Below are 56369 nucleotides of genomic sequence, written 5' to 3'. Positions count from 1 at the left end.
GGCTTGGGCTATCCGTCTTCATGCTGATCCGCGCGGGCGCGCACAGCCCGGACTGGAGCGCGCGGTTTTCCAGCGCCACCCGCGCGATGCCCGAGATCCTGGCCGCCTATCGGATGACCGGCGACCTGGATTACCTGATCCACGCCCGTGTCGCGGATGTGGAGGATTACGACCGGCTCTATCAGCGCCTGACCGCGCGGGTCGAACTGGCCGATATCTCCGCCAGTTTCGTGATGGAGGAGATCAAGCTCAGCACCTCGCTACCGCTCTGAGCGGCGCGCCTCAGCCGAGTTCCTCGACCAGAACAAGATCCCGCTCGGACGCGCCGCGCGCATGGCTCAGCGCTTCCTGGTAGATGTCGCTCTCGTAGCAGGTATTGGCCGCCTCAAGTGACGGGAACCGTGCCACGACGTTGCGCGGATGGGCGCGGCCTTCCTTCTGGATGGCCTGACCGCCGCGCGCCAGAAACGTGCCGCCATGCTGCGCGATGGCCTCGGTCGCCAGTGCTGCGTATTTCATGTAGGCGTCCTCATCCGTCACCGTTACATGCGCGATCCAGAGTGCTGTAGCCATGTCTCAAACTCCCTTCAGAATTTCGGCCCCGGCGGATTTCGCGGCCTCGGCGCCGCCAATATCCCTGCCGCCGCCCTGCGCCATGTCGGGGCGTCCGCCACCGCCCTTGCCGCCAAGTTTCTCCACCGCCGCCTTGAGCAAATCGACCGCCGAGACGCGATCCGTCAGGTCGTCGCTGACCCCTGCCGCAACCGCGACCTTGCCGCCGGTATCGGCCATCAGCAGCACGGCGGAGCCCGCGCCCAAGCGCGCCTTATGCTCGTCGATCAGCCCGGGCAGATCCTTGCCCGTCACGCCCTCCAGCACCTGCGCCAGATAGCTGATGCCGTTGATCTTTTCGGCCTCGGGGGCCGCCCCGCCACCACCGGCCATCGCCAGTTGGCGGCGCAGTTGCGCGACCTCGTTCTCCAGCGCCCGACGCTCCTGCATCAGGCCCTGCACACGGGGGCCCAACTCGGCGGGCGGGGTTTTCAACGCCAGCGCGATCTCGGCCAGGCGATGATCCTGCGCGCTGAGATAGTCGAACGCCGCCGCCCCGGTCAGCGCCTCGATCCGGCGCACACCGGCGCTGGAGGCGGAATCGCCCAATGTCACGAAGACGCCGATATCGCCGGTGCGCGCGACATGCGTTCCGCCGCAAAGCTCCAGCGAATAGGTCCGGCCATCCGTGCCTTTGCCCGAGCCGTCCAGCGCGCCCATCGAGACCACCCGCACCTCGTCGCCGTATTTCTCGCCAAAGAGCGCCTGCGCGCCCAGGCCGCGGGCCTCGTCGGGCGTCATGATCCGGGTCTCCACGGGGCTGTTTTGCCGGATGAAGGCGTTGACCTCGGCCTCGACCTGTTTCAGCTCCTCCAGGGTCAACGCCTTGGAATGGCTGAAATCGAAGCGCAGCCGGTCGGGCGCGTTCAGTGACCCGCGCTGCGCGACGTGATCGCCAAGCGCGCGGCGCAGGGCCTCGTGCAACAGATGGGTCGCGGAATGGTTGGCGCGGATCAGCGTCCGGCGGTCATGGTCGACCTCCAGCTGCGCCGCCTGGCCCTTTGCGATCTGCCCTTCCGTCACCTCGGCCTGGTGCAGCACGACACCTGCCACCTTGCGCGTGTCGGTGACGCGGGCCGCGCCGGTCTCGGTCCGGATCGTGCCGGTATCGCCGACCTGGCCCCCGGCCTCGGCATAGAAGGGCGTCTGGTTGATGACGATGGCGATGCTGTCGCCCTGCCCCGCCTTGTCCTGCGCGGCCCCGTCGCGCACCAGGGCCAGCACCTGGCCTTCTGCGGTTTCGGTGTCATAGCCCAGGAATTCGGTGACCCCGTGCGCCTCCTCGAGGTCGAACCAGATCGCGGCATCCGCCGTTTCGCCCGAGCCGACCCAAGCCGCGCGGGCCTTGGCCTTCTGCTCGGCCATGGCAGCATCGAACCCCTCGGTTTCGACCGCCCGCCCCTGTTCGCGCAGCGCATCCTGCGTCAGGTCCAGCGGAAATCCATATGTGTCATAGAGCTTGAACGCCGCCTGCCCCGGCAGATCCGCGCCCTCGGGCAGCCCGGCCAGTTCCTCGTCCAGGAGCTTCAGGCCCCGGTCCAGCGTCTGCCGGAACCGGGTTTCCTCCAGCCGCAGCGTCTCCTCGATCAGCGCCTGCGCGCGGCCAAGCTCGGGGTACGCCTGGCCCATCTGGCTGACGAGGCTCGGGACCAGCCGGTGCATCAGCGGATCGGCGGCCCCCAGAAGATGCGCATGCCGCATCGCGCGGCGCATGATCCGGCGCAGCACGTAGCCGCGCCCCTCATTGGACGGCATCACGCCATCGGCGATCAGGAACGAGGTCGAGCGCAGGTGATCCGCGATCACCCGGTGATGCACGTTCTTCGCGCCGTAGGGATCGACCGAGGTCAGGTTGGCCGACGCCTCGATCAGCGCCTTGAACAGGTCGGTGTCGTAATTGTCATGGGACCCTTGCAACAGCGCGCCGATGCGTTCCAGCCCCATGCCGGTGTCGATCGACTGCATGTCCAGCGCGCGCATCGAGCCGTCCTCGAACTGCTCGTTCTGCATGAAGACGATATTCCAGATCTCGATGAACCGGTCGCCATCCTCGTCCGGGCTGCCCGGGGGGCCGCCGGGAATGTGATCGCCATGGTCATAGAAGATCTCGGTGCAGGGGCCGCAGGGGCCGGTCGGACCCATCTGCCAGAAATTATCGGAGGTGGCGATGCGGATGATCCGGTCCTCCGGCACGCCGACCTTTCTCCAGATCTCGAACGCCTCGTCATCGGTGTGGTAGACCGTGGTCAGCAAGCGGCTGGCGTCGATGCCGAATTCGCGCGTGATCAGGTTCCAGGCAAAGGGGATCGCCTCTTCCTTGAAGTAATCGCCGAAGCTGAAATTGCCGAGCATCTCGAAGAAAGTATGGTGGCGCGCCGTGTAGCCCACGTTATCGAGGTCATTGTGCTTGCCGCCCGCGCGCACGCATTTCTGGCTGGTGGTGGCGCGCTGGTAATCGCGGTGCTCGACGCCGGTAAAGAGGTTCTTGAACTGGACCATGCCGGAATTGACGAACATCAGCGTCGGGTCGTTGCGCGGCACCAGCGGCGACGAGGGCACGATCTCATGCCCCTGATCGCCAAAGTAATTCAGGAAGGTCGAGCGGATGTCATTCAGGCTGGCCATTGTGGCGGGGCCCCTTTGCTACAGGCGGAATTGCAGGTCGCACCGGGTGTAAACCGCGCCCCCCGCGCTGTCCATGGGGCATGCAAAAAGGGCGGCCCGATGCACCGGGACCGCCCTTGCCGTCCTGATCGGTCAGGCCCGCATCAGCCCTCGAACATCTCCGCATCATCCGCGTTCATGTCGAAATCCAGCCCGTGTGCGGCGCGGATCTTGTCCTCGATATCGAGCGCGATCTCGGGGTGATCTTTGAGGTAGGTCTTGGCGTTCTCGCGGCCCTGCCCGATGCGTTCGTCGCCATAGGAGAACCAGCTGCCGGATTTCTCGACGATGCCGGCCTTGACGCCCATGTCGATCAACTCGCCCCGCTTCGAGATGCCCTCGCCATACATGATGTCGAATTCCACCTGCTTGAAGGGCGGCGCGACCTTGTTCTTGACCACCTTGACCTTGGTGGTGTTGCCGACCACCTCGTCGCGATCCTTGACCGATCCGGTGCGGCGGATATCCAGCCGCACCGAGGCGTAGAATTTCAGCGCGTTGCCGCCCGTCGTCGTCTCGGGGGAGCCGAACATGACGCCGATCTTCATGCGGATCTGGTTGATGAAGATCACCGTGCAGCCCGACCGGTTGATCGAGCCGGTCAGCTTGCGCATGGCCTTCGACATCAGGCGGGCATGGACCCCGACGGAACTGTCGCCCATATCGCCCTCAAGCTCGGATTTGGGCGTCAGGGCGGCGACCGAATCGACCACCACCATGCTGACCGCGCCCGAGCGCACCAGCGTGTCGATGATCTCAAGCGCCTGTTCGCCGGTATCGGGCTGGCTGATCAGAAGCTCATCCAGATCGACGCCCAGTTTCCTGGCATATTGCGGGTCCAGCGCGTGTTCGGCATCGACGAAGGCGCAGACGCCGCCCTTCTTCTGCTCCTCGGCGACGCAATGCAGCGTCAGCGTGGTCTTGCCGGAGCTCTCAGGGCCATAGATCTCGACGATCCGGCCCTTGGGCAGCCCGCCGATACCAAGCGCGATATCGAGGCCGAGCGAGCCGGTCGAGGTCGATTCGATATCGGCCACGGGGTTGTCGCCCCCGAGCTTCATGATCGAGCCCTTGCCGAACTGCCGTTCGATCTGCGCGAGCGCGCTGTCCAGCGCCTTCTGCTTGTCTGCGGATTTGCGGTCGGTCATATCGAGAAGTTTCGCCGTTGCCATGGATCTGATGTCCTTATTCCACACCGCGGGACCCGCGGCAATGATTGCTCATGTTCGCCTCTTGTTCTGTCTCCGTTTTGAGACCAAAAGTAGAACATTACAAGTAAAATCTTGTGCAACCCAGTTTTTTGCCAGAAGGGTTAAGGAAAAGTTGAAGCGGCGCGAAATAGGGGGAGTTTGACGCATGTTGGTGTTCTGGAAGCAGAAAATCGTGCTGCTGGCGGTGCCCAAGACGGGCACGACCGCGCTGGAACAGGCCCTCCTGCCCCATGCCAGCGCCGCGATCCTCGATCCGCCGGGGCAGAAACACGTCCCCGCGCAGCAATATCGCAATCGGCTGTCGAAGTTCTTCGAACAGCGCGGCAAGCGCCCGATGGAGCTGGTCGCGGTGATGCGTGAGCCGGTCGACTGGCTCGGCAGCTGGTATCGCTACCGCGCAAGGCCGCAATTGTCGGGCAAACCCAATTCGACCAAGGGCATCGGTTTCGACGAGTTCGTCGCCGCCTGGCTGGAGCCCAGGCGCCCCGATTTCGCCGAGGTCGGCAGCCAGGCCAATTTCCTGACCGACGACAAGGGCCGCCCGGCGGTCGACCGGATTTTTCGCTATGACCACATGGCCGATCTGGTGGCCTTCTTCGAGACCCGGCTCGAGACGGCGCTGGATGTGCCGCGCGCCAATGTCTCGCCCAAGGGTCCGGTTGAGTTGAGCGACACGATGCGGGCGCGGCTGGAACGTGAGGCGGCGGCGGAGTTCGACCTCTGGCGCAGTCTCGACTGATCCGCGCTCAGTGCAACTGCCGCTGCACGGTCGAGGTCAGGTCCGACAGCGAGAAGGGTTTGGCCAGGAACACCGAATTGGGCACCTTGCCGCCGGTCTTCTCGAACGCGTCCTCGGCATAGCCCGAGACGAAGACGACCTTGACATCGGGACGGTCCTTCAGCGCCTCGCGCACCCAGGTCGGGCCGTCCATGCCGGGCATGATGACATCGGTGACGAAGACATCGACCGAGAGGGAGGTGTCGGCGAGCTTCTCCAGCGCTTCCTCGGCGCTTTCGGCCTCGACCACCGTGTAGCCCCGCATCCTGAGCGCGCGTGACGCGAAGGCCCGGACCGAGGCTTCATCCTCGACCAGCAGCACGACACCGTCCCCCGGCAGGTGCGGCACGGTTTCGGCGACCGGGTCGGGCGCCTCCTCCTGTGCCACGCGTTCGGGATGGGCGGGCAGGTCATGCACCGGGAAATAGATCACGAAATCCGTGCCCTCGCCGACCCGGCTGTCGGCGAAGATGAAGCCGCCGCTTTGCTTGACGATCCCGTAAACCATGGAAAGGCCAAGCCCGGTCCCCTCGCCGGTGCGCTTGGTGGTGAAGAAGGGCTCGAAAATGCGGGTCAGCTGTTCTGTCGGGATACCGGTGCCCTCGTCGCGCACCTCGACCGTCACGTATTGGCCCGGCGGCACCGTCGCCTCATCCCGGAAGAGCGGCTCGGCGAGATGCACCACGCGCGTCTCGACATGGATATCGCCCCCCTCGGGCATCGCGTCGCGGGCGTTGACGACCAGATTCATCAAGACCTGCTCCAATTGCCGCCGGTCGGCCCGGATCGGCAGGAGGCCCGGATCATGATCCAGATGCAGCCGGATCCGCTCGCCGACAAGACGGTTCAGCAGATGGGTCAGGTCCGACATCGTGTCGCGCAGGTCGAGGATCTCGGGCTGCATCGTCTGCTTGCGCGAAAAGGCCAGAAGCTGGCCCACGAGGCTGGCCGCGCGGTTGGCGTTCTGGTTGATCTGCACGAGGTCCGCGTAATCCGGCGCGCCCTGGTCGTGGCGCAGCAGCAGCAGGTCGCAATGGCCGGTGATTGCGGTCAGCAGGTTGTTGAAATCATGCGCCACGCCGCCCGCCAACTCGCCGATGGCCTGCATCTTCTGGCTCTGCACGAATTGCTGTTCCATGGTCTTGAGTTCGGTCGCGTCGTGCAGCACGGCCAGCAGCGTCGGATCGCCCTCGCCGGTGATGCGGCCGAGGGTAACCTGCAGGAAACAATCGTCATCGCGCAGGCGGGCGCGGACCATTTCGGGGCGCGCGGGGATGCGTTCCTCCAGCGTGTCGCTGAGCCAGTCGTTGATCGGACGGCCGAGCCCCTCGACCGCGCCCGAGAGCGACAGATCGGCGCCGGGATCGAGGTTGAGCAACGTCTGCGCCTGCGGATTGGCCGCCAGAAGCCGACCGTCGCCCGCGATATGCACAAGCGCCACCGGCAGGGCCTCGAAGGCGCGGGCGGCGACGCTGTCCTCCAGCGGCAGAAGGGTGACCGGCAGAGCATAGATCTCGCGTCGGCCGTCGCCCGCCTGCAACTCGATGGTGACGGCGTCAAAGAACCCGTCAGCCCCTTTCAGCCGCGTCTTCTGTCCGGTCTGCACCGGCAGCGTCTCGAACACATCACCAAGCGCGCGCATCCGCTTGCCGAGCGTGCGGCGCATCGCCTCGTTCATCGACAGGATCGTGTCATTGCGGCTGACCACCATCATCGGCAGGCCGATCCAGTCGGCGCTGCGCCCCGTCGTCTCGACCGTTTCATCGACCCGCCACATGGTACCGGGGCCGACGCGAAACGCGGTCAGGCGCACCGAGCCGCGCTTGGTCACCACGGTTTCGCGGGCCTGACGATCACGGGCGAGCGCCGCCTCCTGGCGGAAGATGACGGCGGAGGAATTGGCGATGATGCCGGCCAGGGCGCGCGACATGGATTGATCCAGCCGGTCCTTGAACCGATCCTCGGCGGCGCGGTTCTGAAAGATGATCGCGCCCGCCGCATCAGTGCAGAAAACCGGCACGGGATCGTCCGCCGCGACCTTGCCCGCCGTGACCAGGAGCGCGTGATCGCGCGCCCGCGCACGGCGCTTGGACAGAAAAAGGAGCAGCGCTGTCAGCGTGATCGAGGCGGCCGCGACATAGAGCGCGATGCGCCAGATCTCACCCGGTGCCAGGAAGCTGAGCCCGAGGCAGAGCGCGGCCAGAAGGAGAAGGCCCGCAGACGGACCGACCCTGAACCTGAAGGGCTGCTTTCCGGGCAAGACGGCCTGATCCGCCACTCTGATCCTCCAACGCGATTCGGTGGGGATAATTTCGCAGGCATTTTCTTAATTGCCGATTAAGAACCCTGCATTTTCTCCCCTCAAGGCGCAGATTTCAGGGCGGGTCAGCCGGGATGCGTCAGTTCCGCCACAAAGAACCCGTCCGAGGCCTCGGGCGGCGCGAACCGTGCCATCGTCGTCCGGCTCCAGCCCCGATGCCGCGCCAGGAACGCCGCGACCTGGTCCTCGTTTTCCTCGCAGAGCAGCGAACAGGTCATGTAGACCAGCCGCCCGCCCGGACGCAGCAGTGCCGCCGCCTCATCCATGATCTGCGCCTGAATCTGGGTCAGATCGTCCAGCCGCTCCGGCGCGAGGTGCCATTTCGCCTCCGGGTCGCGCCGCCAGGTGCCGCTGCCGGAACAGGGAACATCGGTCAGAACGACATCGTATTTAAGCGTGTTATCAAAGGGGTGCAGCGTGACCTTCGCCCTTTCCGCGCGCGGTGCGATGTCCCGCATCCGGGCCGGGTTCACATCATGCACATGGATCGCGGCATCGCTTCGGGCCGCGATGGCCAGCGCCTTGCCGCCACCGCCCGCGCAATAATCCAGGATCCGACCGGATTGCGGCCAGTCGATCATCGCCACGGCCCGTTGCGGCGAGAGGTCCTGCACCTCGACCTGACCGGAGAGATAGGGTTGTGATTGCCTGACCCGGCGCGCGCCTCCGACGACTTTCAACGCGCCTTCCGGAGGCATATATTCTGTTTCTGTACCGTCATTTGCAAGACGTTCTTCAACCATCGCATCATTCCGCGCATTGACCCGCAGATAGAGGGGCGCGCGGTCCCGCATCGCCTCCATCACGGTCTCGGCGCTGTCCCCCAATGCGTCCTTCAACCGCCCCTGCAACCAGTCCGGCACATCCGTCCACGCATCCGGATCGACCTCCGGTACACGCACCTCAACCTCCGTCAACGGATCGGGCGCATAGCCGCCGGTAAAGAGCGCCTGCGGCTCCTGCCCCTGCATCCGGCAAAGCCCGATCATCAACGCCCGACCGTCACGCCCGCCCCCCAGAGCGGCGCAACTTTCCAGCCGCCGCAGCACGTCATAGACATGATCGCGGATCGCGGCGCGGTCCTTCGATCCGGCATAGCGCGCACCGCGCGCCCAGGTGGTCAGCGCCTTTTCGGCGGGCTGCCCCGCCTGCCAGCGGTCCAGCACCTCGATCGCGGCGGCGATGCGGGCCCCCGGCGTCATGGCCTAGCCCGCCCGGTAATTCGGGCTTTCCCGCGTGATCTGGACGTCATGCACATGGCTCTCCTTCAGGCCCGCGCCGGTGATGCGCACGAAGCGGCAGCCGCTCCGCATCTCCTCGACCGTGGCCGAGCCGGTGTAGCCCATCGCGGCGCGCAAGCCGCCGACCAGCTGATGCACCACGGCCCCGGCGGAACCCTTGTAGGCGACCTGTCCCTCGATGCCTTCCGGCACCAGCTTGTCGCTGGCCGCGTCCTTCTGGAAATAGCGGTCGGCCGAGCCGCGTGCCATCGCGCCGAGGCTGCCCATGCCACGGTAGCTCTTGAAGCTACGGCCTTGATACAGAATGACTTCTCCGGGGCTCTCATCGGTGCCCGCTATCATGCTGCCGACCATGGCGCAGGACGCGCCCGCCGCGATCGCCTTGGCGAAATCGCCCGAATACTTGATGCCGCCATCGGCGATGACCGGCACGTCACCCGCCGCGCCCGCGCAATCCATGATCGCGGTCAGCTGCGGCACGCCGACGCCCGCGACCATCCGCGTGGTGCAGATCGAGCCCGGCCCGATCCCGACCTTGACGGCATCCGCGCCCGCGTCGATCAGGGAGCGGGTGGCCTCGGCGGTGGCCACGTTCCCGGCCACGACCTGCACCGAGTTCGACAGCGCCTTGACCCGTTCAACGGCGCGCGCCACACCCTCGGAATGGCCATGCGCGGTGTCGATGACGACAAGATCGCAGCCCGCGTCGATGAGCGCCTCGGAGCGTTCGAACCCAGCATCCCCCACGGTGGTGGCGGCGGCGACGCGCAACCGGCCAAGATCGTCCTTGCAGGCGGTCGGGTTCAGCACGGCCTGTTCGGTATCCTTCAGTGTCAGGAGGCCGGTCAGCCGCCCACCGGCGTCGGTCACCAGCAGCTTCTCGATCCGGCGCGCGCGCATCAGGCTTTTCGCCTCCTCCAGATCGGCAGGCTCGCGCAGCACGGCGAGGTTCTCGGCGGTCATCATGGCATGGACCGGGGTGGCATCCGAACTGGCAAAACGCATGTCGCGGTTGGTGACGATCCCCATCACCCGGCCTTGGTCATCAACCACCGGGAAACCGGTGAAATTGTAGCGTTCGATCAGGGCCTTGGCATCGGCCAGCGTCTGGTCGGGGCGCAGCGTCACAGGGTTGTAGACGATGCCCGATTCAAAGCGCTTGACGCGGCGCACCTCGCGGGCCTGGACCTCGATATCGAGGTTGCGGTGGATCACGCCCATGCCGCCCGCCTGCGCCATCGCGATCGCCATGCGCGATTCCGTCACCGTATCCATGGCGGAACTGAGCAACGGAATGTTGAGCGCGATGGATTTCGTCACCCGCGTGCGGGTATCGGCCTGGGACGGCAGCACGCTGGACGCGCCGGGAACCAGCAGAACATCATCGAAGGTCAGGGCCTCGCGAATCTCCATGGGGGCCTCCAAGGCAGGGAGTTTCAGTTGGCACGTCGCTATCTCATGGGGCGGGCAAAAGGGAAAGCCCCAAATCTGGTGCGGGGGTCGGTTTCAGCCGCGAAACCCGGTGGCGACGACGAATTTCTCGGAACTGTCGGAGCGGCTGGCCCCCGGTTTCATATAGGCGACCTTGGTGAATTTCTGCTTGAGCACTTTTTGCAGATCGCCCTCGGCCCCGCCCGCCAGCACCTTGGCCACGAAGGTGCCGCCCTCCTCCAGCACGTCGAAGGCGAAATACGCGGCGGCCTCGCACAGCGCCATGATGCGCAGGTGATCGGTCTGCTTGTGGCCCGAGGAGGCGGCGGCCATGTCGCTCATCACCACGTCGGCCTTGCCATCGAGCCATCCCTTCACCTTGTCATCGGCATCGTCCTCGAGAAAGTCGAGCACATGGATCTCGGCCCCCGGCACCGGCTCGACCTCCTGCAGGTCGATACCGATGATGCGGCCCACCCGCTTGCCGGATTTCTCGCCCAATGCGTTGATCCGGGGCACCGCGATCTGCAACCAGCCACCGGGCGCGCAGCCCAGGTCAACCACGCGCGCGCCGGGCACGAGGAAGCGGAACTTGTCGTCGATCTCCTCGATCTTGAAGGCGGCGCGGCCGCGATAGCCCTCGCGCTTGGCGCGCTGCACGTAAGGATCGTTCAACTGCCGCTCCAGCCACAGGGTGGAGCTGAGCTTGCGCCCGCGCGCGGTCTTGACCTTGACCCGAAGCTCGCGCTGTCCGCGCCCGGAAGTGTTCTTGACCATCGTTTCAGCTTTCTCGTTTGCGACGTTGTCGCGCAATTCAGCCGCGGTTGCAAATGGCAACGGACCCGCCAAAAGAGCCTCCGGCGGGGATATTTTGCGGAACAAAGAAGGGGCGCGGGCCGCGTTCACCTTAAAGGTCGGTTGCGTTGTGGGGCCGGGGCCGGGACGACCGCCTCTTCTTGGCCTCTGCCCCTCGTGTCAGAACGGCCCATCCTCCAGCACCCCGTCCGAGGACATCTGCGCGTAGAGCAGACCCTCGCGCAGGCCACGGTCGGCGACACTCAGCCGGTCGGTGGGCCAGGCCCTGAGCAACGCCTGCAGGATCGCTGCGCCCGACATGATCAGCGCCTGCCGGTCGCGCCCGATACGCGGGTCGCGGCGGCGTCCGGCGGGGCCGAGCGTCAGGTAGTCCTGGATCACCGTGTCGATCTGGTCCGAGGTCATGCGCAATCCGTCGACCTTGTTGCGGTCATAGCGGCGCAGCCCCAGATGCGAGGCCGCGACCGTCGTCACGGTGCCGCTGGTGCCGATGATCTGGAACCCTTCACGGGCCTGGTCGGCGGCGTCATCGTAAGGAGAAAACTGCGCCAGTTGCTCCTCGAAATACCAGCTCATCAACGCAAAGCGCGCGCCATCGTCGGTCACGTCGCGATACTGATCCTTCAGCGTCGCCACCCCGAGCGGGATCGAGATCCAGTCCACCACCTTGGCCTTGGGAAAAACGGTGTCGCTATGGTCGAACCCCTGGTGCAGCCGCATAATCGCGCGCGGGCGTTCGACATGGGGCACGCGGGACAGGTCGATCCAGACCAGTTCGGTGGAGCCGCCGCCGATATCGACCACCAGCAATTGCTCGGTCCGCGCCGAGACCAGCGGCGCGCAGGCCACCACGGCCAGGCGGGCCTCCTCCTCGGGCTCGATGATCTCCAGCGCCAGCCCGGTTTCGCGGTGTACGACGGCGATGAATTCGGCGGCGTTGCTGGCGCGGCGGCAGGCCTCGGTCGCGACCAGCCGCATCCGCTTCACATCGCGGCGCTGCAACTTGCGCTTGCAGATCTTCAGCGCCGAGACCGTGCGCGCCATCGACTGCCGCGACAGCCGCCCCGAGCTTTCCAGCCCCAGGCCAAGCTGCACCGATTTCGAGAAACTGTCGACGACATGCAGGTGGTTGCCCTTGGGCTGCGCGATCAGCATCCGGCAGGAATTGGTGCCGAGGTCCAGCGCGGCATAGAGATCGGCGGGATCGGGCTGCGCCGACAGGGCCGGCGCGAGGGGGCGCGCAGGCGGCACCGCGGCAATCCTGGGGGAATTGCCCGTGCTTGGCGTCTGTGTGCTGGCCCCCTTGGGTTTGCCCCGGGGACGGCGGCGGCGGCCCATGGCCCCTGATCCTTGTTCGCGTGGTTTGACGTCCAGCCTACCGTCTTGGCCGGTGTCGCACAATGGTGCGTGTCGGTGGCCCTCATCATCTTCATGAGAAAATCGGGGGGCTTTTCCCGTGGTCCCGGCCCCCGCCCGCCGCTAAGGTCGCAGCAAGACGCAGGCGTGTCGAAAACGGATCGAACGCGGCCTGCCCCGCCCTCTATGGTCGGGCCAGCAGCACAGGAAAGGACAGCGTCTCATGCCCGCCCTCACCATCGTCTACTGGCGCGACATCCCGGCCCAGGTCATCGTCGGCAAAGGCCGCAGCGGCGCCAAGGCCCCCCTGCCCGAACGGTTCGAACAGGCCATCGACCGCGCCGCCATGAAGGCGGGCGCCAAGGATGATGACGCCTATCTGGCCGGATTTCGCAAGGCGAGCCCCGTCGAGGTCGAAGGCGACGCGCAAGAGGTCGCAAATGCCGAAGCCGCGCGCATCGATGCCGAATACGACGCGGAGAAACTGAAGGCGCTGATCGCGGGTGAAGGATACGCCCAAGCCAACGCCGGATGACCCCGCCGCGCCAGATCTGGGAGACCCTCATGGCCTTGCTCAAATTCCGCTCTGCCCCTGCCGCAGCCCCCTCGGGCAACTCCGAGAACCTGGAGGCGTTCCTGCAAGGCTATTCCATCGAGGTGATGCCGCGCACCGCCGAGAAGGTCGAGGATTTCCGCGCCCTGCTGCCCGAAGGCACCCGCGTCTACATCGCCCATATCGAAGGCACCCCGATCGAGGAGATGGTCGCCACCGCCGCCCGCCTTGCGCGCGACGGCTATGCGGTGATGCCGCATTTCCCGGCGCGTATCATCAAGGACGCGGCGACGCTGGAAAACTGGATCGCCATGTACCAGGGCGAGGCCGGCGTGAAACAGGCCCTGTTGCTGGCGGGCGGTGTCGAAAAACCGCATGGCGCGTTCCATTCCTCGATGCAGCTGATGGAAACCGGCGCGTTCGACCGCGCGGGCTTTGACCGTCTGCATGTCGCGGGCCACCCCGAGGGCAACCGCGACATCGACCCCTCGGGCGGCGACCGGGCCGTGATGGAGGCGCTGCGCTGGAAACAGGCCTTCGCCGAGCGCACCGATGCAAAGATGGCGCTGGCCACGCAATTCGCCTTCGAGGCCGGGCCGGTCATCGCCTGGGCGGATCGTCTCAAGGCGGAAGGCATCGACCTGCCCATTCATATCGGCATCGCGGGCCCTGCCAAGCTGCAGACCCTGATCAAGTTCGCCATCGCCTGCGGTGTCGGCCCCTCCTTGAAGGTGTTGCAGAAACGCGCCAAGGATGTGACCAAGCTGCTGCTGCCCTTCGAGCCCAACGAGATCCTGAATGCGCTGGCCGACCACAAGGCCGCCCACCCCGATTGCCTGATCGAGAAGGTGCATTTCTTCCCGCTCGGCGGGATCAAGACCAACGCCCAATGGGCCACCCTCAATGGCGGCGCGTCCGGCGTCCCCGCAAACCAGACCTGAAAAGAGAGCCCATGACACGCACCGTCCTCGAATCCAGAACCAAGACCGTCGTGATCGGCTTTGACGAGCCGTTCTGCGTCATCGGCGAACGCATCAACCCGACCGGCCGCAAGAAACTGGCCGCCGAACTGGAGGCGGGCGATTTCTCGACCGTGGAAAAGGACGCGCTGGAGCAGGTCGCCTGCGGGGCGATGGTGCTCGATGTGAATGCGGGCGTGGTCTACAACTCCAACCCCAACCCGAACGAGACCGAACCGCCCCTGATGACCCGCTGCATCGAGATCGTGCAGGGGCTGGTGGATGTGCCGCTCTGCATCGACAGCTCGGTTCCGGCGGCGCTTGAGGCGGGGCTGGCCGCGGCCAATGGCCGTCCGCTGCTGAATTCCGTGACGGGCGAGGAGGACCGGCTGGACCTGGTGCTGCCGCTGGTCAAGAAATACAACGTGCCGGTGGTGGCGATCTCGAATGACGACACCGGGATCAGCGAAGACCCCGATGTCCGGTTCGCGGTGGCCAGGAAGATCGTCGAGCGTGCCGCCGATTTCGGCATCCCCGCGCATGACATCGTGGTCGATCCGCTGGTCATGCCCGTGGGGGCGATGGCGACGGCGGGCCGCCAGGTCTTCACCCTGGTGCGGCGCCTGCGCGACGAGCTTGGCGTGAACACCACCTGCGGCGCCTCGAATATCAGCTTTGGCCTGCCCAACCGGCACGGCATCAACGCGGCCTTCCTGCCGATGGCGATCGGCGCGGGCATGACCAGCGCCATCATGAACCCGGTCCGCCCCGTCGAGATGGAGGCCATCAACGCGGCCAATTTCCTGATGAACCACGACGCCAATGGCGGCAAGTGGATCAACTTCGCCAAGGTGCTTGAGGCGACCAAGGAAGGCACCCCCTTCACCGAGGCCGCCGCCGCCGCAATGGCCGCCGGTGGCGGTCGTGGCGGGCGCCGGGGCGGGCGTCGCCGGGCCTGATGACCGGCGGTTAACCAATGTCGGGCGAAGGTGGGGTCATGTCCTATCTTCGCCCGGCCGATACGCCCCGCCCGCCCACACGTGATGAACAATGGCTCGCGCAAATTTTTGAAGCGAAGTCGGCGCGCACAGGCGGTATCGTGCGACGAAAAATTTGCGGTGTGGAGCGCAAGGTTGGCCGCCACGCGTCGGAGCTGGAAGTTCACCGGCGCGGGTTTTCACCTGGTCGAAGGCGGGACGCAGTTCGTCATCATCTGCACGCCGGGCGATATCCGGGTGATCTGCTAGAAAAATCTTGCCCAGGATTTTTCGGGCCCGAAGATTTTTCCGACAAAAATCTTCTTCGCCGCGCCGTTTCGCGCTATCCATCGTGATGTCCCACCGGCCCGCCCCCTACGTGACCCCGCCGCCCTGGCGGCGCGCCCTGCCCCGTCTGGCCCTGCGCGTGGCGGTGCTGGCGGCGATTGTCACGCTGGCCCATTTTGGCATCAACGCCGCGCTCGACTGGACACACACCCTGCCCGAGGCAGATCGGGGCGCGGCGGAAATGTGGGTGCTGATCTCGATCTTCGGTCTCTACGCGCTGCTCATCGCCATCCCCTTCGTGCCGGGGATCGAGATCGCCATGGCGCTTTTGATGCTGCGCGGGGCCGAACTGGCATTGCCGATCTACCTTTCGACCGTGGGCGGGCTGATGCTGGCCTATCTGGTCGGACGCCTGGTGCCGCCTGGCGCCCTGCGCCGGATCTTCCTGGACCTGCACCTGACCCGCGCCTGCGCGCTTATCGACGACCTCGCGCCGCTCTCGCCGCCTGACCGGGTGGCGGTCCTGCAAGACAGGCTGCCGCAACGGGTCGCGGCGCTTCTCTTGCGTTATCGCTTTGTCTGCCTCGCGCTCTTGATCAACCTGCCGGGATCGGGGCTGATCGGGGGCGGCGGCGGCATCTGCATGGTCGTCGGCATGAGCCGCATCTTCAGCCCCCGCTGGACCGCCCTGACCCTGGCCCTGGCGGTCCTGCCGGTGCCATTGGCAACCTGGATGGCGGGGGCGGCGGACCTGATCTTCTGGCTGCCGGAATAACCCTACTCCATCGCCGGGGTGCGGCGCGGGAAGGCATCGGTGGTAAAGAGGTAATCCTCGCCGCCCGCAGTGATGTGGCAGGCGATGCAGCCGCCCGAGAGGTCACGCCCCACGGCCCCCGCCAGCGCCATGCCGGCCGGGTTGGTATCCATCGCGCCATCGGGCAGATATTTGGCGTAGAACCAGTCGTCATGCTCCGGGTCATAGCCCTCCTCGCGCTGGAACATCACCGTGACAGATCCCAGATGCCCCGACGGATCGGCCAGAACCTCATCCTCGGTCACCTCCTCGGGGCCGTAATTGCGCTTGATGACCAGAAGGCCGCTCTCGCCCATGATCTCGGTCTCGACATAGAAGGTTTCCAGCATTTCGCCATGCGGCGGCACACCGCGATAGGGCAGCCCCATCAGCGCGCCCTCTCCGGCCAAGTTCATCTCGACCATTTCCTCCCAGATCGCCTGCGCGAAGGCGACATCCTCGTCGGTGCCAGCCGTCTGCGCGATGACCGCGCCGGTGGCGAGCGTGACCGCCAGTGCCAGTCCTGTAATCAGTTTGCGCATGTCTCCTACCCTCCTGTTGGTTGCTGCACCCGGGGGGTCGGGACTGGCCCGATCCGGGCTGCGATTGAACTATCCTAGCACGGAGGCCCCCCCGCGAAGCCCCATGCTCACGCAGGGGTGACATTGCGCGAGCGGGCTTGATGCCGCTGCCAGACAAATAGTGACGTTTCGCACCTGTTCCCCGCCGCCGCCCACGTTACAAGGGGGCAAACAGCGAAGGTGGCCGCAATGTCGAACGATCCCCTGGTGATTTTCACGCCCTCCGGCAAGCGCGGGCGATTTCCCGCCGGCACGCCGGTCCTGACCGCCGCGCGCAAGCTTGGCGTCGACCTGGATTCTGTCTGTGGCGGGCGCGGCATCTGTTCCAAGTGCCAGGTCACGCCGTCCTACGGCGATTTCCCCAAGCATGGCGTGACAGTCTCCGAGGGGGCCCTGTCCGAATGGAACGCAGTCGAGGCACGCTATGACCGGGTGCGCGGCCTGAAGACCGGCCGCCGCCTCGGCTGCCAGGCCACCGTGCAGGGCGATATCGTCATCGACGTGCCGGCCGAAAGCCAGGTCCACCGCCAGGTCGTGCGCAAAGCCGCCAGCGCAAGACCGATCATCATGGACCCCGCCACGCGGCTCTATTTCGTCGAGGTTGCGGAGCCGGACATGCACGAGCCCTCGGGCGACCTTGAACGGCTGAAGGAAGCACTCGAAGAGCAGTGGGACCTCACCGGCCTGGTCGCCGATCTCAGCGTCGTGACCCGCCTGCAACCGGTGCTGCGCAAGGGCAAATGGCAGGTCACCGTCGCGGTGCATCACGCGGCAAACAGCGACACCGGGCGGATCCTGGAGATCTGGCCCGGCCTGCATGAAAGCGGCATCTACGGCCTCGCCATCGACCTCGGCTCGACCACCATCGCGGGCCATCTGTGCGACCTCGTGACGGGCGAGGTTCTGGCCTCCTCGGGTATCATGAACCCGCAGATCAGGTTCGGCGAAGACCTGATGAGCCGCGTCAGCTACGCGATGATGAACCCCGGCGGCGACAGGGAGATGACGACGGCGGTGCGCGAGGCGCTGAACACGCTGGCGGGCGAGATCGCAGCGGAGGCCGAAATTGATCCGGCGCTGATCCTGGAAACCGTCTTTGTCTGCAACCCGGTCATGCACCACCTGCTTTTGGGAATCGACCCGGTCGAACTGGGCCAGGCGCCTTTTGCGCTGGCCACGTCGTCTTCCCTCACCCTGCCCGCCCGCGACCTGGACCTTGCCGCGCTGAACAGTGGCGCGCAGGTCTATATCCTGCCCTGCATCGCCGGTCATGTCGGGGCCGATGCCGCCGCCGTGGCGCTGTCGGAGGAGCCGAACCTGTCGGATGACCTCGTGCTGGTCGTCGATGTCGGCACCAATGCCGAGATCCTTCTGGGCAACCGCAACAAGGTGCTGGCCTGTTCCTCGCCCACCGGCCCCGCTTTCGAGGGCGCGCAGATCAGCAGCGGCCAGCGCGCCGCGCCGGGGGCCATCGAACGGGTCCAGATCGACCCCGACACGAAGGAGCCGCGCTTTCGCATCATCGGTTGCGATCTGTGGTCCGACGATCCGGGCTTTGCCGAGGCCAGCGCCGCGACCGGCGTGACCGGCATCTGCGGCTCGGGCATCATCGAGGCGGTGGCCGAGATGCGCATGGCGGGGCTTCTGGACGCTGCGGGGCTGATCGGCTCGGCGGAGCAGACCGGCAGCGCCCGGTGCGAGTTGGAGGGACGGGTGCACGCCTACCTGATCCATGACGGCAGCGCCGAGGGCGGCCCGCGCATCACCGTGACGCAAGGCGACATCCGCGCCATCCAGCTGGCCAAGGCGGCGCTTTATGCGGGCGCCAAGCTGCTGATGGACGAGATGGGCGTCACCAGCGTCGACCGCGTCACGCTGGCCGGGGCCTTCGGCGCGCATATCAGCCCCAAACACGCGATGGTGTTGGGGATGATCCCGGATGCGCCGCTCGACAAGGTCACATCGGCGGGCAACGCGGCGGGCCACGGCGCGCGCATTGCGCTGTGTTCGCGTGAGGCCCGCATCCGGATCGAAACCGTGGTCGGCCAGATCCACAAGGTCGAAACCGCGGTGGAGCCGAAATTCCAGGAGCATTTCGTCGCCGCCTCGGCCATTCCGAACGCGGTCGATGCCTTCCCGATCCTGAACTCGGTCGTGCCCCTGCCAAGCCCCTCCTTCAACACGGGCGACGGCGCGGATGGCGGGCGGCGCAGGCGGCGGCGGGGCTGACAGGATGCGCGCCCCGCGCTAGGTTGGCCTTTTCCAACCCCGGAGCCGTTCACGATGCCCCTTCTGCCGTCTCTGCCCGAAACCGCGCGCCTCTCTGATTTGCTCGGCCGTTTTCCCGCCCATGCCGGACCTCTGCTGACCCATGTCGATGGCGTGATGCGGGCCGGTGCGCCTTTGACAGCGGCGGAATGCGAGTTGATCGCGGCCTATGTCTCGGGCCTCAACGCCTGCGCCTTCTGCCTCGGATCGCACCGGATCTATGCCGAAGCGCTTGGAATTGCGCCGGGGCTGGTCGACGCGCTGCTGGCCGATCCCGAAACCGCGCCCGTGGATCCCGCCATGCGCCCGCTTCTGGCCTATGTCGCCAAGCTCAATACCCTGCCGCCCCGGCTGACGCCGGGTGATGTGCAGGCGGTGCTGGAGGCGGGCTGGTCCGAGGCGGCGCTCTACCACGCGATCCAGGTTGCCGCGCTCTTCAACCTGTTCAACCGTCTCGTCGAAGGCACGGGCGTGAATTTCAGTTACGGCCCCGACGATCCGCTGCCGACCGCCGCCGATCTGGATCATTCCTATGCCGGGTTCGCGGCCCGGATGGGCCTGACCAAACCCGCCTGACACCTCCAGAGAACCGGACTTGCCTGAATTGCGCACCGCCCGCATTCTGGGGACATGAAAGCGCGCAAGATCATCATCTGCTTTGACGGCACCGGCAATGAGGTCGGCGATTTCCAGACCAATATCCTCAAACTTTACAACGCGTTGCAGGAGAGTGACGCGCAGATCAAGCACTATGTCGCGGGGGTCGGCACGCTCAGCCAGCCGCGGCTTTTCGACTGGCGCATCGTGCAGAAGGCGCGCGTCGTGGCGGGGCTGGCCTTCGGTCTGGGGCTGGAGGATGACGTCCTCAACGCCTATCGGTTCCTCTGCCGGACCTACAAGACCCGCGCGATGAAGAACGCCGATTGGAGCTATGCGCAACAGCTCAAGCGTCAGATCACCGGCAAGAAACAGACCCGGACACGGCCCCTGCCGCAGGAGGACCAGATCTACATCTTCGGCTTCTCGCGCGGGGCCTATGCGGCGCGGATCCTGGCGGGCTTCATCCATAATTTCGGGCTGGTGGAGCCCGACAAGCTGCACCTGATCACCGGGGCCTTCCGGGCCTATCGCGCGGTGACGGATTTCGACCAGGGCGAACCGCATCCGGTCGTGTTCAAGCAACTCAAGCGCTACGAGGAGACGCTGCGCCCCGAAACGAGCATCCCGATCCGCGCGCTCTGCCTCTTTGATACCGTCAGTTCGCTGGTCGATTTCCGCAATCCAATCCGGAATTTCCGCAAGTATTACAGCCCGATGGCCCTGCGCCAGCACGCCAATGTGGTCACCAACCCCTCGGTGCGCATCGTGCTGCACGCGTTGGCGGTGGATGAGCGCCGGTCGATGTTCCGGCCCATGTTCTGGGATGAGGGCGAGGATTATTACGGCAACCGGTTCCGCCATGACAGCCAGAAGCGCCGGCAATATGTGCGACAGCGCTGGTTCGCGGGCTATCACTCGGATATCGGCGGCAGCCCGCGCGAGAGGCAATCGGGCATCGGCAAGCTGACGCTTCTGTGGATGCTGGATGAGCTGGAGCGGCTGGAGATCGCCGCCAACCGCGAGGATGCCGCCCGCGACCCGCCCGATCCCGCGCGCGATCTGCTGCCGCATCCACATGCCGGGCTGGTCCTGAAACGCGGCCGCCGCGCGATCCGGCTGGAGGGGCGCGACCGGTCGAAGCTGAGCCTCGACGGCAAGCCCTATGCGCAACCCCGCGCCATGGCCGAGACGCACTCATCCATGTCGCTCAGCTGGTTCCCGCTGGAGGTGCTGCCCAAATCCATCAAGCGTAGGACATGGGCCGCGCGCCGCCCCTGGCTCGGGCTCTGGTATCTGCCCCTGCAGGAGCCGCGCCATATCCCCGACCATCACAAGATCGACCCGTCAGTCTACACGAGGATGAAAGGCTGGCGCTTCTACCGGCCCGAAAACGTGCCCCCGAAACCGCGCGGATAGCGCTTGACCTTGGCCGGGCGCGCGATTACCTCAAGGCTTGGATTTGCGGGTATGGTGAAATGGTATCATGCGAGCTTCCCAAGCTTAAGGTGCGGGTTCGATTCCCGCTACCCGCTCCACCTCCCAACCGATGGGCCACCCCATGACAGCACGCGATACCTCCCCCCTGCGCGGCGCCGACCTGCGCGACATGGGGATCGACGCGCCGTGGGATTTCGGCATCGCCGATCAGGTCCGGTTCTCGGAGCTGGATATCCTCAACCACGTCAACAACGCCGCCTATGTCACCTGGTTCGAAAACGCCCGCATCGCGTTCTTCATGGGCACGGGGGTTTCCGATTACAGCGCCGATGACCGCCCGACGCTGGTGCTGCGGAACATGGAGGTCGATTTCCGCCAGCCGCTGTTCCTGGGAGATGCTTACGTCGTCACGGCGCGCAACGCGAAGGTCGGGCGCACCTCCTGGGTGATGGAGCAGGCGGTGTTCAAGGGGGCCGAGCTTGCGGTTTCGGCGTCTTGCGTGATCGTCAACGTAAGCCGCGACGGAAGCCGGGCGGAACCGCTGACGCCCGACCTGATCGCGGCCATCGAAAGCTGTTAGAGCCCGTAGCGTTCATTCGCATTCACGCAACGCCCTCTAACCTTTTGATACGCCATGTCCGAGAAGCTCAAAACCGGTTCCCACTTTTGAGCGACATGCTTCAGTTCCGACTGCGGTAGTAGGCCACCAGCCCGCGGGTCGAGGCATCCTTGCCGGTGCCGGGACCTTCGCCGCGCAAGACCGGCTCCAGTGACTTGGCCAGTTCCTTGCCAAGCTCCACCCCCCATTGATCGAAGCTGTTGATCCCGAGGATCACGCCCTCCACGAACACCCGGTGTTCATAGAGCGCGATGATCTGGCCCAATACATGCGGGGTCAGCTTGGGGTAGATCAGCGTCGTCGAGGGCCGGTTGCCGGGAAAGACGCGGTGACGGGCCTGGCGGTCCAGTTCGTGGCCCTTGAGGCCCTTGGCCTCCATCAATGCGCGCGCCTCCTCCAGCGCCCGGCCCCGCATCAGTGCCTCGGATTGGGCCAGGCAATTGGCGACCAGCAGGCGGTGATGATGGGCGAGGTCGGGCTCATGCCCCTCGGCGGCGACCATGAACTCGCACGGCACCACGCGGGTGCCCTGGTGGATGAGCTGATAGAACGCATGCTGGCCGTTGGTGCCGGGTTCACCCCAGACGACGGGGCCGGAGTTGACCTCAAGATCGTCGCCTTCCATCGTCACACGCTTGCCGTTCGATTCCATCTCCAACTGTTGCAGATAGGCGGGCAGCCGCGACAGGCGCTGATCATAGGGCAGCACGGCGCGGGTGGCATAGCCGCAGATCTGATTGTGCCAGATGCCGACGAGGGCCAGCAGCACGGGCAGGTTGTCGGCCAGGTCGGCCTCGCGGAAATGCGTGTCCATGGCGTGGCCACCGGCCAGGAAATCGTCGAAATCCTCCGGTCCCACCGCCAGCATGATGCCAAGCCCGATCGGCCCCCAGAGCGAATAGCGCCCGCCGACCCAATCGGCGAAGCCGAAAACGCGGTCGGGGTCGATGCCGAATTGCGCAGTCAGGTCCGCCGCGGTGGAGAGGGCCGCGAATTGCGCGCCCGGCTCGTCCACCTTCTCGGCCATCCAGTCGCGCGCGGTCTGCGCGTTGGTCATGGTCTCGATGGTGGTGAAGGTCTTGGAGGCGACGATGACCAGCGTGCGGGTGGGATCGAGCCCCTTCAGCGTGTCATGAATATGCGCGCCATCGACATTCGAGACGTAATGGACGCGCGGCCCGTCATGGTAAGGGACCAGCGCCAGCGTCGCCATGGCCGGGCCAAGGTCCGAACCGCCGATGCCGATATTGACCACATCGGTGTAACTGCCGCCCTGCCCTTCAACGTCGCCTTCGCGCACCGCGCGGGCGAACCTGGCCATGCGCTTGCGGGTCGCCAGCACCTCCTCCATCACGTCCTCCCCATCGACATGGATCGGACCCTCGGGGGCGCGCAGCGCGGTATGCAACACGGCGCGGCCCTCGGTCTCGTTGATCTCGGCCCCGGTGAACATGGCCTCGCGGCGCGCCTCGACTTCGGCATTGCGGGCCAGTTCCAGCAGCAGCGAGAGTGTATCGGGGCCGATATGTGTCTTGGAGTAATCGAAGAGCATATCGCCGAAACCGGCGCTGAAATCGGCGAAGCGCTGTTCGTTTTCGAACATCTCGGCAAGGCTGCGCCCGGACTTGGCGGCGTGTTGCGTTTTCAGGTCATCCCATAGCGACATGGACGTGGCTTTCTTGATGGCAGGAACTTTGGATCAGGGCGCCCAATGCACCGTGGCCCCGTTCAGGACGGCGCGCACGGGGGCCTCGCTGACGGGCAGGCTTTGGGCGCGTTCCAGCGCCGCGCGCTTGGCGTCGCCGGTGATCACGATATGGGTGGAAACGGCGGCCGACAGCACCGGCGCGGTCAGGGTCACGCGGGGTTCTTCCGCCCCCGGCGCGCGCATCGGCATCAGGACAGCACGCGAATCGGAGAGCGCATCCTCCAGCCGGTCGGCACCGGGAAAGAGCGAGGCCGTGTGCATATCCGCGCCCATGCCAAGCAGCAGAAGCGTGATCGGCAGATGCGGGCGCAGGCTTTCGCTGAGGCTCTCGATCGCCTCCTCGGGCGTCTCGACCGGCGCGTAAAGCGGCACCAGATGCGCGGCGGCGGCCTTGTCGGTCAGCAGCCGTTCGCGGATCAGCCTTGTGTTGGAGCGTGGATTATCCTCGGGCAGCCAGCGTTCATCGCTGAGAAAGACGCTGACCCGGTCCCAGTCCAGCGACTGCGCGCTGAGCACGTCGAAGATCGGCCCCGGCGTGGTGCCGCCGGGCACGCAGAAACTGACCCGTTCGTCATCGGACAGAAGGTGGCTGTTGATCTCGGAGGCCAGCGCATCGGCGACATCCAGCATCATCATTTCGCTGTCGGGATATTCCTTGAGGTTCATTATTCCGCGATCTCCCTCCATCTGCGCCCGTCGCGATGCAGCAGCATCAGGGCGTCTTCGGGCCCCGCCGTGCCGGGCTCGTATTGTAGCGGAGTATCCTCGGCCTTGGTCCAGGACGCAATGATCGGATCGGTCCAGGCCCAGGCCGCCTCGACCTCGTCGCCGCGCATGAAGAGGGTCTGGTTGCCCCGGATCACATCCATGATGAGGCGTTCATAGGCATCGGGCACATCCGCCCCTTCCGGTCCAAGCGCATCGGCAAAGGTCATGTCGAGCGGCACCTCGACCAGGCGCATCCCGCCCGGCCCGGGTTCCTTGATCGTCATGCGCAGGTCGATGCCTTCATCGGGTTGCAGGCGGATGGTCAGGATGTTGCTGCGCGCGTGGTTGCCTTCCGAGAAGATGTTATGCGGCGGTTCCTTGAAATGGATCACGATCTCGGACATGCGCGCCTTCATCCGCTTGCCGGTGCGCAGGTAGAAGGGCGTGCCGGACCAGCGCCAGTTCGACACGCGCACCTTCATCGCGATGAAGCTTTCGGTCAGGCTGTCGGGGTTCTCGGCATCCTCGCGGTAGGAGGCGGTCTCTTTCGCCGCCTTGTATTGCCCGCGCACGATATCGGGTTTCTCGACCGGATCGAGGGCGCGGATGACCTTGAGCTTCTCGTCGCGCACCGCGTCGGGTTCGAACCGCGCGGGCGGCTCCATCGCGGTCAGGCACAAAAGCTGCATCAGGTGGTTCTGCACCATGTCCCGCATGGCACCCGAGCGGTCGTAATAGGCCCCGCGCCCGGCCGTTCCGACGGTCTCGGCCACGGTGATCTGCACGTGATCGACGAATTGCGCGTTCCAAAGCGGCTCGAACAGGACATTGGCGAAGCGCACCGCCATAAGGTTCTGCACCGTCTCCTTGCCCAGGTAATGGTCAATCCGGTAGATCTGCGTCTCGTCGAAATGGGCGGCGAGCGTGGCGTTGAGCGCCTTCGCCGTTTCCAGATCGCGACCGAAAGGTTTCTCGACCACGATCCGCGCCCCTTCACGCGCGATGTCATGGGATTTGAGGCGTTCGGCGAGCGCGCCGAAGAGGCTGGGGGCGACCGAGAAATAGAAGGCCTGGGTGACATCCTCGCGCATGAGGTCGGCAAGATCGTGCCAGCCGCCCTCGCCGGTCGCATCGACCGGCACATATTCGAGGCATTGCAGGAAGGCCTCGATCTTCTCGGGGTGTTTCTTGCTGTCATCGACAAACTCGATGATGGCATCGCGCACGGAGGCGCGCCAGGCGGCGCTGTCCTGATCCGAGCGCGCGGCCCCGATGATGCGTGCGCCCTCGGGCATCTGTTCGGCCAGGTAACGACGGTAGAGGCCGGGCAGGATCTTGCGCCGGGCCAGATCGCCGGTGCCGCCGAAAATCACCAGGTCGAAATCATCGACCGGAATGACGCGAGAAACCATGGGTGCCATCCTTTCAAGGGTGCGTGGCGGGTCGATGTTAGCGCTACCATAAATGCGATCGCATTGGCAAGGCGCAGGCGGATCGGGGGCGCTGCCCCCCGTTGCCCTGCGGGCACCGTCCCCCGAGGTATTTTCGGCAAAATGAAAGCAGGGCGGCGGCGCGTTAAGGTTAACGGGGCATGGCTCAGGATCGGTTTATCATGACGCAGAGCAGTTCGAACAGGACCGAGGCCCCCAGATAGGCGGTGCCGCCGGATTGGTCGAAGGGGGGCGAGACCTCGACCATGTCGGCCCCGACAATGTCGAGCCCTTGCAGCGCGCGCACCACTTCCAGCGCCTCGAAACTGTTGGGGCCGCCCACCTCGGGCGTGCCGGTGCCGGGGGCAAAGGCGGGGTCTATGAAGTCGATATCATAGCTGACATAGGTGGGCGCGCTGCCCACGATCTCGCGCGCCTCTTCCATGACGTCCGTGTAGCCGCGCGCGAAATATTCGCGGATCGGAATGAGGCGGATGCCGACGGATTTGGCGAAATCCACGTCCTCGGCATCATACATGGTGCCGCGAATGCCGATCTGGACCACGCGCCTGGGGTCCAGCAAACCTTCCTCCACCGCGCGCCGGAAGGGGGTGCCATGGGTGTACATCTTGCCGTTGAAATAGGAGTGGAAGAGGTCGGTATGGCTGTCGAAATGCACCATGCCAAGCGGGCCCTCCGCGGCCAGCGCGCGCAGCACCGGCAACGTGGTCAGGTGATCGCCGCCCGCCGTCAGGGGCCGGATGCCCTTGGTTTTCAGGATGGTGTAGAAGGCGGTGATCCGCTCCATGCTGTCCATGAGATCGGCGGGATTGGGGCCGACATCGCCCAGATCGGCGCAATTGGCGGCTTCGAAAGGCCGGATGCCCGTGGCGTCGTTCTGCGCCCGGATCATGGTCGACATGTCGCGGATCTGGCGCGGCCCATGACGCGGACCGGGGCGATTGGTGGTGCCCGCATCCCAGGGAACGCCCACCAGCCCGATCCCGACCTCGTCGATTCGTGCATGATCCAGCCCCACCTGCGGCAGGCGCATGAAGGAGGGCACACCGGCAAAGCGCGGCAGGTCGAAGCCCGAGACGGGATGGAAGAACGGATCGGACATCTGGGGCACCTCGGTTGGACGGTTCGACGCGAAGCTAGCGCGGATCGGTGCGCGCGTCACCCCGGGGGGTCATGCCTCGAGCTCGGCATCCCAGTAGAGAAAATCGAGCCAGCTTTCATGCAGGTAGCCGGGCGGGAACTTGCGGCCCGAATTGCGCAACTCCTCGGCCTGGGGCCGGCGCGGCGGTTTGCGCAGGGAAAGCCCTGAGCGGCGCAGCGATTTCGACCCCTTGCGCAGGTTGCATTTCGAACAGGCGGCGACGACGTTTTCCCACGATGTGATCCCACCCGAGGCGCGCGGGATCACGTGGTCGAAGGTCAGGTCGCCCCTGGCCCCGCAATACTGGCAGGAGAAGTGATCGCGCAGGAAGAGGTTGAAGCGGGTAAAGGCGACGCGCTTTTGCGGTTTGACGTAATCGCGGAGCACCACGACGGACGGGATGCGGATCTGCACCGAGGGTGAACGCGCCACCTCGTCATATTCGGCGATGATCTGGACCCGGTCGAGCCAGGCCGCCTTGACCGCCTCCTGCCAGGGCCAGAGTGACAGCGGATAATAGGAGAGCGGCCGGTAATCGGCATTGAGCACCAGGGCCGGGTGATGCTTGAGCCCGCCGGGGCTGTGGGTGAACTCGGATCGGAAACTCGTCTCGGTCGGTATCTGCATCTTGGCGGTTTGCCTCTGCTCAATCGCCCCCGAAAGGGCCGGTCATCCGAGCGGGTGCCACGCGCCCATGCCTGAAATGGACTATATATGGGGAAACGAGTCTGGCAAGAGGCTAGGTTTGGACAAGACGCAATCGGTTTCGACGCCTGCGGCGCCGATCCGCGGGGGGCTGTCTGCCCCCCACACCCCCCGAGGATATTTTCCTGAACAAAGAAGGGCGTTCAGGCGTCCTGGTCGAGGCCAAGGCATTGGCGGGTGAAGGCCAGCGCCACAGACAGGCCATCGGGTGCGATGCCGTGGCCGGTGCCTTTCATGACATGGGCATAGACATCGACGCCCGCGCCTTGCAGCGCCTCGGCGGCCTCGGGCAGGCTTTGCGGCGGCACCACGTCATCGGCATCGCCATGGATCAAGAGGACGGGCGGGCGGGCGCGGATCTCGTCGGCGAGCAGTTCCGGTTCCATCAACCGGCCCGAAAAGCCGACGATGCCGGCGAAGGGCGTGTCGCGGCGCAGGGCCACGTGCAACGCCATCATGGTGCCCTGACTGAACCCGATGATAACGACGCGGTCGGGGGTCAGGTCTTCCGCCTCCAGCATCGCGTCGAGGAAGGCATCGAGTTCGGTCGCGGCGCGCGCCATGGCCGCGGCGGCCAGATCCTCGGGCGAGCCGTCGAGCCAGGGGATCGGGAACCACTGGAACCCCATCGGGTTCACGGTCGAGCGTTCCGGCGCATCCGGGGCGACGAAAACCGTGTTCGGCAGGTGCTGCGCCAGCGGATCGGCGAGGCCGAGCAGGTCGTTGCTATCGGCGCCATAGCCGTGCAGGAAGATCACCAGGCTGTCGCCCTGCCCCGATGCAGCCGCGCGGCGGCCAAATTCAAGTGTGTTGCTCATCTGATGCCGTCCCTCTGTTTCGCCACGCGGTAGTAGGCCCAAAGCGCGCGCGCGGCAACCGATCGCCAGGGCGACCAGCTTTCGGCCATGTCGCGCAGCGCGCGCTCCCTCGGGCGCGCGGGCAGATCGTAGAGCAGCCGCGCGGCCTCTTGCAGGGCGAGATCGCCCGGCGCGAATATATCGGCGCGGCCAAGCGAGAACATGGCGTAGATCTCTGCGGTCCAGGGGCCGATGCCGGGAACGGCGGTTAGCGTGGCGATGACCTCGGCGTCGGAGGCGCGGCGCAGGGCGGTATAGTCGATGCGCGCCCTGGCCAGCGCGCTTGCATAGCGGGCCTTCTGGCGGCTGAGGCCGGGGGCGCGTAGCTCGTCCTCGCTGGCGGCCAGGATGCGGTCGGGATCGGTCAGCCCCGCCGCCTGCATCCGGGCCCAGATGGCGCTGGCCGAGGCGGTCGAGACCTGTTGGCTGATGATGGCGGAGAGAAGCTCGGCGAAGCCGTCGGGGCGGCGGCGCAGGGCAAGCGGGCCGGACTGCTGCAAGGCGTGCCCCATGCGCGGGCAGGCGCGCGCCAGCCAGGCCGCGCCTTCGGCCACGCAGGCGTCGGTCTCGATGATGCGTCCGACCATGGGATCCCCGGCTTGGTCACTGGAGAGGGAGGCTGTCACAGGCGGGCCGGATTGCCAATGCCGATGCCGAACTGTTCAGAATCAACGGGATGATCCGCGATACTGTGCAGGGGCGCACAGCCGGACCGGGGCCGGAAGGCTTCCCTTTCGCACCGATCGCGGCTAGCGATCTTGCCATGACCGAGATCGCCACCCCTGCCCCCGACGATACCCGCGCGCGCCGCAACGTGGCGGTGCTGGTCGCGGTGCAGGCGATCCTGGGCGCGCAAATGCCGATGGTGTTCACCGTGGGCGGGCTGGCCGGGCAGATGCTTGCCCCGAACCCGTGTCTGGCAACGCTGCCGATCTCGCTGATCGTCTTCGGCTCGATGACCACGGCGCCCTGGATCTCGGCGGTCATGCAGCGCTTTGGCCGCCGGACCGGGTTCTTCATCGGGGCGGGCGGCGGCGCCCTGGGCGGCGCGGTCTCGGCCTATGGGCTTTACGTCGACAGCTTCCTGATCTTCCTTCTGGGCAGCTATTTCACCGGCATCTACATGTCGGCGCAGGCCTTCTACCGCTTTGCCGCCGCCGATGCGGCCTCGGACGATTTTCGGCCCAAGGCGATTTCCTACGTCATGGCCGGTGGCCTTGCCTCGGCCCTCATCGGCCCGCAACTGGTCAAGGTGGTGGGCGATGTCAGCGTGATTCCGTTCCTCGGCGTCTATTTTGCAATCGTGATCCTGAACGCAGGTGGGGCGCTGCTCTTCCTGTTTCTCGACCTGCCGCGGCCGAAACCGCGTCATGCCGACGATCCCACGGGGCGCAGCCGTCGCGCGCTTCTGCGCGACCCGAAGATCCTGACCGCGATCATCGTGGGCATGGTCTCCTACGCGCTGATGAACCTGGTGATGACCTCGACGCCGCTGGCCGTGGTTGGTTGCGGCTTCGATCGGAACAATGCCGCCGATGTGGTCTCGGCCCATGTGCTGGCGATGTTCGTCCCCTCCTTCTTCACCGGCCACCTGATCGCGCGCTACGGCGCCGAACGGATCATGGCCATCGGCCTGACCATCCTGGCCGGTGCGGGGCTGGTGGCGCTGTGGGGCGTCGAGCTGGAGAATTTCTTTGGCGCCCTGATCCTTCTGGGCGTGGGCTGGAATTTCGGCTTCATCGGGGCGACCGCGCTGCTGACGGCCAGCCATGCCCCCGAGGAGCGTGGCCGGGTGCAGGGCATGAACGACGCCATCGTCTTTGGCTTCGTGACGCTGGCCTCGCTGGCCTCGGGCGGGTTGATGAACTGCTCGGGCGGGTCGGTGGCGGCGGGCTGGACGGCGGTGAACCTGGCCATGGTGCCGTTCCTGGCGTTGGCGGGTGGGGCGCTGATCTGGCTCTGGCTGCGCCCGAAAGAGGCGGTATGAGGCGCGGGCGGGGACGGATTTCTAAACGAAATCCGGCCTCCGGCGGAGGTATTTTCCGCAAAATGAAAGCAGGGCGGGGCGTCAGATACGGCCCGTGAGTTGCGCCTTGAGCAAGCGGGCGCGGCGGGCGAACTCGCTTTCATCGAGACGGCCCTCGGCAATGCGGGCGGGGTCGGCGCGGGCCACTTTCAGGGTCGGTTCGGTGCGCCAGAGCGCGAGCAGGGCGGCGCGGGCGGGCCTGGCGATCCGCGATTGGGCGGCGCGGCCCTCGTGCCATTTCTCCAGGCCGCGCCTGGCCAGCGCCCGCACGCCATCGGGTGTGCCATCCAGCAAGGGAATACGGTTGCGCGCCTCAAGCTCCGGCACCGCGCGCAGGAGGGCCGCGATCCCGGCGGCGAAGGCCATCGCGCGGATCGGGCCCTCAGCGGCGGCATCCGCCCCGAGCGCCTGCGCCGCGACCCAGGCCAGGTTGCCGGAGGTCGCATCGAGATAGGCGTCGAAATGGGCCTGATCCTCGAAGGCGTCCTTGTAGATATCCCACCGCCGCGCCGCGATCAGCGCGTCGAGTTGCGGCGCGGCGGAGGCCGGCAGCGCCTCGGCGAGCGGGGCCGCGACCTCATGCGCGCGCGGGGCCGCGCCCTGCCCCATCTCCTCGACCACGTCGCGCCAGAATTGCAGGCGCATCTCGGCGATCATCGGCTCGGAGACCATCCAGGGCGCGCGGGCAACCTCGAGGTTGAAGGCGTAGAGCGGAAAGAGGATCCGGCGCGCGGGGGGCGGCGCGGCCATGGTGGCCAGGAACCTGTCGGGGTCGCCGCGTCGGACCAGGTCTGCGCAGGCTTGCAGGGTCATGCAGGGGTGACCACGGATAGCAGGTAGCCGAACTCGTCGCGATGCGCGCGCCAGATGCGGGCCTCGGCCTCGGCCTCGTCCAGAACCGACATCAGGGCGGCATCCGCACCGGATCGCAGGCTGGCGATGCGGCGCTCGATGGGGCCGTAATAGCCCTCCCATGCCGCGTCCGAGAGCAGCCGGGTGGCCACGATCCGGTAGCCCGCCGCCACGACCCGTTCCGCGATCCCGTCTGCATCGGTCATGTCAGGGTAGTCGGCCCAATTGTCGCGCACCGCCGCAGAGGGGTTGCCGGTCAGGTAGACCGCGTCGGAAAAGGCGATGTGCCCACCGGGGGCCAGTGCGGCGTGCCAGGCGGTCAGGCAGTCCGCCACGCCTTCGAAATAGGCGGCACCCGCGCACCAGATCAGGTCGAAGGGGCCAAGGGCGGCGGGATCGGGCAGGCCATCCCCGGTGGCAATGAGCCGCCCCTGCCGGATCGTGACCCGCGGATCGCCCGCAAACCGGGCGGCGGCATCCTCGACAAAGGGCTGGTGCAGGTCGAAGCCGATAAGCGCCGCGTCAGGGGCCGCGAAGAGAAGCGCGGGGATATCGGCCCCCGGCCCGCAGGCGGCCTCGCAGATCCGCGCGTCAGGGGCAAGCGCCGCCATCTCGGCGGCCCAGGCGACATCGCCGCGTTCACCGGGGCCCTCGCGCGGCAGGTCGCGGTGCAGGGTGAAGAAGGGCGACCGGCTCATGGCTTGGCCCCCTCATGCACCAGCTTCCAGGTGATCGCGTCCAGCAGCGCCTCGAAACTGGCATCGACGATATTGGGGCTGACGCCCACGGTGGACCAGCGCCGCCCGGTCGAATCCTCGCTGTCGATGACGACGCGGGTGACGGCCTCGGTGCCGCCTTGGGTGATGCGGACCTTGAAATCGACCAGGTGGATATCGTCGATGAACTGCTGGTAGGGCCCCAGATCCTTGGCCAGCGCCTTGGAGAGCGCATTGACCGGCCCGCGATCCGACCCCGTCTCATCCATCGACTCGCTGACCGAGAGCATCTTGGCCTCGCCGATCTTCACGACCACCACGGCCTCGGACAGGCTGACCATCTGGTTGCGCTTGTTCTTGCGGCGTTCGACCGTGACCTTGTAGCGCTTGACCTCGAAGAATTGCGGCAGACGCCCGAGCGCGCGGCGGGCGAGCAGCTCGAAACTGGCCTGCGCGGTGTCATAGGAATAGCCCTGGTCCTCGCGGTCCTTGATCTCGTCCAGGATCGCGGCAAGCGCCGGATCGCCGGGCGCGACCTCGATCCCCGCCTCGGCCAGGCGGCGGCGCAGGTTGGATTGGCCTGCCTGGTTCGACATCGGGATGATGCGGGCATTGCCGGTCAGTTCGGGATCGACATGTTCATAGGTCGAGGGGTCTTTCAGGATCGCGCTGGCATGCAGCCCCGCCTTATGCGCAAAGGCCGAGGCCCCCACATAGGCCGCCTGCCGCATCGGCACCCGGTTGAGGATGTCGTCCAGCGTGCGGCTGGCCCGCGTGAGGGTTTTCAGCGCGTCCAGCGTGATGCCGGTTTCATAGCGGCTGGCATAGGGTTCTTTCAGAAGAAGCGTCGGGATCAGCGCGGTCAGGTTGGCATTGCCGCAGCGTTCCCCAAGCCCGTTCAGCGTGCCCTGGATCTGGCGCGCGCCCGCCTCCACCGCCGCAAGACTGCCCGCGACGGCGGTTTCGGTGTCGTTATGGGTATGGATGCCCAGATGCGCACCGGGAATGTCATCCGCGATGACCGCACGGGTGATCTCGGCGATCTCGGCGGGCAGCGTGCCGCCATTGGTGTCGCACAGCACGATCCAGCGCGCCCCCGCATCATGCGCCGCGTGCAGGCAGGACAGCGCATAGGCGGGATCGGCCTTGTAGCCATCGAAGAAGTGTTCCGCATCGAACAGCGCCTCGCGGCCCTGGGCCACCAGATGCGCGACGGACCTGGCGATGTTGTCGAGGTTTTCCTTGAGCGTGATGCCAAGCGCGGTTTCGACATGGAAAACATGCGTCTTGCCGACGAGGCAGACGGATTTGGTCCCGGCATTGAGGACGGCGGCCAGAACCTCGTCGTTCTCCGCGCTGCGCCCGGCCCGCTTGGTCATGCCGAAGGCGGTCATGCGCGCGCGGGTCTGCGGTGCCGCGTCGAAAAACGCGCTGTCGGTGGGGTTCGCACCGGGCCAGCCGCCTTCGATATAGTCGAGGCCGAGCGTATCCAGCATCTCGGCGATCTGGGTCTTCTCTTGAGTCGAGAACTGCACGCCCTGGGTCTGCTGACCGTCGCGCAGGGTGGTGTCGTAGAGGGTGAGGCGGGTTTTGGTCATCGGGTGACCTCATGGACAAAGGGCAGCCCCCGGCAGCGGGTGGGGGTGAAGCCCCCGCCCATGGGGGCGGTCGGGGGCTGCCCGGCTTGTGGCCGGGCGGGGCATGTGATGGGGGTGCTCATTTCAGGGTCTCCAGGTTTCGGAGGATTTCTGAGGCAATTACCCCGAGGTAGCGATCAGCCGCTGCTCCAAAATCAAGCTCTCCATTATTGCCAATCAAGTCGCCAAATATCTCGTTTCTCATCGCCGGAGAGAGAGAGCTCATATAGTCGTGAACATCATCAATTGACGTGCTAGGTTGCACTTTTCCGTCAGGCAGGTCTTTGATCTTGACCCCCTTCGCTTTCAAACTATCTCTAATATAATCAGCAAGTTGATAGTCACGTTCTTCCTTAGCGATCCGTCGACGTTTCAGCAGTTCTGTTAGTTTGTCGTTCGCTGAATAGTGTAGCTTGCGCCGCGAATACCATCCCCCCATTCCTTCCTGCAGCAACCCAACAAGGCGTGCATTAAACAAGAGCGCTCTTGGCTGAGACTCCAATTTCCTGAGAGCAGATATTGCCAATGGTGTGTTCAGATCATCGCCCAAAGCCGCGAGAACAGACTCATTCGCGGTATTTGCCGGAACCACATTCTCCGTAAGCGTACGCCATTTGAAGAGTGTTTGCGCGGCTTTTTCCGCTTTCGCCTCCGTCCAATCCATTGGTTTGCGATAATGCGTCTGCAGGAACACGAAACGGATCACTTCTGCTGGCACCTTCGGTGCGCCATCTTGACCATCCAGCAAATCCCGCACCGTGAAAAAGTTGCCGAGCGATTTCGACATCTTCTTGCCTTCAACTTGCAGCATCTCGTTATGCATCCAGTAACGGGCAAACTCCCCCTCGGGATGCGCGCACTTACTCTGCGCGATCTCGTTCTCATGATGCGGGAATTGCAGGTCCAGCCCGCCGCCATGGATGTCGAAACTGTCCCCGAGCAACTCGTGGCTCATCGCCGAGCACTCGATATGCCAGCCGGGACGCCCCCGTCCCCAAGGCGAGTCCCACCCCGGCAGGTCATTGCTCGACGGTTTCCACAGCACGAAATCCATCGGGTTCTTCTTGTAGGGCGCCACCTCGACCCGTGCGCCCGCGATCATGTCATCGACCGAGCGGCCCGAGAGCTTGCCATAGCCTTCCCGCCAGCTGTCGACGGAAAAGAGCACATGGCCCTCGGCGGCGTAAGCGTGGCCCTTCGCCACAAGGTCTTCGATCATCGCCACCATGGGCGCGATGAACTCGGTCGCGCGCGGCATCTGGTCGGGTTCCAAGGCGCCGAGCGCGCCCATATCGGCCAGGTACCAGTCGATCGTCTCGTCGGAGCGTTCATGCACCAGATCCTCGATCGACCCCTTGGCCCCCGCCTCTTTGCGGGCCAGGGCCGTCGCGTTGATCTTGTCATCCACATCGGTGAAATTGCGCACATAGGTGACGTGTTCGGCCCCGTAGACATGGCGCAGCAGCCGGTAGAGCACGTCAAAGACCACAACGGGCCGCGCGTTGCCCAGATGCGCACGGTCATAAACGGTCGGCCCGCAGACATACATGCGCACGTTCTTCTTATCGAGCGGCTCGAACCGCTCCTTCTGGCGGGTTTTCGTATTGTAAAGCGTGATCTCGGTCATAGGCGTGTCCTCGCGCGCGGGATGCCCGGCGGGGGTAGCAACTTAGAACCTCGGATGGAAGTAAGGAAACGGACCCACGCGGACAGATGTCAGCCGGTAATGCAGCAGGGAATGGTCTTGGTGCGGGTCATGGGCGGATGGTAGCGTGATCTCCGTGATCTGCCAAGCGTTTCCAACCTGACCCGCACCATCCGGGGCAATCTGACCGGGAAATTTCAGGCCAGGCCGGCCCCGCGAGATTGACAAATCCGGCGCGGGATGCGCCCTTGCCCCGGACTTTGGCGTAACGGGGCGAAACATGCGGCAATCACATCGGATATCGACGCTGAACGGCGATGCCAAGGATGATGGCTGGGGCCTCTTCAACCTCGCGCGGGCGCGCATCGCGCAAGGCGCGGAGATCATCGAACTGACGCAGGGCGAGCATGATATCGGCACCGACGCGCGTATTCTGGAGGCGATGCACGCCTCGGCGATGCGCGGCGTGACCGGCTATTCGCCCGTCCCCGGTCTGCCCAAGCTGCGCGAAGCGGTCGCGAAACGCCTGACGGATCGCACCGGCGTTGCCACCACCCCCGACCATGTCCAGATCACGCCAGGGGGGCAGGCGGGCCTGTTCGCGGCGCATAACGCGACCTGCGATCCGGGCGACCGGGCGCTCTATATCGACCCCTATTACGCCACCTATCCCGGCACGTTGCGCGCGGTCGGCGCGGTTCCGGTGGCGGTCGAGGCGCGGTCCCGGCATGGGTTCCAGCCGCGGGCGGAGGCGATTGCGGAAAAGGCCGAGGGCGCGAAATCGCTGCTGGTCAACACGCCCAACAACCCGACCGGGGCCGTCTATGGCATTGAAACGCTTGAGGGAATCGCACGGGTCACGCAAGATCACGACCTCTGGCTGATCTCGGACGAGGTCTATGACACGCAGGTCTGGGAAGGGGAACATATCTCCCCCCGCGCCCTGCCCGACATGGCCAAGCGCACGTTGGTCGTGGGCTCGATGTCAAAAAGCCACGCGATGACCGGCTCGCGCCTGGGGTGGGTCGTGGGGCCGCCCGAGGTGATCCAGAACCTGACCTTTCTGGCCAATGCCACCACCTATGGCGTGGCCGGTTTCGTGCAGGAGGCGGGGTTGCACGCCCTCTCGTTAGGCGTTGATCTTGAAGAGGAAATCGCCGCCCCCTTCCGTCGCAGACGGGCCATCGTGCTGCGGCTGGTCGAGGGGCAGAACGTGGTGCGCGCAATCCCGGCGCAGGGCGCGATGTACACGATGCTGGACATCCGCGCGACGGGGCTTTCGGGCGAGGCGTTCGGGCGCGAATTGCTGGATCGGGAGGCCATCGCGGTGATGCCGGGGGAAAGCTTCGGCCACGCCGCGGCGGGGCATATCCGGCTGGCGCTGACCACGGATGACGCCAGGCTTGAGGATGCGGTGGCCCGCCTTCTGGCGCTGGCGGGACGTCTGGCGGAACGAAATTCCTGACAGGTTTGTTTGCTTTTTCGACATCCACGCCCGTTTTTCGGCGTCACGATCCGCAAAGCCGCGCTAGGGTCGGGTCATGATGTTCGACCTGCCCGATTCCGACACGCTCTATGATGCGCTGGTGGCGCGCGATCCCGGCTTTGACGGGCGCGCCTATGTCGGCGTGACCTCGACCGGGATCTTCTGCCGCCTCACCTGCCCCGCCCGCAAACCGCTGCGCAGAAACTGCGTCTTTCACGCGAGCGTGGCCGACTGCCTGGAGGCCGGGTTCCGGCCCTGCAAGCGATGTCATCCGATGCAGGCCGCCGAGCCCCTTGTCGCCGATCTGTTGGCCGCGCTCGAGGCCGATCCGGTCCGGCGCTGGCGCGAGGGCGACCTGATCGGCGCGGGCCATGACCCCTCGACCGTGCGCCGCGCCTTCAAACGCGCCTTCGGGATGAGTTTCCTCGAAATGGCGCGGCTGCGGCGATTGCGCGAGGGGTTCACGACATTGTCCGAGACCGGCAGCGTCACCCAGGCGCAATTGCAGGCCGGGTTCGAGAGCCCCTCGGCCTTCCGCGCCAGCTTTGCGCGGCTCCTGGGGGTCGCGCCGGGAAAACTGCGCCAGGGCGCGCGGTTGCAGGCCGATTGGATCGACAGCGATATGGGGCCGATGGTGGCGGTCAGCGACGCGCGCGCGCTCTACCTGCTGGAATTTGCCGACCGCAAGGCGCTGCCTGCCGAGTTGAAGCGGCTGGCGCATGATGCCAGGGGCGATATCGGCATTGGTCGCCCTGAACCGACGCAAGCGGTGGCGAACGCGCTGGCACGGTATTTCGCGGGCGAGCGAGCGGAGTTCGACATCCCGCTGGCCCCCGGCGGCACGCCGTTCCAGGCCCTTGTCTGGGGGGCGTTGCGCCGGATCGAACCGGGGCGCACCCGCAGCTATTGCGACCTTGCGCGCGAAATCGGTCGCCCCTCGGCCACACGGGCCGTTGCGCGCGCCAACGGGGCCAACCGGATCGCGATCGTGATCCCGTGCCACCGCGTGATCGGCGCGGATGGCGGGCTGACCGGCTACGGTGGCGGGCTCTGGCGCAAGGAGCGCCTGATCGCGTTGGAGAGACATTATGCAAGGGACTGCGTGACATGACCGAGACCCAAGGCGCGATTTTCCGCGAGATGCACCGCCCCGGCGAGCCGTTCATCCTGGCCAATGCCTGGGATGCGGGCTCGGCCCGGATGCTGGAGGCCCTGGGCGCGAGGGCGATTGCGACATCCTCGGCGGCGCATGCGTTTACACTGGGGCGGCCCGATGGCGGCACGCTGACCCGCGACGAGGCGCTGGCCCATGCCCAGGATCTTATGGCGGCGGTCAAGGTTCCGGTGCAGGGCGATTTCGAGAACGGGTTCGGCGACGACCCCGAGACCTGCGCCGAGACCGTGCGGCTGGCCGCCGGGATCGGGCTGGCGGGGATCTGCATCGAGGATATTCAACTGCCGGGGACGGCCCCCTACCCCGCCGACCTGGCCGTCGAGCGCATCCGCGCCGCCGCCGATGCCGCGCCGGAGGATTTCGTGCTTTGCGCGCGGGCCGACGGGGTGTTGCTTGGGCAATACGACCTTGAGGAGGCCATCGCGCGGGTGCGGGCCTATGAGGCCGCCGGCGCGGGCTGCGTCTATGTGCCGATGCCGGGCAGCCTGGAGGGGCTGCGCGCGATCTGCGATGCGGTGTCGGTGCCGGTGAACGCGCTGGCGGCGGGGCCGTTCGCGCGGGTCAGCCGCGCCGAGTTCGCGGGGTTGGGTGTCGCGCGCATCTCGCTTGGCGGCGCGCTGGCGCGGGCGACGCACCGGGTGATCCATGATGCGGGCAAGGCGATGTTCGACCTGGGCGATTTCTCACCCCTCGCGCAGGGCCTCTCGGGCGAGCAGACCGATGCGCTGCTGCGCCGCGACTGAGCTTGCGATTTTAGTTAACATGTGCATTGACTGCCCGCGACAAAGCACTTTGCGTTTGAATTGAATCGAAAGGCGCTGCCTCTCCCCTACGGTCGAACGCGCCTTTCGACGCAGTCTGAATCGGACAATACGCAAAATGCTGAAGCGGGAGAGCTGAAGCGGGAGACATGCGACATGGATCATGACGAGTTGCCGAAATGGTCGGCGCGCGCGGCGAACTGGGCGCGGGACTACCACAAGGGGCTGCGCGACCGGCCCGTGCGCGGGCAGGTGACACCGGGCAGCATCCGCGACGCCCTGCCCGCCACCGCGCCGGAGCAGCCGGAACCGATGGAGGCGATCTGGGCCGATTTCGAACGGCTCGTGCCGGATAACATGACCCATTGGCAGCATCCGCGTTTCTTCGCCTATTTCCCGTCCAACGCCTCGCCCGCCTCGATGCTGGCGGAGCAACTGGCCAATGCGATCGCCGCGCAGGGCATGCTGTGGCAGACCGCGCCCGCCGCCAACGAGATCGAGGAGAGGATGGTGGGCTGGCTGGCCGCCGCCCTTGGCCTGGCCGACATGCGCGGCACGATCCATGACAGCGCCACCACCGCGACGCTTTGCGCGGTCCTCACGATGCGCGAGAGGGCGCTGGACTGGGCGGGGCTGACGCACGGGTTGTCGGGCGCGGGGCGCGTGCGGATTTACGCGTCGGATCAGACCCACAGCTCCATCGACAAGGCGGTGCGGCTGGCGGGCATCGGGCAGGAGAACCTGGTGAAGGTGGCGACGGATGCCTCCCTGTCGATGGAGGCGGGCGCGTTGCAGCAAGCGATCCGCGCCGACCGCGCGGCGGGGTATCTTCCGGCGGGCGTGGTCTTTTGTGCGGGCGGCACGTCCGTGGGCGCGTTCGACGATATCGCCGCCGGGTTACAGGTGGCGCGGGCCGAGGGGCTCTACACCCATGTCGATGCGGCCTGGGCAGGCTCGGCGATGATCTGCCCCGAGTTCCGCCCGCTCTGGGCAGGCGCCGAGGGCTGCGATTCCATCGTCTTCAACCCGCATAAATGGCTCGGCGTGCAGTTCGATTGCTCGGTGCAGTTCCTGGCCGATCCCGCCCCCCAGGTGAAGACGCTCGGGCTGCGGCCCGACTACCTTGAGACGCTGGAGGGCGAGGTCACCGATTTCAACGAATGGACGGTGCCGCTTGGCCGCCGGTTCCGGGCGCTGAAACTGTGGTTCGTGCTGCGCGCCTACGGGTTGGAGGGGTTGCGGGCGCGGCTGCGCAACCATGTCACCTGGGTGGCGGAGCTGTGCGAACGGGTGGCGGCGATCGAGGGGCTGGAGGTGGTCACGGAGCCCCGGCTGGCGCTGTTCACCTTTGCCCATGTCGATGGCGACGCGGCGACGGAGCGACTGATCCGGGCGGTGAACGCGGATGGGCGGGTCTACCTGACGCAGACGCGCCACGCAGGGCGGTTCGTCATCCGCATGACGGCGGGCAGTTTCGACTGCACGAGGGACGATGTGATGATGGTCGAGACCGTGTTGCGCGAGGCGCTTGGCTGAAGGGGTGTCGAATTGCTGCGCAATCCGACGCGCGGGGGACGCTGTCCCCCGCACCCCCTGAGGTATTTGTAGCAAAATGAAAGGGATCAGCGTGGCAGGGCGGCGGCCTCGCGTGCGAGGGTTTCGATGCGGGTCCAGTCGCCTGCGGTGACCGCGTCCGCAGGGGCCACCCAGGAACCGCCCGCGCAGACCACGTTGGGCAGGCTGAGATAGGCGGTGGCATTGGCCAGCGACACGCCGCCGGTGGGGCAAAAGGCGATCTGCGGAATGGGCGCGCCGATGGCTCTCAGCGCGGGCGCGCCGCCCGACGCCTCGGCGGGGAAGAATTTCAGCATGTCATAGCCGCGTTCCAAGAGCGCCATCGCCTCGGAGGCGGTCGCGGCACCGGGCAGGAGCGGGAGGTCGGCGGCCTCGCAGGCATCGAGCAGCCGGTCGGTCGCACCGGGCGAGACGCCGAAGCTGGCCCCAGCGGCCTTCGCGGCGGGGACATCCTCGGGGGTGAGCAGCGTGCCTGCCCCGACGACACCGCCGGGGACCTGCGCCATTTCGCGGATCACGTCGAGGGCGGCGGGCGTGCGCAGCGTGACCTCCAGCGCGGGCAGACCGCCCGCGACCAGCGCCTCGGCCAGCTTGCGGGCATGGGCGGCATCCTCGACCACGAGGACGGGGATGATCGGGGCGAGGGCCGCGATGCGGCGGGCCTCGGCGGAGGCGGCTTGGGGGGTCATTATTGCGTGTCCTTCGAGCGTGTCGCGGGTGGAGGGAGGCCCTCCGGGGGGGATATTTTGCGGAACAAAGAAGACTCAGGTGAGACAGCAGGCCCCAGACGTGGCGGGGCCCGCCGCCCGGCGGAAGAGGTCGAACATCTCGCGCCCGATGCCGTGGGTGTTGGCGGTGAGATCGGGGGGCGTGACGATGCGGTCGGCAACGCCGTCTGTCAGCACCTCCAGTCGGCCCTCACGCGCATCGACGCGGATCATGTCGCCATCGTGCAGCTTGGCGATCAGCCCGCCATCGAGCGCTTCGGGGGCAACATGGATCGCGGACGGCACCTTGCCCGACGCGCCCGACATACGGCCATCGGTGACCAGCGCGACCTTGTGGCCGCGATCCTGCAAGACGGCCAGGACCGGGGTCAGGCTGTGCAATTCGGGCATGCCGTTGGCCTTCGGTCCCTGGTAGCGGACCACGACCACGACATCATGGTCGAGCTGGCCCGCGCGGAACGCCTCCTTCACGGCGGCCTGGTCCTCGAACACGGCGGCCGGGGCCTCGATCACGTGGCGCTCGGGGTCGACGGCCGAGACCTTCATGATGCCGGTGCCGAGATTGCCGGTGAGTTCGGCCAGCCCGCCGGTTTTCCCGAACGGATCGGAGGCGGGGCGCAGGATCTTGTCGTTGAGCGATTTGCCCGCGCCATCGGTCCAGACGACCCGGCTGCCCTCAAGCCTGGGCTCCTGCCGGTAGCGCGACAAGCCGTCGCCCGCGATGGTGACGGTGTCGTCATGCAGGAGCCCTGCATCCAGCAACTCGCCGATCATGTAGCCAAGCCCGCCCGCGGCGTGGAAATGGTTCACATCGGCGAGCCCATTGGGATAGACCCGCGCCATCAGCGGCACGGCGGCGGAGATGTCGGCGAAATCGGCAGGCTCCAGCAGCACACCCGCCGCGCGCGCCATGGCGGGCAGGTGCAGCACCAGGTTGGTCGAGCCCCCCGTTGCCATCAGCCCGACGATGCCGTTCACGAAGGCCTTTTCGTCCAGCACCTCGCCCGCGGGGCGGAAATCGTTGCCAAGCGCGGTTATCTCCAGCGCGCGCTCGGTCGCGGCCACGGTCAGCGCATCGCGCAGCGGCGTGTTCGGGTTGACGAAGGAGGCGCCCGGCAGGTGCAACCCCATGAATTCCATCAGCATCTGGTTGGTATTGGCGGTGCCGTAGAAGGTGCAGGTGCCGGGACCATGATAGGAGGCCATCTCGGCCTTCATCAGTTCCTCGCGCCCGATCTCGCCGGTGGCGAATTTCTGGCGGACCTTCGATTTCTCGTCATTTGGCAGGCCGGAGGTCATCGGACCGGCAGGCACGAAGACCGCCGGGATATGGCCGAAGGTGGCGGCGGCGATGATCAGCCCCGGCACGATCTTGTCGCAGACCCCCAGATACATCGCGGCGTCGAAACAGTTATGGCTGAGGCCCACGCCAGCGGCCAGGGCGATGACATCGCGGGAGAAAAGGCTGAGCTCCATCCCCGGCTGGCCTTGCGTGACCCCGTCGCACATGGCCGGAACACCGCCCGCGACCTGCGCGGTGCCGCCACGGGTGCGGGCGGCCTGCTTGATCTGTGCCGGGAAACCCTCGAACGGCTGATGCGCGCTGAGCATGTCATTATAGGCGGTGATGATGCCGATATTGGGCGCGCGGGTGGTGGCGAGGCCGGATTGGTCCTGCCCCGCCCCGGCATAGGCATGGGCCTGGTTGCCACAGCTCAGATGGGCGCGGGTGGGCCCGTCCGACACGGCCTTGCGCATCCGGTCGAGATAGAGGCTCCGCGTCTCGGCGGAACGCTCGATGATACGGGCGGTGACGGCATCTATCGCGGGGTCGAGGGGCATGGGATCGGTCCTTTGCTCTGCTTGGCCTCTCTATACTACGTTAGCGCTAACAGTTCCAGCCCCGGAATGAGGATCAGATCAGGCTCATGCCGACCAGCCGCCCGATGGCCCAGGTCGCGGCCATGGCGATGAGGCCCCAGATCACGACGCGGGCGGCGGCCTTGATCTTGGGGGCGCCACCGGCCTGCGCGCCGAGCGCGCCCAACCCCACCAGCGCCAGCACCGTGGCAATGCCGACCCACCAGATCAGCCCGCCGATCGGGGCAAGGCCCGCGACCACCAGCGGGGCCGCCGCGCCAAGCGCGAAGGTGAGCGCCGAGACCAATGCGGCCTGCACCGGCGCGGGCGGGCTGAGGTCGGTGATCCCGATCTCGTCGCGCAGATGTGCGCCAAGCGCGTCCTTCTCGGTCAATTCGCGGGCGACATCGGCGGCGAGCCCTTGCGACAGCCCCCGCTCGCGGTAGATCGCCTCCAGCTCGGCCAGTTCGCCCTTGGGGTTGTGTTCCAGCTCATGCAATTCGCGCGCCATGTCGGCGCTTTCGGTATCGGCCTGGCTGGAGACCGAGACATATTCGCCCGCCGCCATCGACATGGCCCCGGCCACCATCCCTGCAATGCCTGCCAGCAGGATCGTGACCCGGTCGGCCCCGCCGCCCGCGACACCCACGATCAGCGAGGCGGTCGAGAGGATACCGTCATTGGCCCCCATCACGGCGGCGCGCAGCCAGCCGGTGCGACCCGACAGATGTGGTTCGATATGGGCGGAAGGGTTAGACATCGGACACCAGGATCTTGCCGGGATTGAAGAGGTTCAGGGGATCGACGCCGTGCTTGACGGCGACCATCATTGAGACCGCGCCTTCGCCCAGTTCGGGCAGCAGATAGCGCGCCTTGCCCTGGCCGATACCGTGTTCGCCGGTGCAGGTGCCATCCATGGAAATCGCCAGGTCGTTGAGCCAGGAGACAAATTCCTGCGCACGGGCGACCTCATCGGGGTCGTCCATCATGATCAGGGGAAGGGTGTGGAAATTGCCGTCGCCGACATGGCCCACGACCGGCGCGATGAGGCCGAGCGCCCCGGCCTTCTCCTGCGCCCTGGTCACGCATTCCGCCAGACGGCTGACCGGCACGCAGCAATCGGTCGAGATGCCCTTCGCGCCCTTGCGGAGCGCCAGCGAGGCCCAATAGGCATCGTGGCGCGCGGCCCAAAGCTTGCTGCGCTCCTCGGGTTTGGTGGTGAAGGTGAAGGCGAGGCTGCCGTGATCGGCGGCGATCTCTCCGAAACTTTCGGCCTGTTCCTTGACCGACGCATCGGTGCCGTGAAACTCCAGCAGCAGCAGCGGGGTTTCCGGCAGGTCCAGCCTGGAATAGGCGTTGACGCCCTTGACCGAAAGCGCATCCAGCAGCTCGATCCGCGCCACGGGGATGCCCATCTGGATGGTCATGATGACAGCGTTGCAGGCGGCCTCGACTGTCGGAAAGCTGCATGTCGCGGCAGAGATCGCCTCGGGGATGCCGTAGAGTTTCAGGGTCAGTTCGGTGATCAGGCCAAGCGTGCCCTCGGAGCCGATCAGAAGCCGCGTCAGGTCGTAGCCGGCGGATGTCTTGCGGGCGCGGGCGGCGGTTTTCACGATCTCGCCCGAGGGCAGCACCGCCTTGAGCGCCAGCACATTCGTCGCCATCGTGCCGTAGCGCACCGCGTTGGTGCCCGAGGCGCGCGTCGCCGCCATGCCGCCAAGCGAGGCGTTCGCACCGGGATCGACCGGGAAGAAGAGGCCGGTGTCGCGCAGGTAGGTGTTGAGACCGTCGCGGGTGACGCCGGGCTGGATCACCACATCCATATCCTCGGCATTGACCTGCAACACCTGGTCCATGCGGGAAAAATCGACCGAGACGCCGCCCGCGGGGGCATTCACATGCCCCTCAAGCGAAGTGCCGGTGCCGAAGGGGATGATGGGCACGCGATGGGCGATGCAGGTCTGCACGACCTCCTGCACCTCTTCCTCGCTGTCGACGAAGACGACGCCATCGGGGGGCTGGTTCACGATCCAGGTGGTGGTGTGGCCATGCTGTTCGCGGATGCTCTGCCCGGTCTCGAAACGGTCGCCGAAGCGCTGCTTGAGGATGCCGAGGACGGCGGCGATGCCCTCTTCGTTTCGGGGCAGTTCCATCAACTCGGTCATATCGGATGATCCTCGCACTATCGGCACCAATGAAAAACCTATGGGCGGCGCGGTCCGGGTGCAACGGACCTGCCCGATTTGCCGCAGCATGGGCGTTAACAATCTTTAAGGAAAGACGATCTGTTAACCTTTCAGAAAGAAAGGCTGCGTAACCGTAGGGCTTGCGGGGGCAAGCTGATGAGGCCGAAACCGCAAGAAGGCCCCTGCCGCATCGCACCCAAATCATGCGGCGGGGGCTGACCGGCCATCCGAAAAGTTAACGGATCATTCCGCCGCTGCGCGCGCGGCGTCCAGTTCGGCGGCCTTGGCCTCGACCTGTTCGACGATATGGGAAACCATGGCGTCGTTCGAGAGCTTGTGCGCGATCTTGCCGTCGAGATAGACCATGCCCGCCCCGGCCCCGCCGCCGGTAAAGCCGACATCGGTCAGCAGCGCCTCGCCGGGGCCGTTGACGACGCAGCCGATGATGCTCAGGCTCATCGGCGTCTTGATATGGGCCAGCTTTTCCTCAAGGATTTCAACGGTTTTGATCACGTCAAAGCCTTGCCGCGCGCAGGACGGGCAGGAGATGATATTGACCCCGCGATGGCGCAACCCGAGCGCCTTGAGGATCTCGTAGCCGACCTTGACCTCCTCGACCGGATCGGCCGAGAGGCTGACGCGCAACGTGTCGCCGATGCCCATCCACAGAAGGTTGCCAAGACCGATGGCGGATTTGACGGTGCCGGTGGTCAGACCGCCGGCCTCGGTGATGCCAAGGTGAATCGGTGCGTCCGTGGCCTCGGCCAAACCCTGATAGGCGGCGGCGGCCATGAACACGTCGGAAGCCTTCACGGAGATCTTGAACTCGTGGAAATCGTGATCCTGCAGGATGCGGATATGGTCGAGGCCGCTTTCGATCATCGCGGCGGGGCACGGCTCGCCGTATTTCTCCAGCAGGTGCTTTTCGAGGCTGCCGGCATTGACGCCGATACGGATCGAACAGCCATGGTCGCGCGCGGCATTCACCACCTCGCGCACCCGTTTCGCATCGCCGATATTGCCGGGATTGATGCGCAGGCAGGCGGCCCCCGCCTCGGCGGCTTCGATGCCGCGCTTGTAGTGGAAATGGATGTCGGCCACGATCGGCACCGGGCTTTCGCGCACGATCTCCTTCAGCGCCTTGGACGACGCCTCATCGGGGACCGAGACGCGGACGATGTCGGCGCCCGCATCGGCGCAGGCCTGGATCTGCGCGATCGTGCCCGGAATATCCGTGGTCAGCGTGTTGGTCATGGTCTGCACGGTGATCGGCGCGCCGCCACCCACGGGAACCGAGCCGACATGGATGCGGCGGCTGTCACGGCGGTCGATATTGCGCCAGGGGCGGATCGGGTTGTGAGACATGTGAACAGGCTTTCGGCGATCAGCGGCAATTGGCCCCTGACATAATCCCCCGAGGATCGGGCTGCAACGTTTGGCAATCGTCCCGTCTGACGTCAGTTGGCGGGCGCGTCCTCGCCGGTCAGGATCAGGGATGCGACACGCGGCAGGTCCGGGTCGGCATCGGCATCGGCCATCACGTAGGTCTCACTGAGCGAATCGGCCGTCAGCGCCACGTTGCGCGCGATATTGGCGCCGGGACCGGAGGGGCCGAGCGTGACGCCGTTGACCGCGAAATAGACCGCGCCGGAATTGCCCGCGCGCAGCACCGGCGCGTCGGCCCCGTCGGGCACGGTATAGGTATCGCCCGCGTTCAGCGTGCCCTCGAAAAGGACAGTGCCGGAGGCGGAGCTGACCCGGACCCAGGCCGGACGCACCGCGAAAAGCACAACTTCGTCAACCGGTTGGTCGGCGGTGACCTGGACGCCGCCATCACCCTCCGCGGGACCGGAGGCAAGCTGGAAGCCGCCCTCGGGGTCTGCCTCGGCCACAGCGGTTTCCGGCACGGCCGGGCGCGACAGGGTCGGCGTGGCACCGGGGAACCGGCCCACGGCATCGGGGTCCAGCGTGGCAATGGCCTGGTCGCGCGGGGTCAGGACGGGGGTGTCCAGCGCCTGCGGACGGTAGAGCCGGTCGATGGGATCGACGCGCGGCACGTTGGGCGTGGTGGCGTCGGGCAGATCGGCCTCGGCCATGTTGAGCGCGGCGCCCGCCAGCGGGTCGAGATTGGCGATGGTCTCGGGCGCTTCCTCGACGGGCACGAACTGCACCCGCTGGATATCGGTCAGCACCGACCAAGCCCCATAGCCGATGCCGGAGACCAGCAGGACCAGCACCAGCGCCGAGCCAAGCGCGCCGGGTTCGATCCGCGAGAACACGCTTTCACGCTGCGGCGCAAACGAGACGCGGGCCGATTTCATCACGTCATTGGGGTTCACCAGCCGCGCGGGCGCATCGCCGAAGGCGCGCTTGGCCTTCTGCGCCTGAAGCGCCGAGGTGCCATGGACACCGGCAAATCCGGCCTCTTTCGAGAAGCGGCGATAGGTCCATTCCGGATCCATGCCGAGATAGCGCGCGTAGGAGCGCACATAGCCCGCGACAAATCCCTTGGTGGCGAAGACGGAGAGGTCGGCGTTTTCGATGGCGGCAATATGCGCGGCCTTGATCTTCAGATCACGCTCCACATCCAGCAGCGATTTGCCGAGCGTGGCGCGTTCGCCGCGCATGATATCGCCCAGGGGCACGTCGAAATCGTCGAATTCCTCGACGGACGCCCCGGCATCAATGCTGTCATGCGTGTTCATGCCCAAAAGGCCCTGCCCCACGATTGGTCGGTTTTGTGACGTTTTGACGATCTGCCGACCGTGATTTCCCCAACCTCGGCCCTGATGATTCCCCAGATATGGCCAAGATGGTCCCTGCTTAACACAGGATGCGGGGCTTTTGCACCCGCAACTGCCGCGTCACGCGGTCATATCGGCACGATTCAGCGCACAGTGGTTCCACAGCGCGTCCATCGCCCGCACGAGCCCGTCCAGCATCTTGGGATCATGCACCGGCGAGGGCGTGAAACGCAGCCTCTCGGTGCCGCGCGGGACGGTGGGAAAGTTGATCGGCTGGACGTAGATGCCGTAATCGGTCAGCAGCATGTCCGAGATCTTCTTGGTATGCACCGGGTCGCCGACGATGACCGGCACGATGTGGCTGCCATGGTCGATGATCGGCAGGCCCATGCCCTTGAGGCGCAGTTTCAGCACCTTGGCGCGTTCCTGGTGCAGGTCGCGGCGCGGCTGGTCGGTCTTGAGGTGGCGCACGGAGGCCGCCGCCCCAGCCGCCACCGCGGGCGGAATCGAGGTGGTGAAGATGAACCCCGGCGCATAAGACCTTATCGCGTCGACCATTTTCGCCGATGCGGTGATGAAGCCACCCATCACGCCATAGGCCTTGCCGAGCGTGCCGTTGATGATATCGACCCGGTCCATCAGCCCGTCACGCTCGGCGACACCGCCGCCGCGGGGGCCATACATGCCGACGGCGTGAACCTCGTCGAGATAGGTCAGCGCGTTGAACGCGTCGGCGAGGTCGCAAATCTCCTCGATCGGGCCGAAATCGCCATCCATCGAATAGATCGATTCAAAGGCGATGAGCTTCGGCGCGGCGGGATCGTCGGCCTCCATCAGCTCGCGCAGATGGGCCACGTCATTGTGCCGGAAGATGCGCTTGTTGCCGCCATTCCTGCGCACGCCCTCGATCATCGAGGCATGGTTCAGCGCGTCGGAATAGATGATCAGGCCGGGAAACAGCTTGGGCAGGGTCGAAAGCGTCGCGTCATTGGCGATATAGGCCGAGGTGAAGACCAGCGCCGCCTCCTTGTCGTGCAGGTCGGCAAGCTCCGCCTCCAGCGCCTTGTGATAGACCGTGGTGCCCGAGATGTTGCGCGTGCCGCCCGACCCTGCGCCGGTCGCCTCCAGCGCGTCCTTCATCGCGTTCAGCACCACCGGGTGCTGGCCCATGCCCAGATAATCGTTGCCGCACCACACGGTGATGTCCTGTTCGGTGCCATCGGGCCGGGTCCAGACCGCGTGCGGAAACTGGCCGCGGCGGCGTTCGATGTCGATGAAGGTGCGGTAGCGGCCTTCTTCATGCAGGCGATTGAGGGCCGTATCGAGCGCGGCGGCGTAGCTGGCTGGGTCTTGGCGCATCGGCCTCTCCTTCATCGGGCTATGGTGGCAGGCGGCCCGCAAGGCGTGTCGTCTATGGCAGGTCGGGGCGCGGAAGTGATCCCGGTCGCGCCCTTGGAATTGTTCCAAGGTTGACTTAGGCCCTCACGGGCCCTTGTCGCAAGTTACATTTTGCCGCGCTTGAGACTTTGACATGGATCAAGGGCGCCTGTCGCGGGTGAAATCGTTCGGAAATTCCACAAGCTCATTCATCTGCCCCCCTCAGCCGTCGATCACGGCGCGGCAGTCGGTCTCGCCGCAGGCCGCCAGCGCCTCGGTCAGATCGCTGCCGATGCCCCATTGGCCGGTCGTCTCCGAAATCGCCATCACGCGGTTGCGCCCGAGGCGGCGGAAATCGCCGCGCAGGGCGGCGGTGGCGTCGGTGCTCAGTTGCAGGGGGCGGCCGGGTTCCCAGCCTTCGGGGCGGATCACCAGGACGACGACGCAGGCCGGACCGCTGGTGCGCGCCTCGTTGCAGGCGGCAAGGGCGGCGGTGCGGGCGTTGGCCTCGTCGTGGTAATTGGCCGCGGCGATGGTCGCCTCCGAGGCCAGCCCCATCTCCGGCGCGATGGCGATCGCGGCGTAATAGGCCTGGGTCTGCACCAGCTGGTTCAGGATCGCGATATCGGTCTCCGAGAGGCTGTCATGCAGGATCACCTCGCCCTCGACCGCGCCGTCTTCGGCAAAGACCAGGCGGCGCGCCTCGCGCAGGTTGGGCAGCTCCTGCGCCAGGGCGGGCGCGGCAATGGCAAAGGCGGTCAGGCAGAGGACGCCCAGGCGGATCGGTCGGAATTTCATCGTCAAAACACTCCCTTGGCAGCAATGGGTCGGGGGACAGGATAGGGCGACGGGCGCTGAGGGGCAATCAGACAGCGGCACGGGCCGCGGGAATCTGCGCATCGAGGCGGGGTGGCCTGCCCGCTGGACAGTCGCCGCGCCGGTGGTAAGGTCGCGGGCGATCTCCCCGATTTGACCAAAGGATGAAGCCGATGTCCCTCGATGCCGTTCTCGCCCGAATTGATGCCGATCTGGAGCCCGCCGTCGGGCGGTTGCTGGAGCTTCTGCGCATCCCCTCGATCTCGACCGACCCGGCCTATGCGGGCGATTGCCAGGAGGCCGCCGATTGGCTGGTCAGGGATTTGCAGGCGCTCGGGTTCGACGCCTCCAAGCGCGAGACGCCGGGCCACCCGATGGTGGTGGCGCATTCAGAGGGCGAGGGCCCGCATATCCTGTTCTACGGCCATTACGACGTGCAGCCGGTTGATCCGCTGGACCTGTGGCACACGCCGCCCTTTGAACCGGCGCTGGAGGAGATCCCCAGGGGCACCGTCATTCGCGGGCGCGGCGCGTCGGATGACAAGGGGCAGCTGATGACCTTCGTGGAAGCCTGCCGCGCGTGGAAAGCAGTGCATGGGGAACTGCCCGGCCCCATCACGCTCTTCTTCGAGGGGGAAGAGGAATCGGGCTCGCCCTCGCTGGTGCCGTTCATGAAGGACAACGCCGGGGAACTGACCGCCGATATTGCACTAATCTGTGATACCGGCATGTTCGGCGAGGAGACACCCGCCATCGTCACCCGCCTGCGCGGCATGGTGCGCGAGGAGATCACCGTGACGGGGCCGGACAAGGATCTGCATTCGGGCATGTATGGCGGCATCGCGATGAACCCGATCCGGGTGCTGACCCGCATCCTGGGGGGGCTGCATGACGCGGAGGGCCGGGTCACGATCCCCGGCTTCTATGACGACATCCCCGAGCTCAGCAACGCGCAGAAGGCGGAATGGGACGATCTGGGCTTCTCCGAGTCCGAATTCCTGGGCGCGGTGGGGCTGTCGGTGCCCGCAGGCGAAAAGGGGCGGTCCGGGCTGGAGATGATCTGGTCGCGGCCCACGGCCGAGATCAACGGCATCTCGGGCGGCTATACCGGCGCGGGGTTCAAGACCGTGCTGCCGTCGAAAGCCCATGCCAAGGTCAGCTTCCGCCTGGTCGAGGGGCAGGATCCGGTGAAGATCGACGCGAATTTCCGGGCGTGGTTCGAGGATCAGTTGCCTGCCGATTGCACCGTGACGTTTTCCGAGCCCGAGGGGGCCGCGGCGGGGATCATGGATACCTCGCACCCGGTCTTCGAGCAGGCCCGCGCGGCGCTGAGCGATGAATGGCCGCAAGACGCCGCCTATATCGGCTGCGGCGGCTCGATCCCGATCGCGGCCTATTTCAAGGATATCCTGGGGATGGACGCCCTGCTGACCGGGTTCGGCAAGGATGACGACGCGCTGCATTCGCCGAACGAGAAATACGACCTGGAGAGCTTTCACAAGGGCATCCGCTCCTGGGCGCGGGTGCTGGATGCTGTGATGCGGTAATCCGGCGGAGAGGTCGCTCGATGTTTGAGCTGCGGGGGGAGAGGTGGCGCTTTTTGTGGCGAGGTGTCGCCCCTGGCTGGTGTCGTGCAGCCTGCGGCGCAGGTATTTGAGGCAAAATGAAAGTGGAAGATCCGTTGTCAGGCAAAGGCCGCGGGGCCGCGCCAGAAGCGGGTCATCATCATCAGCCCCGCGAAGCTGAGGCCGATGGCAAGGCCGAGCCAGATCCCCTGCCCCGCCATGCCGAGCGGGAAGCCCAGGATATAGGCGGCGGGCAGGCCCACGACCCAATAGGCCAGCACCGCCTGGATCATTGGCACCCGCGTGTCCTGCACGCCGCGCAGGAGGCCAAGCGCCACCACCTGCGCCGCATCCGCCAGTTGAAAGAGCGCCGCCATGGCCAGAAGACCGGTGGCGATGGCGAGGATCTGCGGCAGGGCCGGGTCGCGCGGGTCGATGAAGAGACGGATCATCGGGCCGGGGAGCCACAGGAAGGCCAGGATGGTGAGCGCGACCATGACGCCCGAGAGGAACAGGCAGGCGAAGGCGCCCTGGCGCAGCGCGTAGGTGTCGCGTCGGCCCCAGGCGTGGCCCGCCCGGACCGTGGCCGCGGACGAGATGCCGATATGGACCATGAAGGTGATCGAGGAGATCTGCAGCGCGATGGAATGGGCCGCAAGCTCGCGCTCGCCGATCCAGCCCATCATGACGGAAGTGGCGGCAAACAGGCCGACCTCGGCCAGCATGGTCAGCCCGATGGGCCAGCCGAGGCGGAAGACCTGGGTGAAGGCCTCGGGGTCGGCGCGCCAGATGCGGGCGAAGAGCGCGTAGCCGCGCATGCCGCGCCCGAAACCCGCATAGAGCGCAAGAAGGAGCGCCATGGCGCCATGCGTGGTGATCGAGGCCAAGGCCGCGCCGCGCACCCCCAGTTCGGGCATCCCGAGATTGCCGAAGATGAACACCCAGTTGACACCGGCATTGACGACGGCACCGGCCAGCGTGACCCAGAGCAGCACGCGGGCGCGGCCAAGCGCGCTGAGGTGACTTCCGAGCACCATGACCAGCAGCGCCGCGGGCATCGACCAGCCGGTAATGCGCAGGTAATCCTGACCGTTGGCGGAGAGCTGCACCTCCTGCCCCAGGAACAGGAAAACCGGGCCGGAGAACCAGAAGAAGGGCAGCGTCAGGAGGGCGAAGAGGGTCGAGATCCAGATCCCCATGCGCGTGGCACGGCGCACCTGGATGGCATCGCCATTGGAGGTGGCGGCGGCCACCAGCGGCATCACCGCCTTGGCAAAACCCGAGCCGAGCAGGAAGATCACCACGAAGAAGGTGCTGGCCAGCGCCACGGCGGCCAGTTCGCTGACCCCGTACCAGCCCATCATCACCGTGTCGGTCAGACCGATCGAGATCTGCGCCAGGTGGCTGCCCACCAGCGGCAGCGACAGCGCCCAGGTTTCGCGCAGGTGATCGGAAAAGCGTTTCATGTCCTTGCGCTACCTTGGGCGGGCGGGCTTGCCAAGATGGGAAATACCGGCGGGCCACAGTCCGGGGGCACGGTCGATCGTTTCCATTCTGGAACCGCTTTGTGCCAGTAAAGACAGGGCTATCGCCTCATTCGCGCCACATTCCGGAGCGATCTTGCAGGGGCCAGAAATTTCCATGAAGGTCCAATCATCGTGTCCAATTTTCGTCAATTCCTGACCAGTGAAAGCGGTGCGATCACCGTTGACTGGGTCGTATTGACGGCCGCCGTCGCCGGCATGGCACTTGCCGCGACCGCCATGGTCGAGGGCGGATTGGAGAGCCTCGCCTCGGACCTTGAGGCGCAATTGCGCACGCAGCAGGTCTCGGACGCCTTCGTGCAGTTCAATTCCTCGCATTTCGACGCGCTTTACGATGCGGGCATCGTGACCGAGGAGAATGCCGAGACCTATTTCGGGCTCGCCAACGAGATGACCAATGCCGAGATCCTGACCGCGCTTGAGGACGGGATCCTGGACTATAACGACGGCAACCTGACCGACGCGGAAATCGCGCAGCTGGTCGCCCTTGCCAGCGTCGCTTACCAGCGCAACATCATCGACGACAGCTATGGGCTGGTCGCGACCTATTAGAAGATGTCGCCCAAGATTGGGATCCGGTGCTGAGCGTCTCGGACACGCGACATCCACAAGGTTTCCATGCTCTGCCCTTCCTGGGGGGAGAGTCTGGACCAAGCGGCGCGCCCATCGCCCCGGGCGCGCCGCTTCCTTTTGGGGTCAGGGCCGGTGATCGGGGGGGCGGGCGCCGTGGCGGTCTCAACACCCTTGTCCGGGTCGTCGTGTAGTAGAAGAGCATCGCCCCCCTCGCCTGGGTGTCGCCGTGCCGCATATCGAGCGACACCTTGCCCGATGGGGGCAGTTTCCAGCGAACCATTGGCCGCGCGCCTGCCCGGTCGGCTGGTTCAGCGCCACGACGGGGGGGGGGCGAAGCGCGGGTTGAGGTGGTCGGTAAACCGCGTGATCGTGCCGCCCCTGCCCGCCGCATCGCGCCCCTCGAAGAGCCGCCCGAATTTCTGCCCCCACTCCCCGCGCCCAACGCCCGATCTCGAGAAGCTCGGCCTGCAACAGCGCCTTGCCGGTCTAAAGGGCGCGGCGGCCCATCTTGCGGGGATGGGGTCATGCGGTATCGGTCAAGGGCGGGCTACCGTGGCCGGGGATCGGTCCGGGCGCGCCATATCGCGGCATCCCCTGGCCTTGAGCCGTGTCAGGCCCGGCGGCTTCATGCGCCTTTCTTGTGGGTATGATGTCAGCCGCGCACAGAATCTTGCGTCTGCCCTTGCCCGTGCCCCCGCCAAGCGCCTAAACTCCGCCGCAACAAAGAAACGATCGAAATGAGCAGCACCATGGCCGATGATCTACTTTCCCCGGTCGCCGAGTCCGGCGGCTACGATGCCTCCTCGATCGAGGTTCTGGAGGGGCTGGAGCCTGTCCGCAAGCGCCCCGGCATGTATATCGGCGGCACCGATGAGCGCGCGCTGCATCATCTTGTGGCCGAGGTTCTGGACAATTCGATGGACGAGGCCGTGGCGGGCCACGCCACCCGGATCGAGGTGGAGTTGCACGAGGATCACTCCGTCACCATCCGCGACAACGGGCGCGGCATCCCGATCGACCCGCATCCCAAGTTCCCGGAGAAATCGGCGCTGGAGGTGATCCTCTGCACCCTGCACGCGGGCGGCAAGTTCTCGGGCGACAGCTATGAGACCTCGGGCGGCCTGCACGGGGTCGGCGTCTCGGTGGTCAATGCGCTGTCCGATCACCTGCGGGTGGAGGTCGCGCGCAACCGGGAACTCTACGCGCAGGAGTTTTCGCGCGGGATTCCGCAAGGCCCGGTGCAGCATGTCGGCCAGGCCCCGAACCGGCGCGGCACCTCGGTCACTTTCCATGCCGATGAAGAGATCTTCGGCCATCACCGCTTCAAGCCCGCGCGGCTGCTCAAGATGGTCCGCTCCAAGGCGTATCTGTTCTCGGGCGTGGAAATCCGCTGGAAATCGGCCATCGACGATGGCGAGACCCCGCGCGAGGCGACCTTCCATTTCCCCGGCGGGTTGTCGGATTACCTGAAGGAAACGCTCGGGGGGGCCTCGACCTATGCCGAGCAGCCCTTTGCCGGGACCGTCGATTTCAAGCAGCGTTTCAACACGCCCGGCAAGGTCGAATGGGCGATCAACTGGACCCCCTCGCGCGACGGGTTCATCCAGAGCTATTGCAACACCGTGCCCACGCCCGAGGGCGGCACGCATGAAGCCGGGTTCTGGACCGCGATCCTCAAGGGCATCCGGGCTTACGGGGAACTCGTCGGCAACAAGAAGGCCGCGCAGATCACGCGCGACGACCTGATCACGGGGGGCTGCGCGCTGGTCTCATGCTTCATCCGCGAGCCGGAATTTGTCGGCCAGACCAAGGACCGGCTGGCCACCGCCGAAGCGCAGAGGCTGGTCGAGGGCGCGGTGCGGGACCATTTCGATAACTGGCTGGCGGCGGATACGAAATCGGCGGGCGCGATCCTCGATTTCCTGGTGCTGCGGGCCGAGGAACGGCTGCGGCGCCGTCAGGAGAAGGAGACCGCGCGCAAATCGGCGACCAAACGCCTGCGCCTGCCCGGCAAGCTGGTGGATTGTTCGACCGCCACGCGCGAGGGCACGGAACTCTTCATCGTCGAGGGTGACAGCGCGGGCGGCTCGGCCAAGATGGCGCGCAACCGCAAGACGCAGGCGCTGCTGCCGCTGCGGGGCAAGATCCTGAACGTGCTTGGCGCGGCGTCGAACAAGATGAGCGCGAATGCCGAGATCAACGACCTCTGCCAGGCGATGGGGGTGGGGCTTGGCACCAAGTTCTCCATCGACGATCTGCGCTATGAGAAGATCATCATCATGACGGATGCGGATGTTGACGGGGCGCATATCGCCGCGCTGCTGATGACGTTCTTCTTCACCCAGATGCGGCCGATGATCGACGCAGGCCATTTGTATCTGGCCTGCCCGCCCCTCTATCGCCTGACGCAAGGCTCACGCCGCGTCTATTGCCTCGATGAGGCCGAGCGCGAGATGTGGGAGGCCAAGGGGCTCGGCGGCAAGGGCAAGATCGACGTGTCCCGCTTCAAGGGCCTGGGGGAAATGGACGCGAAGGATCTGAAAGAGACCACGATGGACCCGGAGGTGCGCAAGCTGATCCGGGTGTCGATTGACGAGGATGAGCCGGGAGAGACGGGCGACCTGGTGGAGCGGCTGATGGGAAAGAAACCGGAGTTGCGGTTTCAGTATATCCAGGAGAACGCGCGGTTTGTGGAGGAGTTGGATGTTTGAGGGGGCGTCATATCTTAGACAGCGGGCGAGAAGATGGTAGCCCGTGCAGACCAAGAAATAACTAAGGCAGTTTGTCCAAGATGTGCAACTGAGACCAACATATCTATCCTTTCCGAATTTGTGAGAACCTGGAAGGATGATATTCATCCAATTGATGGAACTGATAGATACTGGATGCTAGGGACTCTCTGAAGAACCTCCCCATTTCGGCGTGATCTGGTAGGATTCTGGCGGATGACAGAGGAGCCCGCCGATGCCTAAGCAGCCAGCCATTCCCGGCCTTCGTGACGCAATGAAGAAGAAGGTGACGCGGCGGGAG

Annotated in this window: 48 protein-coding genes, 1 tRNA gene and 1 pseudogene (1 of these 50 running past the window's edge); 20 read left to right on the top strand and 30 right to left on the bottom strand. The window is 66.0% G+C overall.

Annotated elements, in window-relative coordinates:
- Positions 1-272: the 3' portion of an Lrp/AsnC family transcriptional regulator gene (locus tag AC13C7_RS07390; protein ID WP_214647518.1), read on the top strand. It extends 187 nt beyond the left edge of the window; 272 of the gene's 459 nt are visible here — the last part of the coding sequence; the start codon falls outside the window, past its left edge; the stop codon is at positions 270-272.
- Between the two features lie 10 nt (positions 273-282).
- Here the strand turns inward: AC13C7_RS07390 and AC13C7_RS07385 are convergent, their stop codons facing one another.
- From AC13C7_RS07385 to recA, 3 genes are all read right to left on the bottom strand, one after another.
- Complete coding sequence (locus AC13C7_RS07385) at positions 283-573, bottom strand: DUF1330 domain-containing protein (RefSeq protein WP_482867075.1); 291 nt, start codon at positions 571-573, stop codon at positions 283-285.
- Between the two features lie 3 nt (positions 574-576).
- Entirely contained in the window at positions 577-3237 is a 2661-nt protein-coding gene (gene alaS / locus AC13C7_RS07380; protein WP_482867074.1) for an alanine--tRNA ligase, read from the bottom strand.
- A 143-nt stretch (positions 3238-3380) separates the two neighbouring features.
- Positions 3381-4448, bottom strand: a complete 1068-nt coding sequence (gene recA, locus AC13C7_RS07375) for a recombinase RecA (protein WP_172321262.1) — start codon at positions 4446-4448, stop codon at positions 3381-3383.
- A 184-nt stretch (positions 4449-4632) separates the two neighbouring features.
- On the opposite strand from recA, the gene AC13C7_RS07370 reads away from it, so the two are divergent.
- Positions 4633-5226 (top strand): gamma-glutamyl kinase, encoded by a 594-nt coding sequence (locus AC13C7_RS07370; protein WP_482867073.1) that lies wholly within the window; start codon positions 4633-4635, stop codon positions 5224-5226.
- Between the two features lie 7 nt (positions 5227-5233).
- On the opposite strand, the gene AC13C7_RS07365 is transcribed toward AC13C7_RS07370, so the two are convergent.
- The 5 genes from AC13C7_RS07365 to AC13C7_RS07345 all read right to left on the bottom strand — a co-directional run bounded on the left by AC13C7_RS07365 (position 5234) and on the right by AC13C7_RS07345 (position 12411).
- Positions 5234-7543, bottom strand: a complete 2310-nt coding sequence (locus tag AC13C7_RS07365; RefSeq protein ID WP_482867072.1) for a hybrid sensor histidine kinase/response regulator — start codon at positions 7541-7543, stop codon at positions 5234-5236.
- A gap of 107 nt (positions 7544-7650) precedes the next feature.
- A complete protein-coding gene (locus AC13C7_RS07360; RefSeq protein WP_482867071.1) occupies positions 7651-8787 on the bottom strand; it encodes an RsmB/NOP family class I SAM-dependent RNA methyltransferase in 1137 nt (378 codons plus the stop codon).
- Positions 8788-8790: 3 nt separating this feature from the next.
- Positions 8791-10239 carry an IMP dehydrogenase gene (gene guaB, locus AC13C7_RS07355; protein WP_482867070.1) on the bottom strand — a complete coding sequence of 483 codons (1449 nt, stop codon included), beginning with the start codon at positions 10237-10239 and terminating at the stop codon, positions 8791-8793.
- Positions 10240-10332: 93 nt separating this feature from the next.
- Complete coding sequence (locus AC13C7_RS07350) at positions 10333-11034, bottom strand: RlmE family RNA methyltransferase (RefSeq protein WP_446118483.1); 702 nt, start codon at positions 11032-11034, stop codon at positions 10333-10335.
- Between the two features lie 198 nt (positions 11035-11232).
- Positions 11233-12411 (bottom strand): Ppx/GppA phosphatase family protein, encoded by a 1179-nt coding sequence (locus tag AC13C7_RS07345; RefSeq protein ID WP_172321268.1) that lies wholly within the window; start codon positions 12409-12411, stop codon positions 11233-11235.
- 241 nt (positions 12412-12652) lie between these two features.
- Here AC13C7_RS07345 and AC13C7_RS07340 point away from each other — a divergent pair, with 241 nt between their 5' ends.
- The 5 genes from AC13C7_RS07340 to AC13C7_RS07320 are packed head-to-tail and all read left to right on the top strand — an operon-like array spanning position 12653 to position 15981.
- On the top strand, positions 12653-12964 hold the full coding sequence (locus AC13C7_RS07340; protein WP_172321269.1) for a virulence factor: 312 nt from the start codon (positions 12653-12655) through the stop codon (positions 12962-12964).
- Between the two features lie 29 nt (positions 12965-12993).
- The gene (locus tag AC13C7_RS07335) at positions 12994-13923 is read left to right on the top strand and encodes a methylenetetrahydrofolate reductase (RefSeq protein ID WP_482867069.1); all 930 of its coding nucleotides are present in this window, start codon (positions 12994-12996) and stop codon (positions 13921-13923) included.
- Between the two features lie 11 nt (positions 13924-13934).
- Complete coding sequence (locus AC13C7_RS07330; protein WP_172321271.1) at positions 13935-14900, top strand: methyltetrahydrofolate cobalamin methyltransferase; 966 nt, start codon at positions 13935-13937, stop codon at positions 14898-14900.
- Between the two features lie 38 nt (positions 14901-14938).
- Positions 14939-15274 carry a hypothetical protein gene (locus tag AC13C7_RS07325; RefSeq protein ID WP_482867068.1) on the top strand — a complete coding sequence of 112 codons (336 nt, stop codon included), beginning with the start codon at positions 14939-14941 and terminating at the stop codon, positions 15272-15274.
- Positions 15274-15981: a hypothetical protein gene (locus AC13C7_RS07320; protein WP_482867067.1), complete on the top strand. Its 708-nt coding sequence runs from the start codon at positions 15274-15276 to the stop codon at positions 15979-15981. The genes AC13C7_RS07325 and AC13C7_RS07320 overlap by 1 nt, the downstream gene beginning before the upstream one ends.
- A gap of 2 nt (positions 15982-15983) precedes the next feature.
- On the opposite strand, the gene AC13C7_RS07315 is transcribed toward AC13C7_RS07320, so the two are convergent.
- Positions 15984-16541, bottom strand: a complete 558-nt coding sequence (locus AC13C7_RS07315) for a cytochrome P460 family protein (protein WP_482867066.1) — start codon at positions 16539-16541, stop codon at positions 15984-15986.
- Between the two features lie 228 nt (positions 16542-16769).
- Here AC13C7_RS07315 and AC13C7_RS07310 point away from each other — a divergent pair, with 228 nt between their 5' ends.
- The 5 genes from AC13C7_RS07310 (at position 16770) to AC13C7_RS07290 (ending at position 21465) form a co-directional block, all read left to right on the top strand.
- On the top strand, positions 16770-18809 hold the full coding sequence (locus AC13C7_RS07310) for an ASKHA domain-containing protein (RefSeq protein ID WP_482867065.1): 2040 nt from the start codon (positions 16770-16772) through the stop codon (positions 18807-18809).
- A gap of 54 nt (positions 18810-18863) precedes the next feature.
- On the top strand, positions 18864-19424 hold the full coding sequence (locus tag AC13C7_RS07305) for a carboxymuconolactone decarboxylase family protein (RefSeq protein ID WP_172321275.1): 561 nt from the start codon (positions 18864-18866) through the stop codon (positions 19422-19424).
- Between the two features lie 54 nt (positions 19425-19478).
- Entirely contained in the window at positions 19479-20864 is a 1386-nt protein-coding gene (locus AC13C7_RS07300; RefSeq protein ID WP_482867064.1) for a T6SS phospholipase effector Tle1-like catalytic domain-containing protein, read from the top strand.
- Positions 20865-20909: 45 nt separating this feature from the next.
- A tRNA-Gly gene (locus tag AC13C7_RS07295) sits at positions 20910-20983 on the top strand.
- Positions 20984-21006: 23 nt separating this feature from the next.
- Positions 21007-21465 (top strand): acyl-CoA thioesterase, encoded by a 459-nt coding sequence (locus AC13C7_RS07290; RefSeq protein WP_482867063.1) that lies wholly within the window; start codon positions 21007-21009, stop codon positions 21463-21465.
- Between the two features lie 100 nt (positions 21466-21565).
- Here AC13C7_RS07290 and pgi read toward each other — a convergent pair whose 3' ends face one another.
- The 7 genes from pgi to AC13C7_RS07255 all read right to left on the bottom strand — a co-directional run bounded on the left by pgi (position 21566) and on the right by AC13C7_RS07255 (position 28661).
- On the bottom strand, positions 21566-23170 hold the full coding sequence (gene pgi, locus AC13C7_RS07285; RefSeq protein ID WP_482867062.1) for a glucose-6-phosphate isomerase: 1605 nt from the start codon (positions 23168-23170) through the stop codon (positions 21566-21568).
- A 33-nt stretch (positions 23171-23203) separates the two neighbouring features.
- Entirely contained in the window at positions 23204-23878 is a 675-nt protein-coding gene (pgl, locus tag AC13C7_RS07280; protein ID WP_446169386.1) for a 6-phosphogluconolactonase, read from the bottom strand.
- On the bottom strand, positions 23878-25332 hold the full coding sequence (gene zwf / locus AC13C7_RS07275; RefSeq protein WP_172321280.1) for a glucose-6-phosphate dehydrogenase: 1455 nt from the start codon (positions 25330-25332) through the stop codon (positions 23878-23880). The genes pgl and zwf overlap by 1 nt, the downstream gene beginning before the upstream one ends.
- Before the next feature lie 184 nt (positions 25333-25516).
- Positions 25517-26473: an agmatinase gene (speB, locus tag AC13C7_RS07270; protein ID WP_482867061.1), complete on the bottom strand. Its 957-nt coding sequence runs from the start codon at positions 26471-26473 to the stop codon at positions 25517-25519.
- 69 nt (positions 26474-26542) lie between these two features.
- On the bottom strand, positions 26543-27139 hold the full coding sequence (locus tag AC13C7_RS07265) for an HNH endonuclease (protein ID WP_482867060.1): 597 nt from the start codon (positions 27137-27139) through the stop codon (positions 26543-26545).
- Between the two features lie 221 nt (positions 27140-27360).
- The gene (locus AC13C7_RS07260) at positions 27361-28035 is read right to left on the bottom strand and encodes an alpha/beta hydrolase (protein WP_172321283.1); all 675 of its coding nucleotides are present in this window, start codon (positions 28033-28035) and stop codon (positions 27361-27363) included.
- Positions 28032-28661 (bottom strand): DNA-3-methyladenine glycosylase family protein, encoded by a 630-nt coding sequence (locus AC13C7_RS07255; protein ID WP_482867059.1) that lies wholly within the window; start codon positions 28659-28661, stop codon positions 28032-28034. The genes AC13C7_RS07260 and AC13C7_RS07255 overlap by 4 nt, the downstream gene beginning before the upstream one ends.
- A gap of 176 nt (positions 28662-28837) precedes the next feature.
- Here AC13C7_RS07255 and AC13C7_RS07250 point away from each other — a divergent pair, with 176 nt between their 5' ends.
- Positions 28838-30061 (top strand): MFS transporter, encoded by a 1224-nt coding sequence (locus AC13C7_RS07250; protein ID WP_482867104.1) that lies wholly within the window; start codon positions 28838-28840, stop codon positions 30059-30061.
- An 81-nt stretch (positions 30062-30142) separates the two neighbouring features.
- Here the strand turns inward: AC13C7_RS07250 and AC13C7_RS07245 are convergent, their stop codons facing one another.
- The 4 genes from AC13C7_RS07245 to cysS all read right to left on the bottom strand — a co-directional run bounded on the left by AC13C7_RS07245 (position 30143) and on the right by cysS (position 34932).
- Positions 30143-30913, bottom strand: a complete 771-nt coding sequence (locus AC13C7_RS07245; RefSeq protein WP_482867058.1) for a squalene/phytoene synthase family protein — start codon at positions 30911-30913, stop codon at positions 30143-30145.
- Positions 30910-31650, bottom strand: coding sequence for a class I SAM-dependent methyltransferase (locus AC13C7_RS07240; protein WP_482867057.1), 741 nt, complete (start codon positions 31648-31650; stop codon positions 30910-30912). The genes AC13C7_RS07245 and AC13C7_RS07240 overlap by 4 nt, the downstream gene beginning before the upstream one ends.
- Positions 31647-33266: a citramalate synthase gene (gene cimA / locus AC13C7_RS07235; protein ID WP_482867056.1), complete on the bottom strand. Its 1620-nt coding sequence runs from the start codon at positions 33264-33266 to the stop codon at positions 31647-31649. The genes AC13C7_RS07240 and cimA overlap by 4 nt, the downstream gene beginning before the upstream one ends.
- A 118-nt stretch (positions 33267-33384) precedes the next feature.
- Entirely contained in the window at positions 33385-34932 is a 1548-nt protein-coding gene (cysS, locus tag AC13C7_RS07230) for a cysteine--tRNA ligase (RefSeq protein WP_482867055.1), read from the bottom strand.
- 298 nt (positions 34933-35230) lie between these two features.
- Here cysS and AC13C7_RS07225 point away from each other — a divergent pair, with 298 nt between their 5' ends.
- From AC13C7_RS07225 to AC13C7_RS07210, 4 genes are all read left to right on the top strand, one after another.
- A complete protein-coding gene (locus tag AC13C7_RS07225; protein ID WP_482867054.1) occupies positions 35231-36415 on the top strand; it encodes a pyridoxal phosphate-dependent aminotransferase in 1185 nt (394 codons plus the stop codon).
- A 76-nt stretch (positions 36416-36491) separates the two neighbouring features.
- The gene (locus tag AC13C7_RS07220) at positions 36492-37547 is read left to right on the top strand and encodes a bifunctional transcriptional activator/DNA repair enzyme AdaA (protein ID WP_482867053.1); all 1056 of its coding nucleotides are present in this window, start codon (positions 36492-36494) and stop codon (positions 37545-37547) included.
- Positions 37544-38353, top strand: a complete 810-nt coding sequence (locus AC13C7_RS07215) for an isocitrate lyase/PEP mutase family protein (RefSeq protein ID WP_482867052.1) — start codon at positions 37544-37546, stop codon at positions 38351-38353. Before AC13C7_RS07220 ends, AC13C7_RS07215 begins: the two co-directional genes overlap by 4 nt.
- Positions 38354-38527: 174 nt before the next feature.
- Positions 38528-39907, top strand: a complete 1380-nt coding sequence (locus AC13C7_RS07210) for a pyridoxal phosphate-dependent decarboxylase family protein (RefSeq protein ID WP_482867051.1) — start codon at positions 38528-38530, stop codon at positions 39905-39907.
- A gap of 86 nt (positions 39908-39993) precedes the next feature.
- Here the strand turns inward: AC13C7_RS07210 and eda are convergent, their stop codons facing one another.
- The 8 genes from eda to AC13C7_RS07170 form a co-directional block, all read right to left on the bottom strand.
- Positions 39994-40635 (bottom strand): bifunctional 4-hydroxy-2-oxoglutarate aldolase/2-dehydro-3-deoxy-phosphogluconate aldolase, encoded by a 642-nt coding sequence (gene eda, locus AC13C7_RS07205; RefSeq protein WP_482867050.1) that lies wholly within the window; start codon positions 40633-40635, stop codon positions 39994-39996.
- A gap of 75 nt (positions 40636-40710) precedes the next feature.
- Positions 40711-42516, bottom strand: a complete 1806-nt coding sequence (gene edd, locus AC13C7_RS07200; protein ID WP_482867049.1) for a phosphogluconate dehydratase — start codon at positions 42514-42516, stop codon at positions 40711-40713.
- A gap of 73 nt (positions 42517-42589) precedes the next feature.
- Complete coding sequence (locus AC13C7_RS07195) at positions 42590-43294, bottom strand: VIT1/CCC1 transporter family protein (protein ID WP_172321295.1); 705 nt, start codon at positions 43292-43294, stop codon at positions 42590-42592.
- Positions 43287-44699, bottom strand: coding sequence for an FAD-binding oxidoreductase (locus tag AC13C7_RS07190; protein WP_172321296.1), 1413 nt, complete (start codon positions 44697-44699; stop codon positions 43287-43289). Before AC13C7_RS07190 ends, AC13C7_RS07195 begins: the two co-directional genes overlap by 8 nt.
- Positions 44700-44963: 264 nt before the next feature.
- On the bottom strand, positions 44964-46085 hold the full coding sequence (gene ispG, locus AC13C7_RS07185) for a flavodoxin-dependent (E)-4-hydroxy-3-methylbut-2-enyl-diphosphate synthase (RefSeq protein ID WP_172321297.1): 1122 nt from the start codon (positions 46083-46085) through the stop codon (positions 44964-44966).
- A 92-nt stretch (positions 46086-46177) separates the two neighbouring features.
- Entirely contained in the window at positions 46178-47425 is a 1248-nt protein-coding gene (locus AC13C7_RS07180; protein WP_172321298.1) for a helix-turn-helix domain-containing protein, read from the bottom strand.
- Positions 47426-47584: 159 nt separating this feature from the next.
- Positions 47585-48823, bottom strand: coding sequence for a 5-aminolevulinate synthase (hemA, locus tag AC13C7_RS07175; protein ID WP_172321299.1), 1239 nt, complete (start codon positions 48821-48823; stop codon positions 47585-47587).
- Positions 48824-49063: 240 nt separating this feature from the next.
- On the bottom strand, positions 49064-49639 hold the full coding sequence (locus AC13C7_RS07170; RefSeq protein WP_482867048.1) for a 5-aminolevulic acid synthase: 576 nt from the start codon (positions 49637-49639) through the stop codon (positions 49064-49066).
- Positions 49640-49830: 191 nt separating this feature from the next.
- Between AC13C7_RS07170 and AC13C7_RS07165 the strand changes: the two genes are divergently transcribed.
- A complete protein-coding gene (locus AC13C7_RS07165; RefSeq protein ID WP_482867047.1) occupies positions 49831-51204 on the top strand; it encodes a M20/M25/M40 family metallo-hydrolase in 1374 nt (457 codons plus the stop codon).
- A gap of 137 nt (positions 51205-51341) precedes the next feature.
- Here AC13C7_RS07165 and AC13C7_RS07160 read toward each other — a convergent pair whose 3' ends face one another.
- On the bottom strand, positions 51342-52688 hold the full coding sequence (locus AC13C7_RS07160; RefSeq protein WP_446117416.1) for an MATE family efflux transporter: 1347 nt from the start codon (positions 52686-52688) through the stop codon (positions 51342-51344).
- Between the two features lie 192 nt (positions 52689-52880).
- Here AC13C7_RS07160 and AC13C7_RS07155 point away from each other — a divergent pair, with 192 nt between their 5' ends.
- Positions 52881-53318: a hypothetical protein gene (locus tag AC13C7_RS07155; protein ID WP_172321303.1), complete on the top strand. Its 438-nt coding sequence runs from the start codon at positions 52881-52883 to the stop codon at positions 53316-53318.
- Positions 53319-53612: 294 nt separating this feature from the next.
- Here AC13C7_RS07155 and AC13C7_RS07150 read toward each other — a convergent pair.
- Positions 53613-53861: pseudogene (locus AC13C7_RS07150) on the bottom strand (polyphosphate kinase 2); the annotation flags it as partial.
- 227 nt (positions 53862-54088) lie between these two features.
- On the opposite strand from AC13C7_RS07150, the gene parE reads away from it, so the two are divergent.
- Complete coding sequence (parE, locus tag AC13C7_RS07145; protein ID WP_482867046.1) at positions 54089-56050, top strand: DNA topoisomerase IV subunit B; 1962 nt, start codon at positions 54089-54091, stop codon at positions 56048-56050.
- Positions 56051-56369 lie beyond the last annotated feature (319 nt).

The sequence above is a fragment of the Alterinioella sp. B-7 genome, assembly GCF_056857775.1.
Note: the sequence above shows the minus strand (reverse complement) of the source record. Positions and strands in the feature narration are given on the sequence as shown.

What these genes read in the sequence shown, in the direction of transcription:
- AC13C7_RS07250 (WP_482867104.1), top strand. Translation starts at nt 28,838, where the DNA reads ATGACCGAGATCGCCACCCCTGCCCCCGACGATACCCGCGCGCGCCGC.
- AC13C7_RS07335 (WP_482867069.1), top strand. Translation starts at nt 12,994, where the DNA reads ATGGCCTTGCTCAAATTCCGCTCTGCCCCTGCCGCAGCCCCCTCGGGC.
- speB (WP_482867061.1), bottom strand. Translation starts at nt 26,473, where the DNA reads ATGTCCGATCCGTTCTTCCATCCCGTCTCGGGCTTCGACCTGCCGCGC.
- cimA (WP_482867056.1), bottom strand. Translation starts at nt 33,266, where the DNA reads ATGACCAAAACCCGCCTCACCCTCTACGACACCACCCTGCGCGACGGT.
- AC13C7_RS07360 (WP_482867071.1), bottom strand. Translation starts at nt 8,787, where the DNA reads ATGACGCCGGGGGCCCGCATCGCCGCCGCGATCGAGGTGCTGGACCGC.
- AC13C7_RS07345 (WP_172321268.1), bottom strand. Translation starts at nt 12,411, where the DNA reads ATGGGCCGCCGCCGCCGTCCCCGGGGCAAACCCAAGGGGGCCAGCACA.
- zwf (WP_172321280.1), bottom strand. Translation starts at nt 25,332, where the DNA reads ATGGTTTCTCGCGTCATTCCGGTCGATGATTTCGACCTGGTGATTTTC.
- AC13C7_RS07320 (WP_482867067.1), top strand. Translation starts at nt 15,274, where the DNA reads ATGTCCCACCGGCCCGCCCCCTACGTGACCCCGCCGCCCTGGCGGCGC.
- AC13C7_RS07245 (WP_482867058.1), bottom strand. Translation starts at nt 30,913, where the DNA reads ATGACCCTGCAAGCCTGCGCAGACCTGGTCCGACGCGGCGACCCCGAC.
- AC13C7_RS07165 (WP_482867047.1), top strand. Translation starts at nt 49,831, where the DNA reads ATGTCCCTCGATGCCGTTCTCGCCCGAATTGATGCCGATCTGGAGCCC.
- eda (WP_482867050.1), bottom strand. Translation starts at nt 40,635, where the DNA reads ATGACCCCCCAAGCCGCCTCCGCCGAGGCCCGCCGCATCGCGGCCCTC.
- AC13C7_RS07305 (WP_172321275.1), top strand. Translation starts at nt 18,864, where the DNA reads ATGCCCCTTCTGCCGTCTCTGCCCGAAACCGCGCGCCTCTCTGATTTG.
- guaB (WP_482867070.1), bottom strand. Translation starts at nt 10,239, where the DNA reads ATGGAGATTCGCGAGGCCCTGACCTTCGATGATGTTCTGCTGGTTCCC.
- AC13C7_RS07215 (WP_482867052.1), top strand. Translation starts at nt 37,544, where the DNA reads ATGACCGAGACCCAAGGCGCGATTTTCCGCGAGATGCACCGCCCCGGC.
- cysS (WP_482867055.1), bottom strand. Translation starts at nt 34,932, where the DNA reads ATGACCGAGATCACGCTTTACAATACGAAAACCCGCCAGAAGGAGCGG.
- edd (WP_482867049.1), bottom strand. Translation starts at nt 42,516, where the DNA reads ATGCCCCTCGACCCCGCGATAGATGCCGTCACCGCCCGTATCATCGAG.
- AC13C7_RS07225 (WP_482867054.1), top strand. Translation starts at nt 35,231, where the DNA reads ATGCGGCAATCACATCGGATATCGACGCTGAACGGCGATGCCAAGGAT.
- AC13C7_RS07210 (WP_482867051.1), top strand. Translation starts at nt 38,528, where the DNA reads ATGGATCATGACGAGTTGCCGAAATGGTCGGCGCGCGCGGCGAACTGG.
- AC13C7_RS07310 (WP_482867065.1), top strand. Translation starts at nt 16,770, where the DNA reads ATGTCGAACGATCCCCTGGTGATTTTCACGCCCTCCGGCAAGCGCGGG.
- parE (WP_482867046.1), top strand. Translation starts at nt 54,089, where the DNA reads ATGGCCGATGATCTACTTTCCCCGGTCGCCGAGTCCGGCGGCTACGAT.
- AC13C7_RS07325 (WP_482867068.1), top strand. Translation starts at nt 14,939, where the DNA reads ATGTCCTATCTTCGCCCGGCCGATACGCCCCGCCCGCCCACACGTGAT.
- alaS (WP_482867074.1), bottom strand. Translation starts at nt 3,237, where the DNA reads ATGGCCAGCCTGAATGACATCCGCTCGACCTTCCTGAATTACTTTGGC.
- AC13C7_RS07370 (WP_482867073.1), top strand. Translation starts at nt 4,633, where the DNA reads ATGTTGGTGTTCTGGAAGCAGAAAATCGTGCTGCTGGCGGTGCCCAAG.
- AC13C7_RS07160 (WP_446117416.1), bottom strand. Translation starts at nt 52,688, where the DNA reads ATGAAACGCTTTTCCGATCACCTGCGCGAAACCTGGGCGCTGTCGCTG.
- pgi (WP_482867062.1), bottom strand. Translation starts at nt 23,170, where the DNA reads ATGTCGCTATGGGATGACCTGAAAACGCAACACGCCGCCAAGTCCGGG.
- AC13C7_RS07340 (WP_172321269.1), top strand. Translation starts at nt 12,653, where the DNA reads ATGCCCGCCCTCACCATCGTCTACTGGCGCGACATCCCGGCCCAGGTC.
- recA (WP_172321262.1), bottom strand. Translation starts at nt 4,448, where the DNA reads ATGGCAACGGCGAAACTTCTCGATATGACCGACCGCAAATCCGCAGAC.
- AC13C7_RS07190 (WP_172321296.1), bottom strand. Translation starts at nt 44,699, where the DNA reads ATGACCGAGTTGATGGAACTGCCCCGAAACGAAGAGGGCATCGCCGCC.
- AC13C7_RS07180 (WP_172321298.1), bottom strand. Translation starts at nt 47,425, where the DNA reads ATGAACACGCATGACAGCATTGATGCCGGGGCGTCCGTCGAGGAATTC.
- AC13C7_RS07220 (WP_482867053.1), top strand. Translation starts at nt 36,492, where the DNA reads ATGATGTTCGACCTGCCCGATTCCGACACGCTCTATGATGCGCTGGTG.
- pgl (WP_446169386.1), bottom strand. Translation starts at nt 23,878, where the DNA reads ATGAACCTCAAGGAATATCCCGACAGCGAAATGATGATGCTGGATGTC.
- AC13C7_RS07290 (WP_482867063.1), top strand. Translation starts at nt 21,007, where the DNA reads ATGACAGCACGCGATACCTCCCCCCTGCGCGGCGCCGACCTGCGCGAC.
- AC13C7_RS07350 (WP_446118483.1), bottom strand. Translation starts at nt 11,034, where the DNA reads ATGGTCAAGAACACTTCCGGGCGCGGACAGCGCGAGCTTCGGGTCAAG.
- hemA (WP_172321299.1), bottom strand. Translation starts at nt 48,823, where the DNA reads ATGCGCCAAGACCCAGCCAGCTACGCCGCCGCGCTCGATACGGCCCTC.
- AC13C7_RS07315 (WP_482867066.1), bottom strand. Translation starts at nt 16,541, where the DNA reads ATGCGCAAACTGATTACAGGACTGGCACTGGCGGTCACGCTCGCCACC.
- ispG (WP_172321297.1), bottom strand. Translation starts at nt 46,085, where the DNA reads ATGTCTCACAACCCGATCCGCCCCTGGCGCAATATCGACCGCCGTGAC.
- AC13C7_RS07240 (WP_482867057.1), bottom strand. Translation starts at nt 31,650, where the DNA reads ATGAGCCGGTCGCCCTTCTTCACCCTGCACCGCGACCTGCCGCGCGAG.
- AC13C7_RS07260 (WP_172321283.1), bottom strand. Translation starts at nt 28,035, where the DNA reads ATGAGCAACACACTTGAATTTGGCCGCCGCGCGGCTGCATCGGGGCAG.
- AC13C7_RS07170 (WP_482867048.1), bottom strand. Translation starts at nt 49,639, where the DNA reads ATGAAATTCCGACCGATCCGCCTGGGCGTCCTCTGCCTGACCGCCTTT.
- AC13C7_RS07300 (WP_482867064.1), top strand. Translation starts at nt 19,479, where the DNA reads ATGAAAGCGCGCAAGATCATCATCTGCTTTGACGGCACCGGCAATGAG.
- AC13C7_RS07255 (WP_482867059.1), bottom strand. Translation starts at nt 28,661, where the DNA reads ATGGTCGGACGCATCATCGAGACCGACGCCTGCGTGGCCGAAGGCGCG.
- AC13C7_RS07265 (WP_482867060.1), bottom strand. Translation starts at nt 27,139, where the DNA reads ATGCAGATACCGACCGAGACGAGTTTCCGATCCGAGTTCACCCACAGC.
- AC13C7_RS07195 (WP_172321295.1), bottom strand. Translation starts at nt 43,294, where the DNA reads ATGTCTAACCCTTCCGCCCATATCGAACCACATCTGTCGGGTCGCACC.
- AC13C7_RS07385 (WP_482867075.1), bottom strand. Translation starts at nt 573, where the DNA reads ATGGCTACAGCACTCTGGATCGCGCATGTAACGGTGACGGATGAGGAC.
- AC13C7_RS07330 (WP_172321271.1), top strand. Translation starts at nt 13,935, where the DNA reads ATGACACGCACCGTCCTCGAATCCAGAACCAAGACCGTCGTGATCGGC.